The 57671-nt window shown below is 65.4% G+C and carries 53 protein-coding genes (2 of these 53 only partly in view); 21 read left to right on the plus strand and 32 right to left on the minus strand.

The features are described 5' to 3' along the window. The 11 genes from OIK40_RS06210 to OIK40_RS06260 form a co-directional block, all read right to left on the minus strand. Positions 1-1156, minus strand: partial view of a Ppx/GppA family phosphatase gene (locus OIK40_RS06210; protein WP_273677082.1) — the 5' portion only. It extends 389 nt beyond the left edge of the window; the window shows 1156 of its 1545 coding nt (coding positions 1-1156); its start codon is at positions 1154-1156; its stop codon lies off the left edge, out of view. After that, positions 1153-3360 carry an RNA degradosome polyphosphate kinase gene (locus OIK40_RS06215; protein WP_273677083.1) on the minus strand — a complete coding sequence of 736 codons (2208 nt, stop codon included), beginning with the start codon at positions 3358-3360 and terminating at the stop codon, positions 1153-1155. Before OIK40_RS06215 ends, OIK40_RS06210 begins: the two co-directional genes overlap by 4 nt. A 158-nt stretch (positions 3361-3518) precedes the next feature. Beyond that, the gene (gene virB11, locus OIK40_RS06220; protein WP_273677084.1) at positions 3519-4547 is read right to left on the minus strand and encodes a P-type DNA transfer ATPase VirB11; all 1029 of its coding nucleotides are present in this window, start codon (positions 4545-4547) and stop codon (positions 3519-3521) included. Between the two features lie 10 nt (positions 4548-4557). Further along, on the minus strand, positions 4558-5688 hold the full coding sequence (locus tag OIK40_RS06225; protein ID WP_273677086.1) for a TrbI/VirB10 family protein: 1131 nt from the start codon (positions 5686-5688) through the stop codon (positions 4558-4560). Beyond that, on the minus strand, positions 5688-6509 hold the full coding sequence (locus OIK40_RS06230; RefSeq protein ID WP_273677088.1) for a TrbG/VirB9 family P-type conjugative transfer protein: 822 nt from the start codon (positions 6507-6509) through the stop codon (positions 5688-5690). Before OIK40_RS06230 ends, OIK40_RS06225 begins: the two co-directional genes overlap by 1 nt. After that, positions 6506-7696: a TrbL/VirB6 family protein gene (locus OIK40_RS06235; protein WP_273677090.1), complete on the minus strand. Its 1191-nt coding sequence runs from the start codon at positions 7694-7696 to the stop codon at positions 6506-6508. Before OIK40_RS06235 ends, OIK40_RS06230 begins: the two co-directional genes overlap by 4 nt. Further along, entirely contained in the window at positions 7693-10125 is a 2433-nt protein-coding gene (locus tag OIK40_RS06240; protein ID WP_273677091.1) for a VirB4 family type IV secretion/conjugal transfer ATPase, read from the minus strand. The genes OIK40_RS06235 and OIK40_RS06240 overlap by 4 nt, the downstream gene beginning before the upstream one ends. A gap of 12 nt (positions 10126-10137) precedes the next feature. Beyond that, positions 10138-10422, minus strand: a complete 285-nt coding sequence (locus OIK40_RS06245) for a VirB3 family type IV secretion system protein (RefSeq protein WP_273677093.1) — start codon at positions 10420-10422, stop codon at positions 10138-10140. An 11-nt stretch (positions 10423-10433) separates the two neighbouring features. Then, a complete protein-coding gene (locus OIK40_RS06250) occupies positions 10434-10745 on the minus strand; it encodes a TrbC/VirB2 family type IV secretion system protein (protein WP_273677095.1) in 312 nt (103 codons plus the stop codon). A gap of 36 nt (positions 10746-10781) precedes the next feature. Beyond that, positions 10782-11420 carry a lytic transglycosylase domain-containing protein gene (locus tag OIK40_RS06255; RefSeq protein ID WP_273677096.1) on the minus strand — a complete coding sequence of 213 codons (639 nt, stop codon included), beginning with the start codon at positions 11418-11420 and terminating at the stop codon, positions 10782-10784. A 169-nt stretch (positions 11421-11589) separates the two neighbouring features. Next, complete coding sequence (locus OIK40_RS06260) at positions 11590-12000, minus strand: tetratricopeptide repeat protein (protein WP_273677097.1); 411 nt, start codon at positions 11998-12000, stop codon at positions 11590-11592. A gap of 320 nt (positions 12001-12320) precedes the next feature. On the opposite strand from OIK40_RS06260, the gene OIK40_RS06265 reads away from it, so the two are divergent. Next, positions 12321-13907: a beta-helix domain-containing protein gene (locus tag OIK40_RS06265; protein WP_273677099.1), complete on the plus strand. Its 1587-nt coding sequence runs from the start codon at positions 12321-12323 to the stop codon at positions 13905-13907. A gap of 118 nt (positions 13908-14025) precedes the next feature. Continuing rightward, positions 14026-16740: a TonB-dependent receptor domain-containing protein gene (locus OIK40_RS06270; protein ID WP_273677101.1), complete on the plus strand. Its 2715-nt coding sequence runs from the start codon at positions 14026-14028 to the stop codon at positions 16738-16740. Positions 16741-16819: 79 nt separating this feature from the next. Here OIK40_RS06270 and OIK40_RS06275 read toward each other — a convergent pair whose 3' ends face one another. The 9 genes from OIK40_RS06275 to OIK40_RS06315 all read right to left on the minus strand — a co-directional run bounded on the left by OIK40_RS06275 (position 16820) and on the right by OIK40_RS06315 (position 24677). Next, positions 16820-17143 (minus strand): hypothetical protein, encoded by a 324-nt coding sequence (locus OIK40_RS06275; protein ID WP_273677102.1) that lies wholly within the window; start codon positions 17141-17143, stop codon positions 16820-16822. A gap of 139 nt (positions 17144-17282) precedes the next feature. Beyond that, positions 17283-17957 (minus strand): response regulator transcription factor, encoded by a 675-nt coding sequence (locus OIK40_RS06280; protein ID WP_273677104.1) that lies wholly within the window; start codon positions 17955-17957, stop codon positions 17283-17285. 128 nt (positions 17958-18085) lie between these two features. Beyond that, entirely contained in the window at positions 18086-19105 is a 1020-nt protein-coding gene (locus tag OIK40_RS06285) for an aldo/keto reductase (protein WP_273677105.1), read from the minus strand. 10 nt (positions 19106-19115) lie between these two features. Then, the gene (locus OIK40_RS06290) at positions 19116-19856 is read right to left on the minus strand and encodes an SDR family NAD(P)-dependent oxidoreductase (RefSeq protein WP_273677106.1); all 741 of its coding nucleotides are present in this window, start codon (positions 19854-19856) and stop codon (positions 19116-19118) included. A 14-nt stretch (positions 19857-19870) separates the two neighbouring features. After that, positions 19871-21013, minus strand: coding sequence for an acyl-CoA dehydrogenase family protein (locus OIK40_RS06295; RefSeq protein ID WP_273677108.1), 1143 nt, complete (start codon positions 21011-21013; stop codon positions 19871-19873). A 110-nt stretch (positions 21014-21123) separates the two neighbouring features. Continuing rightward, the gene (locus tag OIK40_RS06300) at positions 21124-21492 is read right to left on the minus strand and encodes a hypothetical protein (protein WP_273677110.1); all 369 of its coding nucleotides are present in this window, start codon (positions 21490-21492) and stop codon (positions 21124-21126) included. Positions 21493-21568: 76 nt separating this feature from the next. Next, positions 21569-22384, minus strand: coding sequence for a ferredoxin--NADP reductase (locus OIK40_RS06305; RefSeq protein WP_273677112.1), 816 nt, complete (start codon positions 22382-22384; stop codon positions 21569-21571). 160 nt (positions 22385-22544) lie between these two features. After that, a complete protein-coding gene (locus OIK40_RS06310; protein WP_273677114.1) occupies positions 22545-23594 on the minus strand; it encodes a Fe(3+) ABC transporter substrate-binding protein in 1050 nt (349 codons plus the stop codon). A gap of 63 nt (positions 23595-23657) precedes the next feature. Then, positions 23658-24677 (minus strand): ABC transporter ATP-binding protein, encoded by a 1020-nt coding sequence (locus OIK40_RS06315; protein ID WP_273677115.1) that lies wholly within the window; start codon positions 24675-24677, stop codon positions 23658-23660. Positions 24678-24712: 35 nt separating this feature from the next. Here OIK40_RS06315 and OIK40_RS06320 point away from each other — a divergent pair, with 35 nt between their 5' ends. The 5 genes from OIK40_RS06320 to OIK40_RS06340 all read left to right on the plus strand — a co-directional run bounded on the left by OIK40_RS06320 (position 24713) and on the right by OIK40_RS06340 (position 30215). Beyond that, on the plus strand, positions 24713-26389 hold the full coding sequence (locus OIK40_RS06320) for an ABC transporter permease (RefSeq protein ID WP_273677116.1): 1677 nt from the start codon (positions 24713-24715) through the stop codon (positions 26387-26389). 84 nt (positions 26390-26473) lie between these two features. Then, positions 26474-27475, plus strand: coding sequence for a magnesium chelatase ATPase subunit I (gene bchI / locus OIK40_RS06325; RefSeq protein ID WP_273677117.1), 1002 nt, complete (start codon positions 26474-26476; stop codon positions 27473-27475). Continuing rightward, positions 27472-29169, plus strand: a complete 1698-nt coding sequence (locus tag OIK40_RS06330) for a magnesium chelatase subunit D (protein ID WP_273677119.1) — start codon at positions 27472-27474, stop codon at positions 29167-29169. Before bchI ends, OIK40_RS06330 begins: the two co-directional genes overlap by 4 nt. Further along, positions 29166-30038: an alpha/beta fold hydrolase BchO gene (gene bchO, locus OIK40_RS06335; RefSeq protein WP_273677120.1), complete on the plus strand. Its 873-nt coding sequence runs from the start codon at positions 29166-29168 to the stop codon at positions 30036-30038. Before OIK40_RS06330 ends, bchO begins: the two co-directional genes overlap by 4 nt. 9 nt (positions 30039-30047) lie before the next feature. Then, the gene (locus OIK40_RS06340) at positions 30048-30215 is read left to right on the plus strand and encodes a hypothetical protein (protein ID WP_273677121.1); all 168 of its coding nucleotides are present in this window, start codon (positions 30048-30050) and stop codon (positions 30213-30215) included. A 2-nt stretch (positions 30216-30217) separates the two neighbouring features. On the opposite strand, the gene OIK40_RS06345 is transcribed toward OIK40_RS06340, so the two are convergent. Genes OIK40_RS06345 through OIK40_RS06355 form a run of 3 tightly spaced genes read right to left on the minus strand, consistent with a single transcriptional unit; the run spans position 30218 to position 33308 of the window. Continuing rightward, on the minus strand, positions 30218-30598 hold the full coding sequence (locus OIK40_RS06345; RefSeq protein WP_273677123.1) for a copper resistance protein CopC: 381 nt from the start codon (positions 30596-30598) through the stop codon (positions 30218-30220). A gap of 20 nt (positions 30599-30618) precedes the next feature. Then, positions 30619-31557: a copper resistance protein B gene (locus OIK40_RS06350; protein WP_273677419.1), complete on the minus strand. Its 939-nt coding sequence runs from the start codon at positions 31555-31557 to the stop codon at positions 30619-30621. Between the two features lie 2 nt (positions 31558-31559). Next, positions 31560-33308 carry a copper resistance system multicopper oxidase gene (locus OIK40_RS06355; protein WP_273677125.1) on the minus strand — a complete coding sequence of 583 codons (1749 nt, stop codon included), beginning with the start codon at positions 33306-33308 and terminating at the stop codon, positions 31560-31562. 122 nt (positions 33309-33430) lie between these two features. Between OIK40_RS06355 and OIK40_RS06360 the strand changes: the two genes are divergently transcribed. Beyond that, on the plus strand, positions 33431-33703 hold the full coding sequence (locus OIK40_RS06360; RefSeq protein WP_273677127.1) for a metal-sensitive transcriptional regulator: 273 nt from the start codon (positions 33431-33433) through the stop codon (positions 33701-33703). 29 nt (positions 33704-33732) lie between these two features. Here OIK40_RS06360 and OIK40_RS06365 read toward each other — a convergent pair whose 3' ends face one another. Together OIK40_RS06365 and crtD are read right to left on the minus strand one after the other, a co-directional pair. Next, positions 33733-34638 (minus strand): carotenoid 1,2-hydratase family protein, encoded by a 906-nt coding sequence (locus tag OIK40_RS06365; protein WP_510167388.1) that lies wholly within the window; start codon positions 34636-34638, stop codon positions 33733-33735. After that, positions 34572-36134: a 1-hydroxycarotenoid 3,4-desaturase CrtD gene (gene crtD, locus OIK40_RS06370; RefSeq protein ID WP_273677129.1), complete on the minus strand. Its 1563-nt coding sequence runs from the start codon at positions 36132-36134 to the stop codon at positions 34572-34574. Before crtD ends, OIK40_RS06365 begins: the two co-directional genes overlap by 67 nt. A 94-nt stretch (positions 36135-36228) precedes the next feature. Between crtD and OIK40_RS06375 the strand changes: the two genes are divergently transcribed. From OIK40_RS06375 to pufM, 9 genes are all read left to right on the plus strand, one after another. Continuing rightward, positions 36229-37353: a methyltransferase gene (locus OIK40_RS06375; protein WP_273677131.1), complete on the plus strand. Its 1125-nt coding sequence runs from the start codon at positions 36229-36231 to the stop codon at positions 37351-37353. A gap of 127 nt (positions 37354-37480) precedes the next feature. Beyond that, positions 37481-38428, plus strand: a complete 948-nt coding sequence (bchC, locus tag OIK40_RS06380) for a chlorophyll synthesis pathway protein BchC (RefSeq protein ID WP_273677132.1) — start codon at positions 37481-37483, stop codon at positions 38426-38428. After that, complete coding sequence (locus OIK40_RS06385; protein ID WP_273677134.1) at positions 38429-39433, plus strand: chlorophyllide a reductase iron protein subunit X; 1005 nt, start codon at positions 38429-38431, stop codon at positions 39431-39433. Positions 39434-39438: 5 nt separating this feature from the next. Beyond that, a complete protein-coding gene (gene bchY, locus OIK40_RS06390) occupies positions 39439-40995 on the plus strand; it encodes a chlorophyllide a reductase subunit Y (RefSeq protein WP_273677136.1) in 1557 nt (518 codons plus the stop codon). After that, the gene (gene bchZ / locus OIK40_RS06395; RefSeq protein WP_273677138.1) at positions 40992-42437 is read left to right on the plus strand and encodes a chlorophyllide a reductase subunit Z; all 1446 of its coding nucleotides are present in this window, start codon (positions 40992-40994) and stop codon (positions 42435-42437) included. Before bchY ends, bchZ begins: the two co-directional genes overlap by 4 nt. Before the next feature lie 168 nt (positions 42438-42605). Continuing rightward, on the plus strand, positions 42606-42746 hold the full coding sequence (gene pufB / locus OIK40_RS06400; protein ID WP_086616665.1) for a light-harvesting antenna LH1, beta subunit: 141 nt from the start codon (positions 42606-42608) through the stop codon (positions 42744-42746). 76 nt (positions 42747-42822) lie between these two features. Beyond that, entirely contained in the window at positions 42823-43017 is a 195-nt protein-coding gene (gene pufA, locus OIK40_RS06405) for a light-harvesting antenna LH1, alpha subunit (RefSeq protein WP_273677142.1), read from the plus strand. A 98-nt stretch (positions 43018-43115) separates the two neighbouring features. Continuing rightward, positions 43116-43940 (plus strand): photosynthetic reaction center subunit L, encoded by an 825-nt coding sequence (pufL, locus tag OIK40_RS06410; RefSeq protein WP_273677144.1) that lies wholly within the window; start codon positions 43116-43118, stop codon positions 43938-43940. A gap of 14 nt (positions 43941-43954) precedes the next feature. Beyond that, a complete protein-coding gene (pufM, locus tag OIK40_RS06415; RefSeq protein WP_273677146.1) occupies positions 43955-44926 on the plus strand; it encodes a photosynthetic reaction center subunit M in 972 nt (323 codons plus the stop codon). A gap of 131 nt (positions 44927-45057) precedes the next feature. Here pufM and OIK40_RS06420 read toward each other — a convergent pair whose 3' ends face one another. From OIK40_RS06420 to OIK40_RS06450, 7 genes are all read right to left on the minus strand, one after another. Next, positions 45058-45324, minus strand: a complete 267-nt coding sequence (locus OIK40_RS06420; protein ID WP_273677148.1) for a hypothetical protein — start codon at positions 45322-45324, stop codon at positions 45058-45060. A gap of 36 nt (positions 45325-45360) precedes the next feature. Further along, positions 45361-45843: a TspO/MBR family protein gene (locus OIK40_RS06425; RefSeq protein WP_273677149.1), complete on the minus strand. Its 483-nt coding sequence runs from the start codon at positions 45841-45843 to the stop codon at positions 45361-45363. Between the two features lie 11 nt (positions 45844-45854). Next, entirely contained in the window at positions 45855-47051 is a 1197-nt protein-coding gene (locus OIK40_RS06430; RefSeq protein WP_273677151.1) for a geranylgeranyl diphosphate reductase, read from the minus strand. Continuing rightward, positions 47048-48415, minus strand: coding sequence for a BCD family MFS transporter (locus OIK40_RS06435; RefSeq protein WP_273677152.1), 1368 nt, complete (start codon positions 48413-48415; stop codon positions 47048-47050). Before OIK40_RS06435 ends, OIK40_RS06430 begins: the two co-directional genes overlap by 4 nt. A gap of 11 nt (positions 48416-48426) precedes the next feature. Further along, positions 48427-49353 (minus strand): chlorophyll synthase ChlG, encoded by a 927-nt coding sequence (gene chlG / locus OIK40_RS06440; protein WP_273677153.1) that lies wholly within the window; start codon positions 49351-49353, stop codon positions 48427-48429. Between the two features lie 324 nt (positions 49354-49677). Then, positions 49678-51012 carry a transcriptional regulator PpsR gene (gene ppsR, locus OIK40_RS06445; RefSeq protein ID WP_273677154.1) on the minus strand — a complete coding sequence of 445 codons (1335 nt, stop codon included), beginning with the start codon at positions 51010-51012 and terminating at the stop codon, positions 49678-49680. 99 nt (positions 51013-51111) lie between these two features. Then, the gene (locus tag OIK40_RS06450) at positions 51112-52008 is read right to left on the minus strand and encodes a cobalamin B12-binding domain-containing protein (RefSeq protein WP_273677155.1); all 897 of its coding nucleotides are present in this window, start codon (positions 52006-52008) and stop codon (positions 51112-51114) included. A gap of 246 nt (positions 52009-52254) precedes the next feature. On the opposite strand from OIK40_RS06450, the gene bchF reads away from it, so the two are divergent. The 4 genes in view from bchF to OIK40_RS06470 are tightly spaced (at most 5 nt apart) and all read left to right on the plus strand, a layout consistent with a single transcriptional unit that may run on beyond the window. Then, complete coding sequence (gene bchF, locus OIK40_RS06455; RefSeq protein WP_273677157.1) at positions 52255-52812, plus strand: 2-vinyl bacteriochlorophyllide hydratase; 558 nt, start codon at positions 52255-52257, stop codon at positions 52810-52812. Then, positions 52809-54125, plus strand: coding sequence for a ferredoxin:protochlorophyllide reductase (ATP-dependent) subunit N (locus OIK40_RS06460; protein ID WP_273677159.1), 1317 nt, complete (start codon positions 52809-52811; stop codon positions 54123-54125). Before bchF ends, OIK40_RS06460 begins: the two co-directional genes overlap by 4 nt. A 5-nt stretch (positions 54126-54130) precedes the next feature. Then, positions 54131-55735, plus strand: coding sequence for a ferredoxin:protochlorophyllide reductase (ATP-dependent) subunit B (bchB, locus tag OIK40_RS06465; protein ID WP_273677160.1), 1605 nt, complete (start codon positions 54131-54133; stop codon positions 55733-55735). After that, on the plus strand, positions 55725-57671 hold the 5' portion of the coding sequence (locus OIK40_RS06470; RefSeq protein WP_273677161.1) for a magnesium chelatase subunit H. 1698 nt of this gene lie beyond the right edge of the window; only the first 1947 of its 3645 coding nucleotides appear in the window; its start codon is at positions 55725-55727; the stop codon falls past the right edge of the window. Before bchB ends, OIK40_RS06470 begins: the two co-directional genes overlap by 11 nt.

Raw genomic sequence — 57671 nt, forward strand, 5'->3', positions numbered from 1 at the left:
CTTGCGGCAGGCGCAGGTTGGGCTCGATCTGCATCGATGCGAGCGCCAGCATGGTCGCTGCCAGCCGCAGCCTTTCGCTGCCGTGATCGCGCGCGGGAGCCGCATCAAGCGTCCATGCCGCCATCCGCGTCGCCAGCGTCACCGGCGTGCCGCGCTGGTTGGCGAACACCCCGACGCCGGCCAGCAGCGGGTCCTGCGCCCGGCTGTGATCGGGCAGGCGGTCGTAAAGCAGCCCTTCGCGCAGGCCCCATGACGAGAACACCACCTTGTCCGGATTGAGCCGCGTCAGCAGCGCCGACAGCAGCACTGCGGCATCGGGCAGCTTTTCGGCGCGCATCGTGGAAATCCTCTCGCGCCCTTTAAGCGCCTCGCTCTCGCTTCCCGCCAGCGCGGCGGCAAGTTCCTGCGCGCTGGCGGGATCGAGTTCGAAGCCGTGCGGATCGCTTAGCGGATGATTGCGCAGCGCCATGGCGTAAACCGCCATCGCCCGCCACGTGCCGCCGACGAGATAAAGCGCGCCATTGTCTTGCGGCGGCGTGGCGGACAAATCCCACCCGGCCTTGCGGATCGCCTTGTCGAGGCTCTTGCGCATCTCACCCCGCCCGCGCCCGCGATAATCGGGCAGGCGCAACGTGCCCAATGGCAGCGTGCTCGCCCCATCGGCCATGCCGCGCGCGACCCGCACCAGTTCAAGGCTGCCGCCGCCCAGATCCGCCACGATCCCGCGCGCATCGGGGAAAGCGCCGATGACGCCAAGCGCGCTCAGCAGCGCCTCTTCCTCGCCCGAGATGACGCGCGGCTCCAGACCGATCGCGCGCAGCTGTGCGACGAATTCCGGCCCGTTCGCCGCATCGCGCACCGCTGCGGTAGCGACGGTCTCGACATCGTCGATGCCCAGATCATCGAGCAGCAGCGCAAAGCGTTTGAGGCCGCGCAGCGCCAGCGCCACCGCCTCGTCCGCCAGCCTCCCCGTCGCGGCGATCTCGCGCCCCAGCTTGGCGGTCACTTTCTCGTTCAGCAGCACCATCGGCGCGCGCATCGCTCCGCCGTAGACGACCAGACGCACCGTGTTCGATCCGATGTCGATGATCGCGCTTTCGGGCGTGCTGCCGCCAAAAGCCCCGTCGCGATCGTCGCGCCGCTTGCGATAGCTCATGCGGCGGCACCCCGGCGCAGGCTCAGCTTGGGCACCGCCCCTGCCTCCAGCGCCCCGCCGCGACCCGAAAGCGAAGGGTTGGTCATGAAATAGCGGTGACAGTTGAACGGCTTGCCGTCGGTGGTGACGCGTGAATAAGAGCCGTCGGGATTGCACCACCAGCTCTGTTCGGTGTCCAGCATGTTAGCCAGCAGCACCTGTTGCAGCACCTGATCATGCACCGTGCGGTTGAGTATGGGGATTAGCGCCTCGACCCGGCGATCGAGATTGCGGCTCATCAGGTCAGCCGAAGAGATATAAACCGCAGCCTGGGCGCTAGGCATCGCCGCACCATTGGCGAAGGCGTAAATGCGGCTGTGTTCGAGGAAGCGGCCGATGATCGACTTGACCCGGATGTTCTCGGAAAGACCGGCGATGCCCGGACGCAGGCAGCAGATGCCGCGCACCACCAGTTCGATCTGCACGCCCGCGTTGCTGGCGGCGTAAAGCCGGTCGATGATGCCGTCATCGGTGATCTGGTTGCATTTCATCCAGATGGCGGCCGGCTTGCCCGCCCGGGCATTGGCGATCTCGGCATCGATCCGGCGATAGATCTCCCCGCGCAGGTCGATCGGGGCGATGTGGATGCGTTCAAGCGCGTGCGGCTCGACATAGCCGGTGACGAAATTGAACATCTTGGCCGCATCACGCCCGAGCTTTGGATCGGCGGTGAAGAAGCTGAGGTCGGTGTAAATCTTGGCGGTGACGGGGTGATAATTGCCCGTGCCGAAATGGCAGTAGGTGCGGAACGAGGCTCCCTCGCGCCGCACCACCATCGCGACCTTGGCGTGGGTCTTCCAGTCGGTGAAGCCGTAGATCACCTGGACGCCCGCGCGTTCCAGCTTGCTCGCCCATTTGAGGTTCTGTTCCTCGTCGAAGCGGGCCTTAAGCTCGACCACGGCGGTGACCGACTTGCCCGCCTCTGCCGCCTCGATCAGCGCGTTGATCACCGCGCTTTGCGAGCCCGCGCGGTAGAGCGTCTGCTTGATCGCCACCACGTCCGCGTCGGCCGCAGCCTGACGCAGGAAATCGACCACCACCTCGAAGCTTTCATAGGGGTGATGGATGATGATGTCCTTTTCGCGGATCGCGGAAAAGGCATCGCCGTCATGTTCGCGGATGCGTTCGGGAAAGCGCGGGGAATAGGCATCGAACTTGAGGTCGGGCCGGTCTTCTCCGACAATTTCGGCAAGCCCGTCGATCCCGATCATCCCGTCGGTCTTGATCACCGCCGCTTCATGGACGCCGAGCTGTTCGAGCAGGACCTCCTCTGCGGCGGGATCGAAATCCTCTTCCAGTTCCAACTGGATCACCTGGCCGCGCCGGCGCCGTTGAATCGCGCTGCGGAAGGTGCGCACCAGATCCTCGGCCTCTTCCTCGATCTCGATATCGCTATCGCGCAGCACCCGGAACAACCCGTCGCCCTGGATGGTGAAGCCGGGAAACAGCGCAGCGGCGTAGCGCTGGATCAGGCTGGCGATCGAGATGTACAGCGCACCGCCACCGCCCGCCGCGGCACCCGTCACCTCGTCCGGCACCCGCACGAAGCGCGGCAGCGCGCTGGGGATCAGCACCATTTCGATCAGCTGTTCCTTGTCCGCATCGCGGGTAAGCGTGAACAGCAGGCCCAGTCCGCCGTTCTGGACGAAGGGGAACGGGTGCGCCGGATCGATCGCCTGCGGGGTGATGATCGGCAGAATTTCCTCGAGGAAGAAGCTCTTGAGCCACTTGTGCGCGGCAGGCTTCAGCCGTTCCTCGTCGGCGACGTGGATATCGGCCCCGGCCAGACTATCGCGCAAGGTGCGCCAGATCGCCTGCTGGCGGGCGGAAAGCACCGCCAGCGTCTCGCGGATGGCGGTCAACTGCTGGGTGGGGGACAGCCCGTCAATCGAAGGACGCCCGATGCCGCGCTGCGCCTGCCCCACCAGCCCGGCGACGCGGATCATCATGAATTCATCGAGATTGCTGCCCGAAATCGACAGGAAGCGCAGGCGTTCAAGCAGCGGGTATTGCTCGTTACAGGCCTCGGCCAGGACGCGCTGGTTGAACTGGAGCCACGAAAGCTCGCGGTTGAAATAGGGCGATTCGTCGGGGCCGAGTTCGGCAAACGCAGGTGCGCCCTGGGCGTCGGGCAAATCGTCGGACTGGATCGGTGACGTGCTCATCGCTTCCCTGCTCGCTTGGCCCGCGTTGTTGTCGCGGCGCATCGCACGCGCATCTGTTCGCTGGCGCACGCGGTGTAAATCACCTTGGGCCGCCTGTCACATGGAAGTCAATTTGTGCAGTGGGACGCAAGTATCGCGCTGCAACGCGAGCCGAAAAGCTAGATCAGCGATTTGCTGTCCGCGATTGCCGTGATGCCGCGCTTGCCATTGGCGTCGCGGCCAAGCTGCACGATCACGTCGATCACGCTGGCGGCATAGGCGATGGTGTCCGACCGGGTGAGGCCGATGCCGGTCTGCATCACCATCAGCGAAAGCTGCTCCAGCGCGCCGCGCAGGGAGTTCGCGTGGATGGTGGAAAAGCTGCCCGGATGACCGGTGTTGATCGCGCGCAGGAAGCTGACGCTCTCCGCGCCGCGCAATTCGCCCAGCACGATGCGATCGGGGCGCAGGCGCAGCGCGGCTTGCAGCAATTCGTTGGCCGTCACCTTGGCCTCACCCAGCTCGCCCTTCACCGCAACCAGACCCACCGCATTGTCGCCCGGGAATTTTAGTTCGGGCGTATCTTCCACCAGCACCACGCGTTCGGCACGGGGAATCTCGCCCAGCATGGCGTTGAGGAACGTCGTCTTGCCGGTGCTGGTCCCGCCCGAGATCAGGATCGTGCGGCGGTTGCGGATCGCCTCGCGCAGATAGGAAATCGGCTGGCCTTGCGGATCGGGCATGGCAACTTGCCCCTCCCCCGCCAGCGGGCCGGTGTCATAGGCATCAAGCGGCAGGTCCAGCCGGCGGTGGCGGCGGATCGCCATGACCCAATGCTTGCGCGCGGCGGGCGGTCCGCAGAACTGCACGCGCGCACCGTCGGGCAGGGTCGCACCGAGCAGCGGGTGTTCGCGGTTGATGCCCTGATGGGAAACGCGGGCGACCTGTTCGGCCAGGCGCTGCACCAGACGGTCGTCGATCTCGGGCGTTTCGATCCGCTGCATCCCCGGATTGGCGGCATCCTCGATCCACACCTCGCCCGGCCGGTTGACCATGATCTCGGTCACGGTGTCACGGTCGAGCCAGCGGCGGAAAGGCGCGAGATAGGCTTCGAGATAGACGCTGCGTTCGGCGGCCAGCGGGGCCGCATTGGCCTCGCCCGCTTCCTCGCCCGCATTGGCGCCCAGCCGGTGAATATCCGCGCTCATCGCAATGGCCTTACTTGACCGTGCTGAAGTCGAGATCGCGCGCGGTGAACACGCGGATCGGTTCACCCATGCGCACGCGGATGGTGGGGCTGATATTGCCGGTCTGCTGCACCGCCGAATTGGCCGCACCCTGCGCGCCGCCCGCGACGATCACGCCGCCCACGCCGCCGGTCGCGATCGCGCCGAGGCCGCCAACGACCGACAGCAGCAGGCCCGATCCGAAGCGCTTCAGGAAGTGGCTGTTGACGTCGCCCTCAAGCCCCGTCGTCCCGTCAAATCCGATAGCGGGCGAGCCGATGTTGACCGACACGCCATCGGGCCGGATCAGCCGGGTCCAGATCACATAGGCGCGCTTCTGCCCCTGCTGCACGCCTGCCTGATACTGTCCGATCAGGCGCGATGAACGCGGGATCAGCACGCGCTTGCCGTCGAAGCTGCGCACGTCCTGGCTCACCACCGCGCGGACATAGCCCGGCACGTCGGTGTTGATCGCGGTTTCAAGGATCGCGGGGATCAGCGTGCCTTCAGTGACGGTGGTCGACGGGTTGACCATCGGTCGCGCCTGCGCTGGTGCGCCGCCCACGCCGCCGACGCGGCTGGCAAAGGCCGCCGCGCTGGAATTGCCCAGATCCGCCCCCGTGGCACCGGCAGGTGCAGAGGCTCCGGCGGGCGCGTCTGCCGCCTGCACGTTGTTCGCGGCGCGGCTGGCATCGAACACCATGGTCGGGCTGGCATAGGGATTGGCGACGGGCATCACCGCCTGCACGGGCTGGTTGGCCAAAACCGGTGCGGGCGCGGGATCGGGTTGCGGGGTCACGGTGGCGGGCACGGCAACGGGCACTTCAGGCGCGGGCACGGCAGCGGCCTGCGGCGGGGCGACCTGCGGATTGCCTACGCCTTGCGGTTCGGGCAGGCGGGCGGATTCCATCGCCCAGAACGTCACCGCGCCGATCGCACCGATCAGCAGGACGCCCGCAGCAAGCCCCAGCCCGTCACCCTTGGCCTTGCGGTCGGTGACGGCAGGAAAGGCCGCGCGGCTGGCGAGATCGATGATCTCGGCCGATTCCTGTTCGCGCGGGTCGGTGGTCTCCCCGGCGCTGTTCCCGCCCTTCTTCGGCGGCAGTCGCATGGCAAGGCGCATTACTTGGCTCCCTTCTTGCGCGGAGCGCTGAGCCCGGCGCTGCGGGCGGAAACGGGCGACGGCCCGGTATTGGTCAGCGTCGCGGTATCGCGTCCGGATCGCAGGATGATCTGCGGCGGCACGCCGTCCACCACCACGGTATCCCCGCGTACGGTGAAGTTGACCGGGCCTTCGTCGCCGGCCTCGTTGGTGACGAGGATCGCCGGGATCGCGGTGCCTGCGGGCCAGGTCAGGAACACGGCGGAACCATCGTCATAGGCGCGTTCGGGCAGCAATTCGCGCGTTCCCGCGCTCGCCCATTCGAAGTTGAGGTTGGCCGGATCGGCGACCGCATAGGGATCGTTCGCCGCGTCGCGTTCAAGCGGACTGGCGGCCAGCCGCGCGGCTTCGACCTCGGCTGCGGCTTCGGCTGCAAGGCGCGCTTCCTCCGCCGCCCGCTCCAGATCGGGATAGCGGAATTTCAGCACATAGAGCGGCGCATTCTTCGGGCTGGCGACCAGATCGAACAGATAGGTGCGCTTGTCGGTCACCACCGTCATGTTGGTGCGTGCCGAGGGTTCGAGCGGCTTCACGAACAGAATGTCCTGCGCCTTGTTGGGCTGCACCTGCCAGGCCGTGCTGTCACCGATCGCCACGTTCTCGATCACCTCATCCGGACCGAACTTGATGGTGGTCTGCACCAGCACCTTACCGTCGATCCGCACGACGGCAGCTTCGTCGAACACGAGGGTTTTCAGACGCGGATCGTCAGCCAGCGCGGGGAAAGCGCAAGCCAGCACGAGCGGGGCAAGGGTCAGCCGAAAAATACCGGCGCGGGTCATTGAAAGGTCTCCGGTGATGTCTTTTTCGCCGCGCCCCCATGGGCGGTCTGGCGGAAGCGGTTGCCGATGCCGCGTGTGCGCGACGTGGCAGGCCCTTGCTGCGACGCCTGCCCGCCCGCGCCGCCGGTGGCATAGACGCGTGTTTCACGTGAAACAGGGGCAACTCCGCCGTCATTGGCGGCAAGGCCAGCCAAAATCGGGGCAACTTCGGTCCTGCGCGCGCCAATTGCGCTGTTGGCGGGTGCGACGGCGGCGGTGCGCGGCATGGTCGGCGCCAATGGTGCGGGCCCGGTAACGACGCGCGTAGCCTCGCCCGCGCGCTCACGCTCCCTGCCCGGTACCAGACCGAACACCTGCCAGCCCGCAACCATCGTTGCCGCCACTTTCAGCGCAAGGAACATCAGCGCCATGTGGACCGCGCCGACGAGGAAGAATGCCATCGCTGCCTGCTGGTCGATTGTGCCCGGCACAGCCACCAGCGCGGCGAGGATCGGGACTGCCAGTTCGAGCATGATCGTGCCCCCCAGCACCGCGAACAGCGGCGCGAGCGCCATCATCGTCAGCCCCTTGAGCCAGCCGGTGAACAGGCCGCGCGTGCCTTCGAACAGCGCCAGCACCACGAAGATCGGCCCCACCGCCAGCAGCAGAGCCAGCGCGATCCGCGCCGTCACCAGCAGGCCGACCGTGCCGAGCAAGAGCAGCATCGCCCCGAACCACATCATGCCGGGCGGGGAAAAGGCGTTGATATCCTTGGTATCCCCGCTCGCCTGCTGGATCGCAAGGAACACCACGTCGAGTTTCTGGGCGAACACAATGGTCGCCGATTCACCCTGCGTGCCGGTGAGTATCCCGGCGATCTGGTCCGGCCCGCCGATGAAGATGTTGTAGAACACGGTCGAAAAGGCGACGAAACTGGTCGCAAAACCCATCACCAGGCCTAGCGTGATAACCTTGGGCAACAGCGCCCTCACGCCGAGGTTCGACCGACCCAGCATCAGGGAGATCGCGAAGAACCCGACATAGAGCACCAGCATCAGCGTCAGCGCGGTGGTCAGCTGCCCGTCGGTGCCGAACAGACGGTTGAAGGCCTGTTCCGACACGCTGCTGGCGATGCAGTCGACCGCCGACAGCGCGGCGGCGACGCCGGTGCCCATCGACTGGGCGGCAAGATCGCAGGCCGTCGTCATTCCGCCGCCTGCCAGACGGGCTGGCCGTCATCGTCAATGGTCGAACCATCCGGCCACGGCTTTCCGGTGAGCACAGGATACCACGCCGCCGGTTCGTCACCCACCGCCTCGCGCAGCAGATCAAGCCGCCGCACCGCGCTTTCGCGGCCGGAAAGGACCGTCAGCACCTCGGGCGCGCCCGACAGGTCTAACCGGACGACCACGCTGGCATCGGGCTGTCGCACAAGGAAACAGCGGCTATGCGCGGGCAAGCTCCGGATCAGCGCGAATTCGTGTTCGGTCAGGCCGAAACCGTCGCAGTAATCCTCGGGCCGCGCGCGGCTGTTGGGCATGAACACCATCGTCGCGGTCTGTTCGACCAGCGCGGTGGAAATCCGGCTGTCGAGCGCATCACGCGCCGACTGGGTGGCGAAACCGACCAGCGCATTGCGCTTTCTCAACGTCTTGAGCCAGTCGCGGATGCGCGCGGCGAACACCTCGTCATCCAGCGCCTTCCAGCCTTCGTCGATCAGGATCATGGTCGGCTGCCCGTCCAGCCGCTCGTCGATGCGGTGGAACAGATACATCATGGTCGGCGTGCGCAGGCGCGGGTTTTCGAGCAGCGCAGTCATGTCGAAGCCGAGCACGCGCGTCGTCAGGTCAAGCCGGTCCTGCGCGTTGTCGAACAGCCAGCTATGCTCGCCCTCCCCGATCCACGCAGCCAGACGATCGGCCAGATCGCCCGGTTCGGGGCGGCGGGTGCCCGCCAGCAATTCCTTGAAATGCCTGAGGCGGCGCAGGCTCGCGGCGTTGGCATAGGTCGCATCGACCGCGGCGCTGATGGTTGCGAATTCCTCCGGCCCGTCGGCCTTCAGCAGCACCGCCAGCCAGTCGCGCAGGAAGGCGCGGTTGGCGGGGCTGTCGGGCAGCGAGAGCGGGTTGAAGCCGGTGGGCGCACCCGGCGCGATCCGGTCATACCGGCCGCCGATGCCGCGAATGAACAGCTCTGCCCCGCGATCCTTGTCGAACAGGATGGTGCGCGGTTTGAACTTCTGCGCCTGCGCAGCGAGGAAGTTCATCACCACCGTCTTGCCCGAACCCGACGGCCCAATGACGCTGAAATTGCCCAGATCGCCGTGGTGGAAATTGAAGAAGAACGGGGTCGCGCTGGTGGTTTCCAGCAGGGTCACCGCGTCGCCCCAGTGATTGCCGCTCGCCTGACCCAGCGCAAAGCCGTGGAAAGACCCGAAGCCCGCCATATTGGCCGAAGAAATCAGCGCGCGGCGCACGATATATTCCTCGTTGCCGGGGAACTGTGCCCAGAAGGCGGGTTCGAGATTGGTATCCTCGCGCACCGCGATTGCGCCGGTATCGGCCAGCGCGGCAGCGCAAGCGGCCATCGCATCGTCGAGGCGCGGGAGCGTGGCCTCGCGCACCAGCACAGTGAGGTGATGATCGCCAAAGCCCACCGCCCCGTTGCCCAGCGCATCGCGGGCCGACAGCATCTCGGCCCGTTCGGCGGCAGCCTCTTCATCGACCGAGCGCGACCGGCGCAGGGCGAGGTCGATCCGTTCCTTGGCAGTGGTGCGCTCGTTCGGGGCGTAGCTTTCAGTGACGACCATTTCGAAGGGCAGGCGCAACAGGTTGTCGAGCAGCCCGGGCGAGGTCGCTTCCGGGTAATCCTTCAGCCCGAGGATCGCGGCGAAATCGGGCGCGGCCGACCCGCGCAGTTCCATCGCGTCGAGCCCGAAGGAGGCGCGGCGATAGGGCAGCATGTGGCCGATATCGGTCTCCGGCGACGGACGGCGCACGGGGCGCATTTCGCCGTTATAGAGCGCCGAAAGCAGCTCCAGCATTTCCGAATTGGTGCCGCCATTGGCAGAGCCCGGGGCCTGATAATCCCCCAGCACCGCCGCGCCGTAATTCTGGAGCGAGGCGACGAGACCGGTGATCGCGGCCTTCAGCGAGCGGATGTCCTTAGGATCGGCCTCCAGCTCTTCCTGCCGGCTGCGCGAGAACATCTTCGACAGGCGCTCGGGCAGGCCGGTCTTTCCGCGTGCGGGGCGACGGATCAGGGTTACGAACTGGTCGTTGATGAACAGCGATCCGCCTGCCAGCCGCTGTTTCCAGCGCGCGTCGATATGGCGCGACAGGGCATCGGGGAATTCCGCGTCCAGTTCCACCTCCACCCGGCGGCGGATGACGTGGTGATACATCACGAAACGCGCATCAAGCGTGCTGCGCAGCATCACCTCGCGGGTGGCGGCGTGGGCGTTCAGCGCGTCGCTGTCCTCCGTTTCAAACAGCAGCCCCGGCACCTGAATCGCGCTCATGACCGAACCATCGCGCAGCAGCAAGGTGTTCTCGTCGATCAGGCGCGCATAGGGCAGCCGGTCGCCGACCTTGGCTTCCTTCGCGCTCCAGGCGGCGGCTCCAAGCCATTTCACCATGACGGCACATCCTCAGGGCGCATAGGAGTTGCACCCCCAACGTTTGAAATTGGGCACGCGCGGGCATTTGCTGACCTTGGTGATCCACAGGTCGAAAATGCGCGGTTCACGCAGCGAAGCGAAATAGCCGATCACATGCATCACGATCGGCACGGGAATGATCCAGAAGCTCTTGAGCATCAGGAAGGCGATGGTCGTCACCATCAGATTGATGATGAAGAAGTTCATCGTCACGCCCGCGAACATCTGCGGGCGGGTGAGCGCGCGGTGCACCGGGTGACGGACAAGCTCGCTCATCGCTCTTCCCCTTACCCGGCGGCCGACTGGATGCCGGCGACGATGGTGGTCGCGCCGAACAGGATGAAGACGCCGATGATAACCGTCGCGCCGAAGCGCCAGTTCATCCGGCCGGTCAGCATCATGAAGCCGATCGCAGCCACCGCCATCACCGCGACGGTGGTCGCCACGGTGCCGAGCAGCGTGCCCTGAAGCCACAGCAGCGCATTATTGATCGGCCCGGAACCGGCCGGATCGGCGCTTTGCGCGAAAGCCGCGGCAGGCGTCAAGGCCATCACCAGCAGCGCGGCAAGGCGGGCGGGAATACGAAGAAGCGAAGTCATCAAGTGTCTCATCGTCCTGAAGATAGCGCCGCCGGTCTACTGTCCTTGCGGGCGCGCATGGTTGGCAAGGCGGCCCATGATGGCCGCGACATATTGCTGGGTTTCGCGGATGTTCGGAATGCCGCCCGCACGCTCGACCCGGCCCGGGCCGGCATTATAGGCGGCGAGCGCTTTTTCGAGGTCACCGTCGAAACGGTCGAGCTGTTCGCGCAGGTAACGCGCCCCGCCCTCGAGATTCTGGAACGGGTCTGACGCATCCACCCCGAGATAGCGCGCCGTGCCCGGCATCAGCTGTGCAAGCCCGCGCGCGCCGACGGGCGAGACGGCGTTCTCGCGCCAGCGGCTCTCCTGCCACACCACCGCCTCGAGCAGCGACGGCGACAGGTCGAACCGCGCTGCAAGTTCGTGGATCTTGGCGGCATAACGCGCCGGAACGCCTGCGGCATGGCGGGCGGGATCGGCGATTGCGGATTCGGGAAGCGACAGGCCTTCGACCAGCAACGGCGTGGCGGCGGCTTCGGCCGCCAGCGCACCGTCAGCCGGAATGCCGGCAAGCGGCCCTGCAACCCAGCGCGCCCCGTCCGCGCCGAGTTCGAGCACGTCGGCACGCGCCGTGGAGGCGGCGGTCAGCAAGGTGGCAGCAATGGTGACGCGGCATGCCGCGGCGAGAATCATTCCAAGGTCCTCCGGAATGTCTCCCTATTGTCTACTCTAAATGACAGGCAGGTGACAGCCTCGGAACCGGGCCTGTCCCGGACGGGGCTGGCGCACGGCAAAACGGGCGGCCCGCCCCCGGCAGACCGCCCGTGCGTATCCCCGATGCGACCCGCGGGCCGCCATGTCATCAGTCGCGATAGGTCAGCTGTTCGCCGCGCATGTCGGCGGGTCGGAATTCGCCGCGCGCCAGCATCCTGAGCGCCTTGCGTGCCAGACGACGCGAATCGGTGGCAGAGCCGTCAGCCGTATCAAGCTCAACCACCTCGTGGCAGTTCAGCGCCGCCTCGAAAGCAGCCTGCGCCTTGGCCTCGTCGCCCTTGTGGGCATAGGCAATGCCAAGGTTGATCAACACCGCCGGATCATGCGGATCGGCGGCGGCGGCGCGCTGAAGCACGGCCAGCGCCTCGTCCTCGCGTCCGGCGGCGAGCGTCTGTGCAGCAAGATCGCCGCCCGGCGCAGTCTGCAACTGGGCCGCAGGTGCGGCGGCAGGCGAAGCGGTGGCGGCAGCGACTGCCAGTGCGAAAGCGGTAAGGGACATAGCGCAAGGCTCCTCTTCCAATGCGAGGAGCATAGTGACTCAGGTTTCGCCTCGATGCAACAAAACCGTAACACTGTAATTTTTCTGCAATTTTACAGACCAAACATCTGATTTTCCGTTATTTCATACTGTAATATTTCCGGTCCGAACCAACTGGTTTTTTGTCATAAAGGTCTTTCTTCGGTCATAATCACGCAAATGCCACGCAGCTGTCATGCTGCAAGAATTCTGTCACGCAGCCCGCCTAGCGAGACCCGGCGCAATCGAATCCATGACCCGCGCTATTCAACGATTCTCGGCTTTTCAGGGGACCGCTCGCTGTGAAAAACATTCAACGCACTCTCGTTCTGGGTTGCAGCCTCGTGGCGCTGGCCGGCTGCGGCGCGGACGAAATCGTCTCGCCCGGCACCAGCGGCGACATCATCATCAACAACCCGCCGCCGGTCCCCGCGCCGACCCCCACGCCGACCCCGACCCAGTCGGCGGTCACTCCGGCAGCCGGCTGCCCGACCATCAATTCGACAGGCGGCCTGACCGATGCCGGCACCATTTCCGGCCCGACCGGCGAATGGCGCGTCTGCACCCTGCCCGCCACCGTCAATGCCAGCGACACGCTGCCCTATATTCCGGGCCTGCTCTACCAGCTCGGCGGTCAGGTTTTCGTCGGCTCCGATCAGGGCTTCTCCAGCACCAACACCGCCGTCACGCTGACGGTGGAGCCGGGTGTGATCGTCTTCGCGCAAGGTTCGGCGGCGCTGATCGTCAACCGCGGCAACCGCCTCAACGCCAACGGCACCGCCGATCGCCCGATCGTCTGGACCAGCCGCGACAACATCATCGGCGTTGCCAATGACAACAGCCAGCAGCAGTGGGGCGGCGTTGTGCTTCTCGGCCGTGCCCGCGTGTCCGACTGCGCCACCGGCGGGGTGAACCTCGACGCGACCTTCTCGCAGAACCCGACCTGCCAGCAGAACCTCGAAGGTGCGGCGACCACCATTCCCTATGGCGGCGCGAATGATGCCGATAACTCGGGTTCGTTCACCTTCAACCAGATCCGCTTCTCGGGCTTCGAACTGGCACCGGGCAACGAACTCCAGTCGCTGACCACCGGCGGCACCGGCTCGGGCACCACCATCGCCAACCTCCAGTCGTTCAACAGCTCGGACGACGGGATGGAGTTCTTCGGCGGCGTGGTGCAGATGCGCAATGTCGCGGTCATCGGCGCCTCGGACGACTCGCTCGACGTCGATACCGGTGCGCGTGCCGATCTGGACACCGTGCTGGTGGTGCAGCGCACGACCACGGGCGATTCGATCATCGAACTCGACTCGCCCAACTCGGTCGGCAACCCGATCGCGGCCTTCCCGAAGACCCGTTTCCAGGTGAACAACTTCACCTTCGTGGAGCGTTCCTCGGTTTCGGCCCAGATGGTCCGCGCTCGTGGCGGCGCCGGCCTGAGCCTCACCAATGGCGTGATGGACAAGATCGACGGGACGGCGACCTTCTGCTTCCGTATCGACGAGCAGGAAACGCTCGACGCGCTGATCGGGATCAACTCGGTGGTATGCGACGGCGGCACCGACCGTCAGGCGCGCGGCGATCGCAGCTCGGGCACCAATGCAACCACCGATGCCGAAGTGCTGGCGGCGGTGACGGCTGGCACCAACGTGAACCTTGCCTTCACCATCACGCTGACCGGCGCGGTGATCAACGGCACCGGCGAAAACGGCGTGCCGGCATTCGCTGCCTCGGGCCGTTCGAGCTTCTTCCAGGACCGTACTTTCATCGGTGCGGTGCAGAACCAGGCGGGTCTGGAATCGACCTTCCGCAACTGGACCTGCAACTCCTCGATCCTCGACTTCGGCAGCGCCACCGGCGCCTGCACCTCGCTGCCGGTCTATAGCTGATCGCGTCTTTCGTACCCGTGGGAGGCGCCGCATTTTGCGCGCGCCTCCCGCTTTCGTTCTGACCGGGCGTCACGGCCCGCATTTCTCCCAAGGCCTATTCATGAAGGGGTCTCACATTATGTCGACCGGCAAGCGCCTGGCAGGGCTGCTGCTTCTCACCACGTCGCTTTCCTTCCCCGCGCTCGCACAGGCCCAGTCGGCCGATCCGCAGAGCGAGGACGAACTGACGGCACAGGTCGAGGAGACCCAGCCCGAAGAGCAGATCGAGGAAACCGATATCTCGATCCCCGGCGGCGGCATCATCGTCACCGGACGGCGCAACCGCAATCCCGAACGCGCATCGACCCAGGTGCTGAGCGTGCTGTCCGAAGCCGACATTGCCCGCACCGGCGAAGGCGATATCGCCGGCGCGCTGGGCCGGGTCAGCGGCCTTTCGCTGGTGGGCGACGGACGCGTGTTCGTGCGCGGTCTGGGCGACCGCTACTCGCTCGCGCTGCTCAACGGCCTGCCGCTTCCCAGCCCCGAACCGCTCAGCCGCGTGGTGCCGCTCGACATCTTCCCGACCAGCGTGATTTCCTCCTCGCTGGTGCAGAAGACCTATTCGGCCAACTTCCCCGGCGAATTCGGCGGCGGGGTGATCAACCTCACCACCAAGGCCGTGCCGACGGAGAACTTCCTCACCGTCAGCATCAGCGGCGGCGGCGATACCGAAACCACGTTTGAAAACGGCCTGACCTATTTCGGCAGCCGCTGGGACACCTTCGGCTTCGACAACGGCAACCGCGATATCCCGTCGAACCTGCAAGCCTTCTTCGACAGCGGCGAGCGCGCCGACGCGCTTACGCCCGAAGTCAGCGGCGCGATTGCGGGACAGCTGTTCCCGACCAATCTTGTCACCCTGCAGAAGAACGACCAGCTGCCGATCAACTTCAGCGCCAACATCACCGGCGGCCTGTCGTTCGAACTGGGCGACGACACCTATCTGGGCATCGTCGCGACCGCAGGGATCAGCAATTCGTGGCGCAATCGCTCGGTGCTCAACCAGGTCGGCAACGCGGACCTGAGCCAGGTGTTCGAAACCACCAACACCTTCATCACCGACAATAACGTGCTGGTGAACGGGATGCTGGGCGTGGGCCTCGACATCGGCGAACACACCATCCGCTGGACCAACCTCTACATCCGCGACACGCTCAAGACCGCGCGTCTGGGCGAGCGGACCGATATCCAGCTGGGCGACAGCGGGTTCGACTTCCTGCAGCAGCAGACCGCATGGTTCGAACGCCAGCTGATCGACAGCCAGCTGGTGACCGAGCTCGATTTCGGCGCGCTCGATGTCGATCTGCGCGGCGGCTATGCCCGCACCGACCGCGAGGCACCGTTCAACTCGACCTTCGAATATGTCCGCACCAACAACCCGGGCGACCCGTTCGGCAACCAGTTCCTCGTCAATATCGGCGGCTTCGTGGGTCAGGCCTCGCGCCCGATCGTCGAGTTCGACGATCTGAAGGAAGAACAATACTTCGCCGGGATCGACCTGTCCTACGAACTGCTGGACAATCTCGATGTCACGGTCGGCTATGCCTATCACGACACCGATCGCCGTTCGTCCAGCCGCGCCTTCCTGCCGCTGGTGAGCTGCGGACCGATCTGCGAATTCCTTTCGCCCGAAGGTGCCAACTCGCTGATCCAGGCAATCGGCCTGCGTCGCCCCGGCGACATCATCAACGGCGCGACCGTGGCGGGTTTCAACGTCTCGATCTTCGAACGTTCGCCCTTCCCGGTGTTCGACGCCGCGCTGACGGTGCATGCGGGCTACGGCCAGCTGCGCTGGGCGCCGCTCGATACGCTCACAGTCGAAGCCGGCGTGCGTTACGAGGACGGCAACCAGACAGTCGCGCTTGACCAGACGGTTTTCAGCACGCCGATCGCGGGCGCGACCCCGACCGATATCGCCAATGACTACTTCCTGCCCGGCGGCACGATCACGTGGGAAGCGATGGACGACCTGCAGCTGCGTCTGTCGGCTTCCAAGACCATCGCCCGCCCGCAGTTCCGCGAGCTGGTGGAACAGCTCTATTTCGATCCGGAATCGAACCGCCGCTACATCGGTAACCCGTTCCTGCAGGACAGCACGCTGTTCAACCTCGAAGGGCGCGCCGAATATTACCTTGGCGGCAAGAACAAGGTCAGCCTTGCCGGCTTCTACAAGAAGATCGACAACCCGATCGAAAACTTCCTGATCTTCGTTCCGGGCGAGTTCCGCACCAGCTTCGCCAACGCACCCGCGGCGGAGCTTTACGGGGCCGAGCTCGACGCGGCTTATGCCTTCGACCTGTATAACTGGGGCGGTTTCTTCGAGACGAAGGAACTGCTGGTGATGGCCAACTACACCTATGCCCAGTCGAGCATTTCGGTGACGGCGGGCGATATCGCCCCGGTGCCGGGCAGCCCCGAACAGGATGCCAGCCTGCTGTTCGACAACGGCGCGCCGCTGGTGGGCCAGTCGGACCACGTGGCGAACTTCTCGATCGGTCTGGAAGATACCGACAAGGTGCAGCAGTTCACCTTCCTGTTCAACTATGCGAGCGAGCGCGTGACCCTGCGCGGCGGGCCGCTGCCCGACGTGGTCGAGGATCCGGGCCTGACGGTCGATTTCGTCGCCCGTTCGGAAGTGAAGCTGGGCGGCACCCCGCTGGAGCTGAGCTTCGAGGTGCGCAATATCTTCGGCCGCGACAATTTCGAATTCCAGGAATTCAACGGCAACCGGATCGAAATCAACACCTTCCAGGTCGGCACCGCGTTCAATTTCGGAGTAAAGGCGAGCTTCTGACCGCCCGCGACCTTGCGCTGAAAATAGGAAAAGGCCGCTCCTTTCGGAGCGGCCTTTTCTTTTGCGGCTCGCGCCGTGCCTAGTTCTGGTTGACGGTGGCGGTGTTGCCGTTGCCGCTCTGCTCGATGGTCGAGACGTGGCCGGACTGTGTCTCGCCGTCGTCGGTCTGCGTCACGATGGCCGTGTTCGAGGACCCGGTCTGATCGATCTCCGAGTTCTCGCCGGTGCCGGTGCCCCCGGTCCCGTTCTGGGTGACGGTGGCGGTGTTGCCGCTTTCGAGCTGCGTCGTGGTCGCGGTCGCATTCGAGCCGTTCTGCGTGATGGTGCTCTGGTTCTGCGCAAAGGCAGGCGTGGCGACGGCCAGCGCAAGTGCGCTCGCACCCAGCGGCGTTAGTTTCTTCATGCTATTCCCCCCAATGCCGTCGACTCCAGCGCCGACCTGCCGAGGTTAGTTAACATAATACTGACGATTGGCAAACTGTCGTTGCCGTGCCGCAAGCCTCCTTGTGGCGCGGTTGCGGCGCGGGCCCGGCCTAGCCCCCTCAATTCAGGTCGAACACATAGCCCATCGAACGCACGGTGCGCAGCGGGTTGCCGCCGCCGGCTGATTTGATCGCGCGGCGCAAGCGGCCGATCCACACGTCGACGGTGCGTTCGTCAATCGGGGGTTCGCGCTTGCCCAGGCCGCTGATCAGATCCTCGCGGGTCAACACGCGGTTGGGGTTTTCGGCGAAGAAGCGCAGCAGGCGGAATTCGTTGGGACGCAGCGGGATCGGCTCGCCGTTCCAGCGCGCCTGAAGCGCGGCCATGTCGATGCTCAGCGCGCCTGCGTCGAAACGCTGCGTGGCGTGGCGTTCAACGCCGCGGGCCTGCAACGCCAGCACCCGGTCGAGCACCGCGGTGCGGGTCAGCGGGCCGACCACGTAATCATCCGCTCCGGCGCGCAATGCGCGGCGGCGATCCTCGGCATCGTCCTCTTCCAGCACCATCGTGACATGGGCATCGGCGGTGCGCGCGTCGGCGCGCAACCGGCGGCACATCTCCAGCCCGGCCAGATCGTCCATCACCCAGTCGACAAACGCCCACATCGGCCCTTCGACCAGCCGTCTCGGCCCGTCGGGGCCCAGCCGGTCAAACGTGAAACGACGCTGGTCGTGGACGAAATCATCGAGGCTTTCGCCCAATTCGCCGGTAAGGAAGATATTGATAACGTCCATGTGTGCCCCGCATGGTTGCAGGGCCGGATTGGCCGCGCTGTGTGACGCGCTTATGACTGAATTTCAATTGTATGTAACAAAGTCACGTATTTGTTTGAGACAGACCTCCCGCCCCACCAGCGCGACCCCTACAACAGGCTCACCTGATCCATCGCGGGCATGGGCATCCCCATCCCGGTCGGCCATTTGGGGCGATAGGGCGCTTCGAGCGCGGCCACTTCATCCGCCGACAACACGATGTCGAGCGCCGCCACAGCCGCCTCGATATGCTGCACCTTGGTCGCGCCGATGATCGGCGCGGCGACCTGCGGCTTGGTGAAGTGCCAGGCCAGTGCGAGGCTCGCCATCGCCACCCCGCGCGCCTTGGCCAGCTGTTCGAGCGTCGCGATAGTGGCGCGGTCGGCCTCGTCCTCGGCCTTATACAGCGCCTTGCCGACCACGTCGGTCTCGCTGCGGATCGTGCTTTCCCCCCACGGCCGCGTCAGCCGCCCGCGGGCAAGCGGGCTCCACGGGATCACGCCCACGCCCTGATCGGCGCACAGGGGCAGCATTTCGCGCTCCTCCTCGCGGTAAAGCAGGTTGAGCTGGTTCTGCATGGAAATGAACTGCGTCCAGCCGTTTGCGCGCGCGGCCTCCTGCGCCTTGGCGAATTGCCATGCATACATTGAGGACGCACCGATATGCCGTGCCTTGCCTGCCTTCACGATGTCGTGCAGCGCCTCCATCGTTTCCTCTATGGGCGTGTGATCGTCCCAGCGGTGGATCTGGAACAGGTCGACATGATCCATGCCGAGCCGCGTCAGGCTGTCGTCGATCGCCTGCATCAGCGCCTTGCGCGACAATCCGCCGCAATTGGGGGCATTGCGCCACACGCCGAAAGCCTTGGTGGCCACTACGATTTCATCACGCCGGGCCATTTCGCGCAACAGCTTGCCGGTGATCTCCTCCGACGTGCCGCCCGAATAGATATTGGCGGTGTCGAAGAAATTGATCCCCGCCTCCAGAGCCTGCCGGAAAAACGGGCGCGCGGCGTCCTCGTCCAGCAGCCAGTCGCCGTGCCAGCCTTTGGAGGTGTCGCCATAGGACATGCAGCCGAGGCACAGGCGCGAGATGGTGAGGCCCGAGCGACCAAGGCGGGTGAATTGCATCATGTGTTCCTCAGGACAGAGTAAGACCGCCGTCGACCACCAACGTCTGTCCGGTGATGTAGGCTGACAGCGGCGAAGCAAGGAACAGCGCCGCGCCCGCCATGTCCTCCGGCGTGCCCATGCGGCGCAGCGGAATCTTGCGCAAGGATGCCTCCAGCCGTTCGGGGTGTTCGGTGGTTACGCTGGTCAGCTTGGTCGGCACCAGTCCGGGCGCGATGCCGTTGACGCGGATGCCGTCGCGCGCCCAGGCCTCGCCCAGCGTCTTGGTCAGGCTCGCTGCGCCCGCCTTTGATGCGGCGTAGGCGGGCGTGCCGATGGTCGATTTGAACGCGGCGACGCTGGATACGATGATGATCGCACCCTTGGCTTGGGCAAGCGCGGGATGGAAGGCACGGGCGGCATCCATTACCGAATTGAGATTGATATCGACGACCTGATCCCACCCTTCACGGGTGAATTCCTGCCGGCCGTATCGCACCGTGCCCTGACACAGAACCAGCACATCGACCGCGCCCAGATCGCCCGCCAGCCGGTCAGCCGCCGAGCGATCGGTGAGATCAAGCTGGCGGTAATCGAGGCCGGTGAAGTCGCTGTCCTCGGCCTCGAGATAGTCCCCGGCATCAGGCCGGGTGCCGGTGACGGTCACCTGCGCTCCGCGTTGGCGGAAGCCGTGAGCGATGCCATTGCCGATCCCGCTCGACCCGCCGATGACGAGCACGCGTTTGCCGGTGAAGTCGAGCGGTTCGGTCATGTCCGGATACTCCCTCAGATCGAGCGGCTGATTACTTCCTTCATGATCTCGTTGGTGCCGCCGAAAATGCGGGTGACGCGCGCGTCGCGCCAAAGCCGCGCGATGGCATATTCGTTCATGTAGCCCGCCCCGCCGTGGAGTTGCAGCGCGACGTCGCAGCATTCCCATTGCAGATCGGTGTGCCACAGCTTGGCCGCGCTCGCCTCGTCGGTGGTGAGCTCGCCCGCGAGGTGCTTCTTGATCGCCCAGTCGAGATGCGCCCAGCCGACCTGGATCTTCGCCTTGAGGTCCGCGAGCGTGAACTTGGTGTTCTGGAATTCGAACACGCTCTTGCCGAAAGCCTTACGCTCCTTGGTGAACTTCACCGCTTCATCGAACGCGCGCTGCGCCGCCGCCTGCGCGCCGACCGCGATGCTGAGGCGTTCCTGCGGCAGTTCCTCCATCAGGTGCACAAAGCCCATGCCTTCCGCGCCGAGGATATTGGTCATCGGCACGCGGCAGTCGTTGAAGAACAGTTCCGACGTGTCGGCCGAATGCTGGCCGATCTTGTCGAGATTGCGCCCGCGCTCGAAACCGGGGGTGTCGGCATCGACCAGCACGAGGCTGATGCCCTTCGCGCCCTTGTCCGGATCGGTTTTGGCCACCACGATCACGCAATCGGCGTTCTGGCCGTTGGTGATATAGGTTTTCGAGCCATTGATGACGAGATGGTTGCCGTCCTTCTTGGCGGTGGTGCGGATGCCCTGAAGATCCGAACCCGCGCCCGGTTCGGTCATGGCGATGGCGGTGATGATGTCGCCGCTGACCATGCCGGGCAGATATTTCTCGCGCTGTTCGGGGGTGCCGAGCCGTTCGAAATAGCTGGCGGTGATATCATTCTGGAGCGTGAAGCCCGCCGAGGAGCCGAGGTAGGAGATTTCCTCTGTCAGCACGCAGTTGAAGCCGAAATCGAGGCCGAGGCCACCATTCTCCTCCTTCACCGTCATACACAGCATGCCCGCTTCGCCCACGGCCTTCCACACATCGCGCGGGACGATGCCGTTGGCTTCGTGTTCGTCCATGTGCGGGGCGAGGTGTTCGGCAAACACCTTGCGGACGGTGTCGCGGAAGGCCTCGTGGTCTTCGTTATAGGCGGTGCGATAGGCTGTTGCGAGCATGGGGGTGTCTCTCCGGCAAAAAGGTTTCTCTTTGCCACGATACAAACCGCGCCCGGACGGCTTTGTAAAGCGCGAAGGTGACAGTGGGCAGGCGCCCTTGCCGGAGCCGGTCAGCTACGGTTGCAGAGCACCAGCACGCGCAGCACTTCGCCGCCATTGGTGAAGACCGGCGTCGCCTGGCCGGTCGGCAGATCCTTTAGGATCGCATTCAGCTCTGTCGGCATCTGGTCGGCCCGGACATAGGCGTTGCGCGTGACCTGCGCATCAAGCTCCGCGGCAAGCTTCACCGCTTGATCGCAAGACCGGATCGCTTCGGTGCGGGTCTTGAATTCCTCGGGCGCGACCTCGGCCGATTTCACCGACAGCTGCACGAGATTGTAATTGGGACGCGGCGACATCCGCTCCTGCTGGGCGGATGCACCGGTGGCAGCGATCGCAGCGGTGGTGACGGCAAGAGCGCCAAAGACGTGTTTCTGCATGGCCTTCCCCTTCACCGTCAAAGGTGAAGCGGCCAAGCTGAACCTGCGGTGAAGTCGGGCCGAAGCGCCGCCGGGGTTACCCCACGAAGGCGCGTTCGATCACGAACTGCCCAGGCTTGTTGTTCGCGCCTTCCTCGAAGCCGCGCTTTTCCAAGTCAGCCGCATGGTCCTTGATCATCGCCATGCTCCCGCACAGCATCACACGGTCTTCTTCGGGCACGAAGCGCTGCGGGCCCTTGGACTGTTCGAACAGCCGGCCATCATCGATCAGCGCCTGAATGCGGCCCTGCGTGCGGAAGGGTTCGCGCGTCACGGTGGGGACGTAGATCATCCGTGCACGGTCTTCATCCTCAAGCAGCGGATCGCCCTCAAGCTTGCTCTCGAGCAGCTCGCGATAGGCCAGTTCGGCGACGTTGCGCACCGAATGTACGACGATCACTTCCTCGAACATCTGGTAGACTTCGGGATCGCGCACCAGAGACATGAAGGGGGCAAGGCCGGTGCCGGTCGAAAGCATGAACAGCCGCTTGCCTGGCAGCAGCGCATCGGTGACGAGCGTGCCGGTCGGCTTCTTGCCGAGATAGATCGGATCGCCCGGCTGGATATATTGCAGGCGCGATGTCAGCGGGCCGTCCTGCACCTTGATCGAAAGGAACTCCAGTTCCTCGGCATAGCTGGGCGAGGCGACCGAATAGGCGCGCAACAGCGGCTTGCCGTTGTCGCCCGGCAGGCCGATCATCACGAATTCGCCCGAACGGAAGCGGAAGGACGCAGGGCGCGTCATCTTAAGGCTGAACAGCCCTTCGCACCAGTGGTGGACTTCGGTGATGGTCTCGATCGAAAGCGCCGCGCTTTCGGTGAACTGGTCGCGGTCGATGATGGGCTGGTTCAAAACGGGCCTCGAAACTGGGATCTGCGCCGCCCCACGGGCAGCAGGATACGGGGGCGCAAATGGACGACAAGCGCGCCCCCTTCAAGACAGTTTAGTGATAAGGGGTGAAAGCGGGCCTTGATGTGGCGCAAATCGCGCACCCGCTTTCACATCCGAAGTGTCAGTTCCAGCCGGCCCGGTCGAAGATCCTCACCGCTTCGGCCTGGCCCTTGCCGATCTCGGCAGCGTTGAGCGTATCGGCCTTGAACGTGCCGAGCTGTTCCACCGCCGAATTGGCCGTCAGCCCCACGGCCGCCGGATATTCGTTGTTGCCATCGGCGAAGTAGCGCTGGGCGCTGGTCGAGGTGAGATATTCGAGGAACTTCACCGCATTCTCGCGGTTGGGCGAGGTCTTCACCACCCCCGCGCCAGAGATATTGACGTGGGTGCCTGCGGCGTCTTGATCGGGGAAGATCACGCCCACCGCGTCGAAGATCTTGCGCTCGCTCGCCCCGCCCGCCGCGTAGCGCGCAAGGTAATAGGTGTTGACCAGCGAGATGCGGCACTGGCCCGCAGCCACCGCCTCGATCATCGAGGTGTCGTTGCCTTGCGGTGCCTGCTTGAAATTGGCGACCACGCCCTTGGCCCACTTTTCCGCCTCGCCTGCGCCCTTATGGGCGATGATGCTGGAAAGCAGCGAGATGTTGTAGATGTTCGAGGAGGAGCGCATGCAGATCTGCCCCTTGAACTTCGGGTCGGCCAGATCGGCATAGTGGCTGAGGCCTTCGGGCTTTCCGGCGGCCTTGTTGTAGATAATGATTCGCGCCCGGGTGGACAGGCCGAACCACAGCCCGTCGGGATGGCGCAGGTGCGCGGGGATACGTTCGTTCAGCACCGGCGAATCGACCGGAGCAAAGACGCCCGCTTCCTCGGCCCGCCACAGCCGCCCGGCATCGACCGTCACGAGAATGTCGGCGGGGCTGAATTCGCCTTCGGACTGGATCCGCTCGATCAGCGCGTCGGCATCGGCCTCGATCCGGTTCACCTTGATCCCCGTCTGGCGCGTAAAGTCTTCATAAAGCGCCAGATCGGTGTCGTAATGGCGCGAGGAATAAAGGTTGACCTCACCGGTGATTTCCGGCGCGGCGGCATCATCCGCCGGGTTTTCCGAACAGGCCGACAGCCCGCCAAGAGCGGCACAGGCGACAAGGCCGAGGATCAGTTTCTTCATGAGAGAGGGCTTTCCGTTACAAGTTGCGAATGACTTGCAATATTATTTTACCCGACGCAACCCCTAACGCCGCGCAAACACCCTTACACTTCCGGCCTGCGGCATGGCCCGGTAACGTTGGCCTGCATTGACCGGTTTTTCGGTTTCGGCGGTGATTTCGGTGCCGTCGGGCGCCACCAGCACAACCCGCACGCCTTTGCCCTGCGCATGGCAATCGCGCACCCGCAGGCCTTGCGGATCGGGCGCAAGGTCGAGCGCGTCGGCATGCACCAGCAAATCCAGATCTGTCGCATCGGGCAACGGCCCCAATGCGCAATCGACCGGCCACAGCCCGAAAGCCGTGACGAAGCCGCCTTCGCCGCGCCGCGCCGCAACCACCTGCGCACCGCCGAACATCGCCCCCACGGCTGCGCTGGCAGGGGCATCGTGCAATTCCTGCGGGCTGGCGAACTGGACGATCCTTCCGGCCTCCATCACCGCGATCCGGTCGGCAATGTCGAGCGCCTCGGCAGGATCGTGGGTCACCAGCACCGTGGTCGCCCCGCGTTCGCGCAGGATGATGCGGCAATCGCGCCGCAGCTTGCGCCGCAGCACGATGTCGACGCTGGCGAAGGGTTCGTCCATCAACAGCACCCGCGGCCCCGGCGCCATCGCCCGCGCGAGCGCCGCGCGCTGTTGCTGCCCGCCCGACAATTCATGCGGATAGCGGGTGCCCAGCCCCGCCAGCCCGACCTGCGCCAGCCAGCTTTCAACCTCGCCGTGGCGCGCCTTCGGCAGGCCGAAGGCGATATTGGCGGCGATCGTCATATGCGGGAACAGCGCGCCGTCCTGGAATACAAGGCCCACGGGCCGCGCCTCGGGCGGCGGGCTGCTGCCCGCATCGGCCAGCACGTCCCCGCCCAGCAGGATGCTGCCCTGTTGCAGCCGCAGCATCCCTGCGGCAAGGGCAAGCAGAGTTGACTTCCCGCAACCCGACGCGCCAAGCAGGCACGTGATCTCTCCCGCGGGCGCGGTGAAGCTGACATCCTCCAGCGCCCGGACCTGGCCGTAAACATGGGCAATATGACGAAATTCGAGGCTCAAATCCTGATCCTGCCCGTGGCTGTGGGGGTTTGCCGGTGAGCCGCATTAGGCAATTTGCCAGCCGGGAAGCAAGCGCGCCCGCAGCCGCGCGGACAAGCGGGGGCGCGCCGTGGAGCTTTGCCGCGCTCGCCATCGCCGCGCTGGCGGGCTTGCCAATCGCCGCGATCCTGGTGGAAAGCGCCAGCGGCGGGATCGCGGCGCTGGTTCACCTCGCACGCACGGTGCTGGGGGAATATGTCCTCAATACCGGCCTGTTGATGCTGCTGGCGGGCGGTTTTGCCGCTGTGGTGGGCACCGGCTGCGCATGGCTGATCGCCGCCACCGACGTTCCCGGTCGCCGGGTGCTGGGCTGGGCGCTGGTGCTGCCGCTGGCGGTGCCGGCCTATATCGCGGCCTATATCTATGCTGACATGCTCGACTTTGCCGGGCCGGTGCAGAACGCGTTGCGCAGCCTCACCGGCTGGGGCCCGGATGATTATGCCTTCCCCGAAATCCGTTCGCTGGGCGGGGGCGCCCTGGTGCTGGGGCTGGTGCTGTTTCCCTACGTCTATCTGCTCGCGCGCACGGCCTTCGCCACGCAGAGCCTGACCCAGTTCCGCGCCGCGCGCAGCCTTGGCGCCGCACCGTCGCGCGCGTTCTGGCAGGTTGCCCTGCCCGCTGCGCGTCCGGCCATCGCAGGCGGGCTTGCGCTGGTGCTGATGGAGGTACTCGCGGATTTTGGCGTCGCCGAGTATTTCGCGATTCCCACCTTTTCGACCGGTATCTTCCGCAGCTGGCTGGCAATGGGCGACAAGGCATCCGCGCTCAAGCTCGCGGCGGTGATGCTGGTCTTCGTGGTCGCGCTGGTCGCGTGGGAGGCCGCCACACGGCAAGGCCGCAGCGACAGCCGCGACGGGCTGGCCCTGCGCGCATCGGAGCCAATGGTGGCACTGTCTCCCATGGGCAAGGCGCTGGCCTTCCTCGCGTGCCTGGCCCCGGTGCTGTTCGGCTTCCTTATCCCGGCGGGCTATCTCGGCACAATGGCGCTGAGCGACGCCGCGCAGGCCGCGGCGGGCGATCTTGCCACCTATGCCGCCGACAGCCTGTGGCTCGGCCTTGCCGCCAGCAGCCTGTGCCTTGTCGCAGCCTTGCTACTTGCCTTTGCCCGCGCACGATCGGCCTCGCGGCTGACGGCGGGCGCGATCCGGCTCGGCACGCTCGGCTATGCCCTGCCCGGTGCGCTGCTGGCGGTCGGCCTGCTGGCCCCGCTCGGCAGCCTCGACCAGAGCCTGACGCGGTTTGCCCGCGATTCGCTGGGATGGAGCGGCGGGCTGCTGCTGACGGGCACCTCCGCGATCCTTGTCTATGCGCTGTCGGTGCGGTTCCTGACGGTTGCCTACAACAGCGTCGGCGGGGGCCTGTCGCGCATTCCGCCCGCGCTCGATTCGGCAGCGCGATCGCTGGGCGCGGGGCCGGCGCGGGTGCTGGCGCGGATCTATGCGCCGCTGCTCGCCCCCAGCCTTGCAGGTGCGGCGGCGCTGGTGTTCATCGACACCCTGCGCGAACTGCCCGCAACGCTGATCCTGCGGCCCTTCAACCTCGAAACCCTCGCCACCCGCACCTATCGCCTCGCCAGCGACGAACGGCTCGTGGAAGCATCGATCCCCGCGCTGATCCTGCTCGCCGCGGGACTGCTGCCGGTGCTGCTGCTCAACCGGCTCGGCAAGCGTTAGCGCGAGTGTAAAGCGCTCTGGACGGCGCATCTGTCCAACTTGCCGCTTGTCCCGCCGCGCAGGCGCGTTACAACGTCAGGGAATATGGCACGCTTCCCATTTTCCGCGATCGTCGGTCAGGACGAAATGAAACAGGCGCTGCTGATCGCGGCGGTAGATCCTTCGGTTGGCGGGGTGATGGTGTTCGGCGATCGCGGCACGGGCAAGAGCACCGCTGCACGCGCGCTCGCCGGGCTGCTGCCGCCGATCATGGCGGCGCAAGGCTGCCCCTATGGCGCCTCGAAAGAGGATCAGGCGCGCTATCCCGATATTTGCGGCAGCGGCAAGATGGTGAAGCGCCCCGTGCCCTTCGTCGACATGCCGCTGGGCGCGACCGAGGACCGGGTGATCGGCAGCCTCGACCTCGAACGCGCGCTGCGATCGGGCGAAAAGGCGTTCGAGCCGGGCCTGCTGGCCAAGGCGCACCGCGGGTTCCTCTATATCGACGAGATCAACCTGCTGGAGGATCATCTGGTCGATCTGCTGCTCGATGTCGCCGCATCGGGCGAGAACGTGGTCGAGCGCGAGGGGCTTTCGGTCCGCCATCCGGCAAAATTCGTGCTGATCGGCAGCGGCAACCCCGAAGAAGGCGAATTGCGCCCGCAGCTGCTCGACCGCTTCGGCCTGTCGGTGGAAGTGCGCACGCCCAAGGATATCGAGGTGCGGATAGAGATCATGCGCCTCGTCGCCGCGAACGAGGCCGACCCGCAAGCTTTTGCCGAGCGCTGGGCGGGCGAGGACGAAAAGACCCTGAAGAAGATCGCCCGTGGCAAGGCGCGCCTGCCCAAACTGGAACCGGGCGAGGATGTGCTGCGCGATGCTGCCAACCTGTGCCTTGCCGTGGGCGCGGACGGGCTGCGCGGCGAGCTCACCCTGATGCGCGCAGCGCGTGCGCTGGCGGCGCTGGAGGGCGCAAAGACTGTCACCCGCAAGCATCTGATCGTGATCGCGCCTTCCGCGCTGCGCCATCGCCTGCGCCGCGACGTGCTCGACGAAACCGGCTCGACCGCGCGCATCACCCGCGCGATCGACGAATTGTTCGGATGACCGAGGCACCAGCCGCCGACCCGCTGGATGATGCGGTGCGCGCGGCCCGCCTGTTAATTCTTGCACCGAAGCTGTTCGGCGGGCTGGTGCTGCGCGGCAGCAGCCCCGCGCGCGAAGCGCTGGTGGCCGCACTGGGGCAGGCCATCGCGCTGCGCCGGATGCCCGGCCATGTCGATGACGAACGCCTGCTGGGCGGCATCGATCTTGCCGGCAGCCTCGCCGCCGGAAAGCCGGTGCGCCAGAGCGGGTTGATCGAGGAAGCGCAGGGCGGCGCGCTGATCGCAGGGATGGCCGAACGGATGGACAGCGGCATCGCCGGACGGCTGGCACAGGCCCTCGACGATGGTGCGGCGGCGTTGGTGCTGCTCGACGATGCGGTGGAGCCCGACGAAGCCCCGCCCGCCAGCCTGATGGAGCGCCTTGCCTTCGCCTGCGACCTGTCGGCCTCGCGCCGCTGGCAGGGGGTGGAACTCGCGCCCGCCGCCGGAAGCCTTGGCCGTGTCGCGCCGCTTGGCGACGATGCCCTGAAAGCTCTCGCCGCGACTGCCGCGATGCTGGGGGTGGAAAGCCTGCGCGCGCTGATCTTTGCCGGAGAGGCCGCGCGCGGTCTGGCGGCGCTGGAAGGGCGCGATCACGTGATCGAGGCCGATCTTTCGGGCGCGGTGCGGCTGGTGCTCGCCCCGCGCGCCACCCGCCTGCCGCCGCAGGAAGCGGAGGAACCGGCCCCGGAAGATCAGGAAGAGCCGCCCCCGCCCCCCGATAGCGAACAGGACAAGAGCGAGGATAGCGAGCAGCAGCAGCCCGAACCCGACCTCTCCGAAATCCTTGTCGAGGCGGCCAAGGCGGCGATCCCCGCCGATCTTCTGGCGCAGCTCGCACAGGGCAAGGCGCCGCGCCGGTCGTCGAGCAGCGGCACAGGCCAGAAGCGCAAAGCCGCGACCCGCGGCAAGCCCCTGGGTGCACGCCCGGGCATGCCGCGCGGCGGGGCGAAGCTGGCACTGATCGATAGCTTGCGCGCCGCCGTGCCGTGGCAACAGGTGCGCCGCCGCGAAGCAAACGCTGACGCCGACGCGCCGATCCTGATGCGCAAGGAAGACCTGCGCATCCGCCGGTTCGAGGAACGCGCGGCGCGGGTGACGATCTTCGCGGTCGATGCCAGCGGATCAGCCGCGGCGGCGCGACTGGCCGAGGCCAAGGGCGCTGTCGAGCTGATGCTGGCGCAGGCCTATGTCACCCGCAGCGAAGTCGCGCTGGTGGCATTCCGGGGCGAGACCGCCGAACTGCTGCTGCCGCCGACCCGCTCGCTCACCCGCGCGCGCCGCAGCCTTGCCGAACTTCCCGGCGGCGGTGGCACGCCGCTGGCCATGGGCCTCAACACCGCGCGCGAAGTGGCCGAAGCCGTGATCGCGCGCGGGCGCAGTGCGGCGCTGGTGATCCTCACCGACGGGCGCGCCAATATCGCCGCCGATGGCTCTCCCGGCCGCGCGCAGGCGAAAGAGGATGCCGAAGCCGCTGCCAAAGCGATTTACGCGCGCGGGATCGATTCGCTGGTGGTCGATATCTCGGCACGCCCCGGCCCGGAAGGCGCGGCGCTCGCCAATGCGATGGGCGGGCGCTTCCTCGCCCTGCCCCGCGCCGATGCACGGATGTTGCAGGCCGCGATCAACGCCGCGCAACCTGCCATCGCCGCATGAGCGCGCTCGACTGGAACCGCGAGGGGCTGATCTGGCCTCACCGCGAGGCGAGCGATTTCGTGCAGGTCGGCAAGGCGCGCTGGCATGTGCAGCGCATGGGTTCCGGCCCGCCCTTGCTGCTGCTCCACGGCACAGGCGCATCGGTCCATTCATGGCGCGGGCTGATGCCGCTGCTGGCGCAGACCCACACCGTGATCGCCCCCGATCTGCCGCGCCATGCCTTCACCCGCGGGCATGATGCCTATGCCATGAGCCTGCCCGCAATGGCCAGCGAGGTCGCCGCGCTGATGAAGGCGCTGGACGTCGAACCCGCCGCGATCATCGGGCATTCGGCAGGCGCGGCGGTGGCGCTGCAACTGGCGCTCGATCACGGTTACGCGGGGCCGATCGTGGGGCTGAACGCGGCGCTGCGCCCCTTCCCCGGCGCGATGGCGCAAATCTTTCCCGCGGTCGCCAAGACGCTGTTCGCCAACCCGCTGGTGCCGCGCATCTTCACCGGCAGCATCGACCTTGTCGGGGGCGCGGGGCGGTTCCTGTGGCGTTCGACCCATTCGCGGATCGATGCCGAAGGGCTTGCCTGTTACCGCACGCTGCTGAAACATCCCGGCCATGCGGGCGGCGCGCTGGCGATGATGGCGAACTGGGATCTGCCCGCCCTGCGCACGCGAATGGGCAACGTAGCCAATCCGGTGCTGCTGGTGCACGGCGGCAATGATCCGGCGATCCCGCCCGACTGGGCGCGCGACGCCCACGGCTGGCTGCCCGATGCCCGACTTGAAGTGCTGCCCGGTCTCGGCCATCTTGCGCACGAGGAAGCGCCCGAACAGGCCGCCGCGCTGATCGCCGCCTTCCTCGCGCAGCAGCGATAGGAGCGCGCCATGGACAGCGAGAGTTTCGGCTGGATCGAGCTGGTGTTCTTCTACGGCCTCGCGATCGGTTTCGGCGTGTGGCAGTGGGTCTCGATGGACCGCAAGCTCAAGAAAACCCGCGCCGAACGCGAGGCGAAGGAAGCGGCCGAGCGGGACGGCGATCCGCCTGCCGTCTAGGCTTAGATAACCTCGAAACCGACCATGCCGCTCATCGCGTGGCCATCGCCCGCGGCGGCCTGCCAGCGCACTTCATAAGTGCCCTTGGGCAGGGGTTTGCGCAGCGCCAGCGTCAGCGTCTTGCCGTCGTCCGACCAGCTGGCGGTGAAATTGCGGATCACCATCTCGCCATGATCGGCCATGCCGGGCATCGCGGTCATCACGATGCTGACAGCGGCGGTCGCCGGATCGACCGGCTGGCTGAACGTCAGGGTGACGGCCTTGGGAGCCTTGGCCTCGCTGCCCGTTGCGGGGGTGGAGGCCGTCAGCGCGACATGGGCCGAAAGCGCCGCCGGGGCGAGCGCGGACAGGGCAAGCGCGGCGAAAAAGGCAGGGATTCGCATGGGAGGTGTCCTTCGTCTTGTCAGAACCAGAAACGGATGCCCGCCACAAAGCTGGTGACGGAAGGGTCTTCGCCGCGGGCGCGGGCAAAATCGGCGCTGCGGCCGGTGCGCCATGATTGTTCGATGCCGATATAGGGCGCAAATTCGCGGATGAATTCATACCGCAGCCGCGCGCCGACTTCGATGCTGTCGAGCCCCGCGCCGATGCCCAGCAGCGGAATGTCCTGCGCCGAAAGGTTGGCCTCGATGCGCGGCTGGAGGATCAGGCGCTGGGTGATCCGCTGGTCGATCTCGCCCTCGATCCGCGCGGTCACATCGCCGCGGGTGCTGAGGAACAGCGCAGCATCCACCTCGAACATGTAGGGCGCAAGCCCCTGCACGCCGATCACGGCATGGGTGGTGTCCGGCCCGCCGATGTCGTGGCGGATACCCGCCTGCACGTCCCAGAAGGGCATGATCGCTTTCGCATAGAGCGCCTGCACCTCGGCATCATCGGGGTTATCGCCGAACGCGCCCTCCCCCTCGCTCTTGAACCACAACCGTTTGGTGGGGCCGCCGTAATAGCCCTGGATGTCCCACAGATAGATGTCCGCGCCGTTGCGCAGCTGCGCTTCCATCCGGTCGCCCTGAAACCAGAACACGGGAAAATCGCCGTGGGTCTTGCGCAGCTCCTCGCGCGAGGCGGCCATTGCCTCGGCGCCCCAGATCGCATCGGCGGCACGCGGAGGCCCGCTGCCGGCGGCGGCAGGCGGCGGGGTTTCCATGGTCGGGCCGGGAGAGACGGGCTTTTCCATCGCGCCCATGTCATGGCCGGCGTGGGGATCGGGTTCCTGCGTGCCCATGTCATGGCCCGCATGCCGGTCTTGCTGCGGCTCGGGTTCCTGCGCAGGCATTGCATGGTGCTGGTGCTGCGCGAGCGCAGGGGTCGCCAGCGTTGCGGCCAGTGCGGCGATCAGCATCCTCACTGCCCGCTCTCCGGCCCCATCACCGTCACGGTCTGCATCATCCCGCCGTGCATGTGGTAAAGCAGGTGGCAGTGAAACGCCCAGTCGCCCGGCTCGTTCGCGGTGAGATCGAACTGCGCGCTCGCCCCCGGCTGCACGATCACCACGTTCTTGCGCGGCTGGTGAGCGGCGCCCTCGCCATTGACCAGTTCGAAGAACATGCCGTGCAGGTGGATCGGGTGCGCCATCATGGTGTTGTTGACGAGCTTCACCCGCACCCGTTCGTTCCAGGCGAAACGGATCGGCACGTCGCTGACGGCGGAATACATCTGCCCGTCGAACGACCACATGTAGCGTTCCATATTGCCCGTCAGATGCAGCTCCAGCAGGCGCGAAGGCACGCGGGTGTCACGGTTCTGCTCCAGCGCGGACAGCATGCGGTAATTGAGCACGCGGTGATCGACATCGCGCAGCCCGAGCCCGGGATCGCCCATCTTGTCGACCGGAGCCATGGAGACCATGTCGATCCCCGGTCCAACCTTCACATCGGGCGGAAGCAGCAGCGTGTCGCGCATGCTCATCCCGTCCATCGAATGGCCGCCGCCCATGTCGCCGCCCATGTCTCCATGGTTCATCCCCATGTCGCCCATGTCGAGCAGCGGGGGCTTTCGCGGCGGCGGGATCGCGGCGCGCGCGCCGGGGCGGCTCGCCAGCGTGGCCAGCGCCATGCCGGAACGGTCCATGCTTTCCGCGACAATGGTATAGGCATCTGCGGTAGGCGCGATGATCACATCGTAGATTTCCGCCGTGCCGATCTGGAATTCATCCACCTCGACCGGTTTCACGTTCTGGCCGTCGGCTGCGATTACCGTCATCGGCAGGCCGGGGATGCGCAGGTTGAAGAAGGTCATCGCCGAACCGTTGATGACCCGCAGGCGCACCCGTTCGCCGGGGGTGAAGAGGTATTCCAGCCCCTCCTTCGGCCCGCGTCCGTTCGCGAGATAGGTATAAGTAGACCCCGTCACATCGGCGATGTCTGTCGCCGGCATGCGCATTTCGGCCCACATCCGGCGGTCCTCGGCAGACAGCGGGTATTCGTCGGTCCAGCTGGTCCGCTGGTAGTTGAAATAGCCTTCGCCCTTGCGCAGCCGGTCCATGATGAAATGGGGATGGTGCGGTGTGAACTCGCTCAACAGCAGGATATAGTCGCGATCATATTCCGCCGGCTCGTCCCCCGCCGGATCGATGATCAGCGGGCCGTAATGCCCCTGCTGTTCCTGAAGGCCCGAATGGGAATGATACCAATAGGTGCCCGCCTGACGGATCGGGAATTCGTAGCTGAAGGTCTGCCCCGGCTTGATCCCCGGAAAGCTGATGCCCGGCACCCCGTCCATGTGGAACGGCAGCAGCAGCCCGTGCCAGTGGATCGAGGTATCCTCGTCCAGATGGTTGGTGACGTTGAGGCGGACATTCTGGCCTTCCTTCAGGCGGATCAGCGGCCCCGGCACCGATCCGTTGACGGCAATGCCGTGGCCCTTGCGCCCCTGCACCATGCGCGGGCCGGCGCCGACCGACAGATCGATCACCTCGCCCGAAACCTCGTCGAAGCCGACACGGATCGGCGCTCCGCCGCGGGTGCGGTGGAGGCTGTGCCCCTGCGCCCACAAAGGCGTCGCCGTGCCCGCAGCCAACGCGGCAGCCCCCGTCAACAGGCTGCGACGCGACAGGTTCTGGATCAGCGGTCGGGAGAAATCGGGATCGGTCACGGCCTCTCAATAGATACCCCCCTGATGTATTGCAACGGCGCAGCCGCACGGGCCCGGCGGAGGCTTGCGATTCGCATAATGCCCGCTAGACACGGGTCGGACCGATGACAGGAGGCGGAGGCATGAACGAGCGGACCAAAGCCAAGGTGCAGCGCCTCAACCGCATTGCGGGGCAGGTGCGCGGGGTCGCGCAGATGATCGAGGATGATCGCTACTGCATCGATATCCTGCACCAGATCTCCGCGATCCGCGCGGCGCTTGCCAAGGTGGAAAGCCAGGTGCTCAAGGATCATGCCGCTTGCTGCGTGGCCGAAGCGATCGCCAGCGGCGACGAGAGCGAGCAGCGCACCAAGTTCGAGGAACTGGTCGATCTGCTGGAGCGCAACCGCAAATAGGGTGAAACCGGGGCCTCACCCGTCGCCGGCTATCGCTTTCGCCGCGGCATCCGGTAGGGCAGCATGAACTGCACGATCGGCGACGAGAACCGGCGCATGTCGAGGCTTTCCTGCACCGCCACCACCTCTTCCCCCGCAAAGCGCGAGGCGAGTTCGCTGCGGGCATAGAACGGGGTGTCCTCCCACGTCCGGCGCACCTCGGCCACGCCGATGTCGGAACGGGTGCGCCGCGCGATGCGCCATTTGCTCGGTTCCAGATGCGCAATGGGCGGCAGGTCGACCGGCTCGGGCACGCCGTGGCGATCAAACCGCAGCGCGCTGGCGAACAGCGATCCGTCGCCGCGCTCGCCCTCGTAACACACCAGCGCGCCCTCCTTCAGATGCGCGCGCGACCAGTGCCACACGTCGAAGCCGGTCTCCAGCGGCTCGGCTCCGCGATTGTGATCGAGATAGCCCTTGCCGCTCCACCTGAGGCCGGGCGAGGTCATCTCCACCTCGATCCGCGCGCGCGGGGCAAGGCAGTGCCAGATGTGGTTTTCTTGCGCGTCGAGCGCGAAGGCGGCACGGTTGAGCACCTCGGGCAGCACCCGCACCTTGCCGATCACCGGTCGCTGCCACGGCACGAACAGGCGGGTGTCGCCTTCGTGGATATCGATGGTGAGCGCCCCGTCTTCCCAACGCACGGAGCTGGGCCCGATCACGAGGTTCGACGCATCGCGCTCCAGAGCGCCGCTCCCGCGCTCGGTCATCGCCCAACGTGCCTGCGGGCCGTAAAGCGCGACGTTGAGCGCCACGTGGTTCAGCGGATCACCGCGCCCGCTTTTCTTGTAATAGGGCGAGAATACGCTGCCCAGAAAGGCGATGATCGTCAGCCCGTGCTGCCCGTCGTCGCTGATCGCGTCGACATACCACCAGGAATAGCCGCCGGGCGGGATGTCTTCATCGAAGCAAGGTCCTTCGCGATCACCCGCGCGGCCAGCTGCCCGGACAAGGCTGCCATGGGGACCCCAGCCGCGGGATGGGTCGCCCCGCCCGTGCAGTACAGACCGGGTAGCCGCGTCTTCGGGCCCTGCCGCTGGAAGGAGGCCGCCCAGCCGTGCGACGCTCGCCCATAAAGGGCGCCGCCCGTGGCCGGGAACAGACCCTCCCAGTCCTGCGGGGTCATGAGCCGATGCGGCAAGGGGTCTTCCAGCACGAGGCCGCAGCGCCTCAGCGTGGCCATCATGGCGCGGGTGCATTGCTCTCTCTCCTCAGGGGTATAGGCGTGAACGTCTCCGTTTGCGGGAGCGTTGACGATGATCTGGAGGCGCTCGCGGCCGCTTGGCGGCGGCGCATCGGCAGCCGCACCGCGATCGATGGCGCAGACATAGACGGTGGGTTCGGCCGGGGTCGCACCGGCGGCAATCTCGCGGAACTCGCGCGGGTAATCGGGCGAGAAGAACACGTTGTGATGGGTGAGATCGAAGCCCGACGTTGCGGTGTGCGCGTACCACACCAGCGCCGAAAGCGATCGCTTGGCAGGCGGGATAGCAGGCACTGCTCGCGCCGCATCTCCACCGAAACGCCCGGTGGCGAGCGCCGCCGGATCGCCGTTACAAATCACGATGTCGGCGGCGATCACATCGCCGCTTGCCAGCCGCACGCCGCTTGTCCGGCCATTGGCGGTCAGCACCTCGGCAACGGCCGCGCCGGTGCGTATCCGCGCGCCCTGCCGTTCGGCCAGACCCGCGATCGCCTTTGCCAGCGCATGGATGCCGCCATCGATCAGCCACACGCCCCGCGCCTCCAGATGGGCGATCAGCATCAGCGTGGCGGGCGCGGCGAAGGGTGAGGACCCGCAATAGGTGGCGTAGCGCCCGAATAATTGCCGCAGACGCGGGTCGGTGAAATGCTCGCCCAGCGCGTTCCACATCCCGTCGAACGGGCGCATGGCGAGCATGTCGCCCATCTTCCACAGCCCCATCCGCCACATCATCGGCAGCGGAGTGGAGGCCTTGTCGCCATGCAGGAACGGGTCTTCGAGCACCTCGAAAATGCGCTGCGCCTCTGCTGCAAAGGCACGGTAGCCGCGCGCCGCTTCGGCCCCTGCGAAGGCACCGACGGCATCGGCGCTGGCTTCGGGATCGGCAAACAGATCGAGCGTGCCGCTATCGTCCCACGCATGACGGGCGATGATGTCGGCGCGGCGGGCGGTGATATGATCGTCAAGCCGGGCGTTGCAGGCTGCGAACAGCTCTTCGAACACGCGGCGATAGGTGAAGACGGTCGGCCCGCCGTCGATCTCGGCTCCGTCGACGCTGACGCGCCGCGCCTTGCCGCCGACCCAGGCCTCTTTTTCGAGCACTGTGACGTCGCAGCCGCGCGCCGCCAGCAGCGCCGCGCTGGTCAGCCCGCCGATTCCGGCTCCGATCACGGCGACTCGTGCGCTCACCCGTTCTCCCCGTCGATCCCAGTGACAATATCATTGACCTTGTCACTCCATCTGTCCAATCATTTAGACATATGGACCGTAAAGCATCCCGATTGTGAGCCGTTGGACCGCCCTGCGGACCGCCTGGATCGCCCGCCGCAACCGGGTGTTCGCCAATCCCCGATTCCAGTACTGGGCCGCGCGCCTGCCGCTGATCCGGCTGATTGCACGCAGTCGCGCCGATGCCGCCTTCGATCTGCTGGCAGGCTTCGCCTATTCGCAGGTGCTGCGCGCCTATGTCGAAGGCGGGCTGTTCGAAATCCTAAAAGACGGACCCCTGGATGCCGCCACCATCGCATCGCGTATGGACCTGAGCGAGGATGCGGCGCTGACCCTGCTGCGCGCCGGGCGGGCGCTGATGCTGTCGGAGGAAGCCGGCCCGGACCGCTGGATGCTGGGTGAACAGGGCGCGGTGTTCGCCGCCAATGCGGGGGTGCAGGCGATGATTCGCCACCACCGGCTGCTTTACGCCGATCTCGCCGATCCGATCGCCTTGCTGCGCCGCGACCGCAAGGAGCCGACGGGGCTTTCGCGCTTCTGGACCTATGCCGGCGCGCTCCATGGCGCGACCGAGCGCGGGGCGCAAACGACTGAATATTCGGAATTGATGGCCACATCGCAGCATTTCGTCGCGGACGAAGTGCTGGCATCGGTGGGCTTCCGCGACGTGCGGCGCCTGCTCGATGTGGGCGGCGGGCACGGGGCGTTCCTGACAGCGATCGGCAGCGCTTGGCCGCATCTCCAGCTCGGGTTGTTCGATCTGCCGGAAGTGGTGGAAACGGGCGGCGCAGTGCTGGGCGAGGCGGTCGGCGCCAACCGGATCAGCGTGCATCCGGGCAATTTCTTCAAGGATTCCATACCCGAAGGCTATGACATGGTCTCGCTGATCCGGATCCTGCACGATCATGACGACGAACCCGCGCAAGCGCTGCTGGCCAATATCCGCGCCAGCCTTGCCCCCGGCGCGCGGCTGCTGATTGCCGAACCAATGGCCCGCATCCCCGGCGCCGAGCCCATGGGGGAGGCGTTTTTCGGGCTTTATCTGTGGGCGATGGGTTCGGGCCGCCCGCGCAGCCCGGAAGACATCATCGCAATGCTGGCAAAGGCCGGTTTTGCCAGCGCTCGGCCCGTCGCAACTGCGCAACCGGTCAACGCAAGCGTGATCATTGCACGGGCCTGAGGGAAACTTGTCCAAAAAGTTTGACAGTGTTTGGCGTAAAGCGTAGCAAACAGTCGGGAGAACGTATCAGCGGACTTTTCGAGTCGACGTTTTCGGCCTCGAAAATCCGGGCGGAGAGCGAAAAACGATGAACACCTTGGCTGTCATACTCGAAGCTCCGGAGCGCCTGGCGCTGCGGTCGCTTGAGATGAAGCCGGTCGAACCATCGGATGTGATCGTCGATATCGCCTGGAGCGGAATCAGCACCGGCACCGAGAAACTGCTTTGGACCGGCAAGATGCCGCCCTTCCCCGGCCTCGGTTATCCCCTTGTTCCCGGATATGAATCGGTCGGCCGGATCGTCGATGCGGGCAACGAGGCGCGCGGACGGATCGGCGACTGGGTGTTTGTGCCCGGTGCCAATTGCTACACCGACGCACGCGGCTTGTTCGGCGGCACTGCCCGCCGCGTGATCGTGCCTTCGGCCCGCGCCCTGCCTATCCCTGAACATCTTGGCGATGCGGGCGTGCTCTGCGCGCTGGCAGCCACCGCGCTGCACGCGATCAAGGGTGGTTTCCATCACCGCGACGCGCTGCCCGATCTTATAATCGGCCACGGCGTTCTGGGCCGCCTGCTGGCGCGGCTGACGATTGCGCTGGGTGGCAAGCCGCCGGTGGTGTGGGAAACGAACCCCGCCCGCCGTGCCGGTGCCGAGGGCTACGTCGCAATCGACCCGTCCGAAGACGAGCGCCGCGATTATCACGCGATCTACGATGCCAGCGGCGATGCAAATCTGATCGATACGCTGGTGATGCGGCTGGCAAAGGGCGGAGAGATCGTGCTTGCCGGCTTCTATTCCGAACGGGTCAGCTTCGCTTTCCCGGCGGCCTTCATGAAGGAGGCCCATTTCCGGGTCGCGGCCGAATGGCAGCCCGGCGATATTTCCGAAACCCGTGCGCTGATCGAATGCGGACGGCTTGATCTGAAAGGCCTCGTCACGAACCGCCGTCCGGCGGGTGAAGCGACAGAAGCCTACCCGCAGGCATTCACCGATCCCGATTGTCTCAAGATGGTTCTCGATTGGAGCGATTGCTAAATGTCGATACTCGAAACCCGTACTCTGGAAGACCAGGCCGCCGCGCTGCGCGACGAAGCTTCGCATGAGCCGGATCCGGTTCACACCGGCGAGGTGACCAAGGAAACGCAGATCATCGCCATTTATGGCAAGGGCGGTTCGGGCAAGAGCTTCGCGCTCGCCAACCTTTCCTACATGATGGCCCAGCAGGGCAAGCGCGTGCTGCTGATCGGCTGCGATCCCAAGAGCGACACCACCAGCCTGCTGTTCGGCGGCAAGGCGACCCCTTCGATCATCGAAACGTCGTCCAAGAAGAAACTGGCGGGCGAGGAAGTGCGGATCGAGGACGTGTGCTTCCAGCGCGACGGCGTGTTCGCGATGGAACTGGGCGGCCCCGAAGTCGGCCGCGGCTGTGGCGGACGCGGCATCATCCACGGGTTTGAAACGCTCGAAAAGCTCGGCTTCCACGACTGGGGCTTTGATTACGTCCTGCTCGATTTCCTCGGCGACGTGGTGTGCGGCGGCTTCGGCCTGCCGATTGCGCGCGACATGTGCCAGAAGGTGATCGTGGTCGGATCGAACGACCTGCAATCGCTCTACGTCGCCAATAATGTGTGCCAGGCGGTCGAATATTTCCGCAAGATGGGCGGGAACGTCGGCGTCGCCGGCATGATCGTCAACAAGGACGACGGCACGGGCGAGGCGCATGCCTTCGCCGAAGCGGTCGGCATCCCGGTGCTCACTGCAATTCCCGCGAACGAGGACATCCGTCGCAAGAGCGCGAATTACCAGATCATCGGCATCCCCGGCGGCGAATGGGGCAGCCTGTTCGAAGAGCTGGCAGAAAATGTCGCCACCGCTCCGCCGCTGCGGCCCACGCCGCTCGATCAGGACGGGCTGCTTGGCCTGTTCAGTTCCGATGTGACCGGCGGCAATGTCCAGCTGGTGCCCGCGACGCAGGCCGATATGCGCGGCGGCGTGTTCGAAACGCGCGAAAGCCTCGAAGTGATCTACGACGAGGCATGAGCGCGATGGACGATCTCACCCCCAACGGCGATACGCGCGCCCCGGACCGGATCGATCTTTCCGCTGCTTCCGAAGCCGTGCCTGTCGAAGGCGGCTGCGCCAGCAAGGACACCATGCGCGAGGCTGCGCGCGCGGCCGGCAAGAGCGACATTCTCGATCGCTATGCCGCCGATTATCCGGTCGATCCGCAGGCTGGGCCCCACGATCAACCCCAATCCATGTGCCCCGCGTTCGGGTCACTCCGGGTGGGCCTGAGAATGCGGCGCACCGCGACCGTGCTCTCAGGCTCGGCCTGCTGTGTCTATGGCCTCACCTTCACCTCGCACTTCTACGGCGCGCGGCGGACGGTGGGCTATGTGCCCTTCTCCTCGGAAACGCTCGTCACCGGCAAGCTGTTCGAGGATATCAAGGAAGCCGTCGAAGGCCTCGCCGATCCCGAACTGTATGACGCGATCGTGGTCACCAACCTGTGCGTTCCCACGGCCAGCGGCGTGCCGCTGCGGCTGCTGAAAAAGCAGATCAACGGGGTGCGCATCATCGGCATCGACGTGCCCGGCTTTGGCGTGCCGACCCATGCCGAAGCGAAGGACGTGCTGGCCGGCGCGATGCTCAATTACGCCCGCGAGGAAGTGAAGGCCGGCCCGGTCGCCGCACCGCGCGAACGTTCGGACAAGCCGACCGTGACGTTGCTGGGCGAGATGTTCCCGGCCGATCCAGTGGTGATCGGGCAGATGCTCGCTCCCCTCGGCCTTGCTGCCGGACCGGTGGTGCCGACCCGCGAATGGCGCGAGCTCTACGCCGCGCTCGATTGCGCCGTCGTCGCCGCAATCCATCCCTTCTACACCGCCAGCATCCGCGAATTCGAAGCTGCCGGACGCCCGATTATCGGTTCGGCTCCGGTCGGCGCGGACGGCACGGCGGCCTGGCTGCAATCGCTGGGCGACACGATGGGCCTGCCGCAAGCGCAGGTCGACGGCGTGAAAAATGCCATGATCGGCGCCTGCAAGGGCGCGCTAGAAAAGATGCCGATCAAGGGGCGGATCACCGTCTCGGGCTATGAAGGCTCCGAATTGCTGGTCGCGCGACTGCTGGTCGAAAGCGGAGCGGAAGTGGCTTACGTCGGCACCGCCTGCCCGCGCACCAAGTGGTCCGATGCCGACCGTGAATGGCTCGAAGCGCGCGGCGTGCACGTGCAGTTCCGCGCCAGTCTGGAACAGGATATCGCCGCGGTCGAGGAATACCGCCCCGACCTCGCGATCGGCACCACCCCGGTGGTGCAGCACGCCAAGTCCAGGGCGATCCCGTCGCTCTACTTCACCAACCTCATCTCGGCGCGTCCGCTGATGGGTCCGGCGGGCGCAGGCAGCCTCGCCACGGTGATCAACGCGGCGATGGCGAACAAGACCCGCTTCGATGCGATGCGCGACTTCTTCGAAGGCGTCGGCACCGAACACGCGGCGGGCGTGTGGGAAGACATGCCGGTCGACCGGCCCAAGTTCCGCAAGAAATACGCCGCCCTCAACGAGGCCGCGCGCAAGGCATCGGAGGCGATCGGCACATGACGCTCGTCCTCGATCACGATCGCGCCGGCGGCTACTGGGGCGCCACTTACGTCTTCACCGCGGTGAAGGGCCTGCAGGTTATCATCGACGGTCCCGTCGGCTGCGAGAATCTGCCCGTCACCTCGGTGCTGCATTACACCGATGCCCTGCCCCCGCACGAACTGCCGATCGTCGTGACCGGCCTTGCGGAAGAAGAGCTTGGCAAGACCGGCACCGAAGGCGCGATGAAGCGCGCTTGGCAGACGCTGGATGCGGAACTGCCCTGCGTCGTCGTCACCGGATCGATCGCCGAGATGATCGGCGGCGGGGTGACGCCCGAAGGCACCAATATCAAGCGCTTCCTGCCGCGCACCATCGACGAGGATCAGTGGCAAAGCGCCGACCGCGCGCTGACCTGGCTGTGGACCGAATTCGGCCCCAAGAAGATGCCCGCCAAGCGCGAGCGTAAGGAAGGCGAAAAGCCGGTCGTCAACATCATTGGCCCGGCTTACGGCATGTTCAACATGCCATCCGACCTCGCCGAGATACGGCGGCTGGTCGAAGGCATCGGCGCTGAAGTGGGGATGGTGTTCCCGCTCGGTAGCCATCTGGCCGACATCCGCGACCTCGCCACCAGCGACGCCAATGTCTGCATGTACCGCGAATATGGCCGCAACCTGTGCGAAACGCTCGAACGGCCCTATTTCCAGGCCCCGGTAGGTCTGTCGCAGACCACCAAGTTCCTGCGCGCTCTCGGGGCCGAGCTCGGTCTCGACCCCGAGCCTTTCATCGAGCGCGAGAAGCACACCACGATCAAGCCGCTATGGGACCTGTGGCGTTCGGTCACACAGGACTTCTTCGGCACGGCCAGCTTCGGCATCGTCGCCAACGAAACCTATGCGCGCGGCATCCGTCACTTCCTTGAAGACGACATGGGCCTGCCCTGCGCCTTCGCGTTCTCGCGCTGTGCGGGCGTGAAACCCAAGAACGACGAGGTGCGCGCGGCAATCCACGCCAACCCGCCGCTGGTGATGTTCGGCAGCTATAACGAACGCATGTACATGGCCGAATGCGGCGCGCGCGGCATGTATATCCCGGCGAGCTTCCCCGGCGCGGCGATCCGCCGCCACACGGGCACGCCCTTCATGGGCTATTCGGGTGCGACCTATCTGGTTCAGGAAGTGTGCAATGCGCTGTTCGATGCGCTGTTCCACATCCTTCCGCTCAGCACCGAGATGGACAAGGTCGACAAGACCCCGGCCCGCAATCTGACCGAATTGACCTGGGACAACGACGCCAAGGCGCGGCTGGATAGCATGGTCGAAGCCCAGCCGGTGCTGATCCGCATTTCCGCTGCCAAGCGGCTGCGCGATGCGGCGGAACGGACCGCGCGCCAGCGCGGCGAAGCGATCGTCACGGCAGACTGCCTCGAAGAGGCGCTGCTGGAAGGGGCGGGAGCATGATGACGATGCGCCGCCATAACCCTTTGTCGCCTGTGCGGTTCATCACCGCTCAGGCGCAAGCCCATGCCCCCTTCCGGGGGGCTCTCCAATCCACGTGGGGGATCACGCGGGGATGCCGACGGGGGCCTTCGGGCTCTCATTCTCACCCAACTGAACGGAGACAACCCGATGAACGAACGTATCGGAACTCACCTGACGCCTGAAGAGGCCCAGGAAATCCACAAGGGCTTCATGGGGACCTTTGTCCTTTATGTTGCGATCGCTCTGGTCGCTCATGCCCTGATGTGGGCCTACAAGCCCTGGCTCTAATTCCGTGATGAAAACGCGCATCCTGCACGGTGCAGGCGGCGCCAATCTCTGAACGGTTCAAGGAAGGAATTTTCCCATGTGGAGAATCTGGTTCTATTTTGACATTCGCCGCGCTCTTGTGGCCCTGCATGTGGGTCTCGCTGTGCTGGCTTTCACCATCCACTTCATCCTGCTCAGCACGGATCGTTACAACTGGCTCGAGCGCGCTCCTGGCGCACCCGCGCCGGCGCAGGCTGCTATCGAATCGTCGGAAGCTCCGGCGGCGGGATAGTCCTGCTCGAAATGTGAGGGGGCAGGTTCGCCTGCCTGCCTCCTAACACTTGTCGAAAAACCACTAGCACCCGCCCTTGTGGCGGGGAGGATGGACCTATGGCGCTCCTTAGTTTCGAGCGGAAGTACCGCGTACGCGGTGGCACATTAATCGGCGGCGACCTTTTCGACTTCTGGGTCGGGCCGTTTTATGTCGGATTCTTCGGGGTGACGACGGCAATCAGTGCGCTGCTTGGCACCGCGCTGATTTTCGCTGCAGCGACCCAGGGTCCGACCCTCAACCCCTGGCTTATCTCGATCAATCCACCGCCGATCGAGTACGGCCTTGCCTTTGCTCCCCTGCAAGAGGGGGGATACTGGCAGATCATTACCGCCTGTGCGGTCGTGGCCTTCTCGTCGTGGGTACTCCGCCAGGCGGAAATCTCGCGCAAGCTGGGCATGAGCTATCACGTCCCGATCGCTTTCAGCGTCGCCGTGTTCGCCTATGTCACGCTCAACGTCATCCGGCCGTTCTGGATGGGCGCCTGGGGCAACGGTTTCCCATACGGGATCTGGACCCACCTCGAATGGGTTTCCAACGTCGGCTACGCCTTCGGCAACTTCCACTACAACCCCGTGCACATGCTCGCGATCACGTTCTTCTTCACGAACTGTCTCGCGCTCGCGCTGCATGGCGGCTTGGTGCTGTCGGCGGTCAACCCGACCGGCGGAACCGACGTGAAGACGCCGGAATATGAAGACACCTATTTCCGTGACTTCATCGGCTATTCGGTCGGCACGCTCGGCATCCACCGGGTGGGGCTCTTCCTTGCGCTCAACGCAGGGTTCTGGAGCGCCATCTGCATCGTCATTTCCGGCACTCTGTATGTCGGCAGCTGGATCGAATTCTGGGATTTCTGGAAGAAGATCCCGATCTGGTCGTAAGGAGCACCTGAACCATGGCGACATATCAAAACATCTTCACGCAGGTGCAAGTCCAGGGGCCACCCGAAATGGGAGTCCCGCACCTTGACGGAAGCGAGGGCCGGCTCAACCTTACCGGGCACAACTACTGGCTCGGCAAGATTGGGCAGGCGCAGATCGGGCCGATCTATCTCGGCTTGCTCGGAACGATCTCGCTGACCTTCGGGGCGGCGGCGATCATGATCATCGGCCTCAACTTCTGGGCGCAAGCCGGCTGGAGCCCGCAGACTTTCATGCGCGAGTTCTTCTGGCTTTCGCTCAACCCTCCGGGCCCGGAATACGGGTTCAGCCCGTTCGTACCGCTGGACAAGGGCGGCTGGTTCATCATGGCCGGCGCGTTCCTGACCATCGCGGTGCTGACCTGGTGGGCCCGCACCTATTACCGGGCAAAGGCGCTGGGCATGGGGATGCATATTCCCTGGGCCTTCGCTTCAGCCATCTGGCTGTTCCTGGTGCTGGGCTTCATCCGTCCGATGCTGCTGGGCGACTGGTCGCAGGCGGTGCCTTACGGTATCTTCAGCCACCTCGACTGGACGAACAATTTCTCGCTGCTTTACGGGAACCTGTTCTACAACCCGTTCCACGCGCTCTCGATCGTCTTCCTTTACGGGTCGGCGCTGCTGTTCGCGATGCACGGGGCGACCATCCTTGCGCTCGGCCGCTATGGCGGTGAACGCGAGATCGAGCAGATCACCGATCGCGGGACGGCAGCCGAACGCGGCGCGCTGTTCTGGCGCTGGGTGATGGGCTTCAACGCCAGCTTCGAATCGATCCACCGCTGGGCCTGGTGGTTTGCAGTGCTGACCACGCTGACCGGCGGGATCGGCATCCTGCTGACGGGCACCGTGGTAGATAACTGGTATCTGTGGGCGCAGGAACATCACTACGCTCCGGAAACGATCAACTACGATCCGAGCGGCGCGGCAGGAGCTGCTGCCGGCCAGTAATCACGGGGGTGCCGGGCCGACAAAGCCCGGCAGTTCCGAACGAAAAAGAGAAAACCCGGTCTGGCCCATGGCCCGGCCGGGTTTTCATTTGTCAGGTTGCCGGCTAACCGGCAGCGCGCGGCGTTCAGGGATCAGTCCTGCGACGGGGCTTTCATCCGGCCCGCCAGATCGAGCAGGTGCAAGGGCAGCGACAGGGCGAGCGGCAGTGCGATCCACCACCACTCCGCCCCGGTCAGGGCGGCGCGCAGACCCAGCACGATCAGCGCCGCCGGGCCGAGCAGCCCCGCCACCGCGCTGAAGCGCCAGCCGCGGCCGAACCGCAGCCACAGCGCCTCGATGGACAGCACACCCAGGATGATGTCGGCAGCATGACCGGAAGCGAAGAGCGATTCCATCATCGGTACGCCCTCCTCTCCTCGCCCGCCGCTGCGGCCTCAGCCGAACGGGGCGTTGAGATCGACCACCGCCCAGTTGAGCGCGCCGGCAAAGCTTACCCACGCAAGGTAAGGCACCAGCAGCGCGGCGGCGGTGCGCGAAAAGCGCCCGCAAAAGATGATCAACGCGATGATCGAAAGCCACAGCAACGTCAGTTCGATGAAGGCCCAGTCAGGCCGCTGCATGCGGAAGAAGATCAGGCTCCAGGTGATGTTGAGAAATCCGTTCAAGGCGAACAGCCCGATCACCCATTCCGCCGCCACCGATGTCGGGGCGGCGCGCCATGCGGTGATCGCCGAAATGGTGATCAGAGCATAGATCAGCGTCCAGCCCATCGGGAACATCACGTCGGGCGGGTTCCAGCCAGGCTTGGCCAAGGCCTGATACCACGGGCCGAGGTCGGTAATCGTCGCCCCCAGCGCCGCCACACACAGCGCCGCCACCGTGGCGACCGTCACCGGCAAGATCATGATCCGCTTCATACGCGAACCGTTTAGCGCGTTGCGGGCCTCAAGCCTAGCAGGTGCGCGGTATCCTTGAGGAAGATCTTCACGTGGGCCATCGGTTTGGCCCGCACCAGCTTCTTGTGCATGTAGGCCTGCCAAGTCAGTTCCTGCACGTCCTTGTCGTCACACATGGTGACGAAGCGTTCGCGGCGCTTGTCGGACGAATACCAGAAATACTGCATCATCCCGAGGATCCAGAACACCTTGCCGTGTTCGCGCATGAACTTCTTGCGCGCGGTCTGGAGCTGCTTTGCCTCGCCGGTCTTGAGGAAGGCAGCGGCGGCCTCGCCCACCAGCCGCCCGCCAACCATGGCGTAATAGATGCCCTCGCCCGATGCCGGGGCGACGATGCCCGCAGCATCGCCCGCCACGATCACATCGGCGCCGTTGTCCCAGCGCTTCAGCGGCTTGAGCGGGATCGGCGCGCCTTCGCGGCGCACGGTCTCGCAGCGTTCCAGACCGAGATCGTCGCGCATCGTGGCGATCGCGCCCCGCAGCGAAAAGCCCTTGTTCGCGCTGCCCACGCCGATGCTTGCGGTCTCGCCATGCGGGAACACCCAGGCATAGAAATCGGGCGACAAGCGGCCCTGATAGAACACATCGCAGCGCGAGGCGTCGAAGGCCTCGGTATTCTGTTCGGGCGATTTGATGATCTCATGATAGGCGAAAACGCAAGGCACCCGCTCGGCGCCGGGCAGGCATTGCTTTGCCACGGCCGAACGTGCGCCGTCGGCACCGATCACCACGCGCGCGCGCACGCTTTCGATCGGGCCTCCGCGGGAACGGCGGAAGGTGACGATCGGGTGCGCTTCGCCATCGCGCTCGATCTTCTCGAAGGTGGCGGTCAGCCGTTCGGCACCGGACATGCGGGCCCGTTCGCGCAGCCATTCGTCGAATTCGTCACGATCGACCATGCCGACATAGCCGATCTCGCCCACCGGCATATCGACCGCACGGCCCGAAGGCGCGATCATGCGGGCCGAACGCGCCTTGGCGACCAGCAGGCTTTGCGGAATGTCGAAATCGGCCAGCAGGCGCGGCGGCACGGCCCCGCCGCAGGGCTTGATCCGCCCGCCGCGCTCTATCAGCAGCACCGAATGGCCTGCCAGCGCAAGATCATTGGCTGCGGTGGAGCCGGAAGGACCGCCGCCGATCACGACCGCGTCATAAATAGTCTGGTTCATGCGTAGACCTCCCTCTCACCTTGTGTAGCGCCTGCGCGCATTGCTGCCGCGCCGGTCGCCTTGACCGCCAGCAGCGCCGCCAGCACGAAGGCCGCGGCCTCCAGTCCGAACACGAGCTGGAACGCCGCACCGTCATTGCCCAGCGCATGGCGCGCCAGATCGACCCCGACCGCGCCGGTCAGCCCGCCGAGCCCGAAGGCAATCGCCTGCGAGGCACCCCACACGCCCATGCGCACGCCTTCGCGCGTGGTTTCCCCCGCGCCGGCCAGCCCCATCATCGCCCCGATCGCGGCGACCGCGAAGACGCCGTTGCCGAAGCCGAGCACGAAAACATTGATCCCCAGCGGCCAAGGCGGACCATTGACCGCCGCCAGCCCCAGCGCGCCGAGGCCGACCGCCGAGAGCAGGCACCCGCAAATCACCCAGATCCGCAGCCCGTCGGGCCGCTTGCCGGAAAAGGCGCTGCCGCCGATGCCTGTCACGATCATGCCGAGCAGGATGCCGCCCTGATGCTGCCCGCCCATCTGCGTCGATTCCCCCGGCGAAAGGCCGAAGATCAACCCGGCAAAAGGTTCGAGGATCAGATCCTGCATCGAAAAGGCGATCATCGATACGAAAATGAAAATGGTGAAGCGCCGCGCTGCCGTCTCGCTCATGATCTCGCGGATAGCCGCGCGGAAATCGGGGGCCTCGCCCTCGTCGCTGGCGGCATGGCCGAAGCGGCCGGCCTGCCGTTCCAGCCGGAAGGTCGCCAGCACTGTCAGCGTCACCATCACCAGCGCCAGCCCGCCCGCCACCGTCAGCAGCCGTTCGGGCGAAAAGGGCTTGAGCAATTGGCCCACTGTAATCGCGGAAACCACGATCCCGGCGACCATCATGATCCATGTCACCGCCGCAGCCGCCGCGCGCCGCTGCGGCGCGACACCCGATGCCAGCAGCGCCAGGGCCGAGGTGCCGCCTGCCCCCACGCCCACGCCGATCAGGGTATAGGCCACCACCGCCAGCGTGAAACCGAGTGCGGGCGAGGTGCCGAGCATCAGTGTCGCCTGTGTCGCCAGCAATGACGCGCAGGCCAGCACCGCCACGCCGCCGATAATCCATACCGTCCGGCTGTTGCCCCCCTTGGCCGCCGACTTGTCCGATCCGTGCCCCCACAAGGGCCGACCAAGCTGCACCGCGTAATGCCACGCCACAAGCCCGGCGGGGATCGCCGCCGCCAGCGCGAATTCGACCACCATCAGCCGGTTGAGCACCGTCGTCGCCAGCATCACCAGCGCGCCGATAGCCGCCTGCACCAGCCCGATCCGGACAATTGCCAGCCAACCGAACCCGGCCTCAACCTTGGTTGTTTCGGGTGAGGCCATCGGGGCGTGCATCAGATATAGCCCCCGAGCCCGAGCGCTGCTGCCAGCATCCCCAGCACATAAAGCGTAACGCCCACGCCATTATACCACGGCGCATATTTGGCCGGATCGCGGATCAGCCGGGGCATCGCGGCAATCTGTGCCACCAGCACAGCGGTGACGATCAATGCCGAAAGCCCGTAGCCCCAGATCGCCAGCAGGCCGATCACCACAATCTGCAAGGATGCCATGGTGGTGCAGGCAAACCGCGCCGCATGCTCCACACCCATCGTGACGGGAAGCGAGGTGAGGCCGGACTGGCGGTCCCCTTCGACCGCCTTGAAATCATTGAGCACCATGATGCCGTGCGCGCCCAGCGAATACATGAACAGGATGATGACGACCTCGACCGAGGGCATCGCGCCCAGCATCACTGCCGCGCCGGTGAACCAGCTCAGCCCTTCATAGGTCAGGCCGCAGACCAGCGGGCCGACCATGCCGTTGGCCTTGAAACGGAAGGGCGGCGCCGAATAGGCCCAGGCAAAGGCGAGGCCCACCAGCGCGGCGGCGAACACGATCGGGCCGAGCAGCCAGCCCACGCCTGCCGAAATGAGGCTGGCGATAATCGCGATATACAGCCCCCAGCGCCCCGGAATGCGGCCTGAAGGGATCGGGCGATCGGGTTCGTTGATGGCATCGACGTGGCGATCGAACCAGTCGTTCACCGCCTGACTGGTGCCGCATACCAGCGGCCCGGCCAGCAGCACGCCGCCGGCGACGAACCACCAGCGCCCCTCCAGCCCCGCGCCGGACGATACCGCGCCGCACATAAAGGCCCACATCGGCGGGAACCATGTGATCGGTTTGAGGAGCTGAAGGATGTCACGCGGCCTCGGCCGCAGGATCGGGCGCGCCTCCGGAACGGGCGCGGAGCGAGTCGTAGGCACCGAATGTTCCATGGCGCAAGGCTATGCCTGACAAATCAAAGCGTCAATTTATTTTGACACTAATGATTCGGACAACCCCGATTTGAGGGCGATTTTAGCTGCCCGGTCCTACTGCCGTGTCAAATCCGGGGGTGTCCAAAGCGTCCAATGAAGGAAATTATCCTGCGTCCGGCCTGCCCCTGCAAGACCCGTTCGACGAGGCATTTACGCCGCTTTTGCCCCTGCTGAGGCCCGTTTTCGGCCGGTTTTCGGCGGTTTTCGCCCCGATTTCGGGCGCCGGAGCAATGGTGCGGAAAATTGGCTAATTTGCCTACATTCGCAGGCAAGCTATTGAAATCAGTCGTTGTCGCCGGCCAGATTGCCAAGCCCATAGCGATGCAGCTTGGAATAAAGGCTCTGGCGCGACAGGCCGAGGATTTCCGCCGCCGATGCGCGATTGTCCGAGGTGTAGGACAGCGCCGCCTCGATGCACAGCCGCTCGATCAGATCGGTGCTTTCGCGCACGATATCCTTGAGGCTCATCCGGCCGACCAGTTCGGTAAGCTGTTCGACCGACCGCGGCAGTTCCTGCGAACCGGGCGGCAGATCGCGCAACCTTCGGCCGATGGGGCGGATCACAAAGGCGTAATAGGGATCATCGCCCCCCGTCCTTACTGCCGATAATTCAATCGGTTCGCCTTCGATATCATGGCCCACGCGCAGCACCGTGCTGACATTGCGCGCCGCGCCATGCTGATCAATCTGACCTTCGATGAGATCGAGATCGATCCCCGGCCGACCGATCGATTCCGACAGGTGGCGCCCGCGCAGCTGATCAATGCTGGCCGCCTGCAGCAGCTCGACAAAAGCCGCGTTGGCGGTGACGATTTCAAGGTTGGCGTCGGCCACGACGAAGGCGTCGGGCATCTGGTCCACCAGTTCGAGCACCGGCAACGGCAAGGCCAGCGGGCGGTCGCTGGCGGCCACCAGCCGCACCAGCAGGAACTGCCCGCGATCCTGCGTGAATCCGGTTACCGAAGCCATCACGTCGCGCGCGCCGCGGGCCAGCTGGATCCGCGTCGGGCTGACCGTGTCCGACACCAGCGCCGCGCCGACCAGTCCTTGCAGTGCATCATGCGAGCTTTTGTCGAGCACACTCGGCAGCTTCTTGCCCGCAAGACTGCCCGCCCGCGCGCCGACCAGCGTGTGCGCGGCAGGATTGGCCTCGCGGATACGCAAGGTTGCCGCCTCGATGATCATGACAGCCTCGGTCGAACGTTCGAACAGCATGCGGTAGCGCGCTTCGAGCTGGCGCATCCTGAGATAGTCGCGTTCGAGCGATTGCTGCACCTGCAACAGGCGCTGCTGGAGCTTGCCCGCCTCGCGCAGGTCGCGCCCGAAAGCAATGCGGTGCGCCCCGCCATTGATGCTCAGCACGGCATAACGGATCGGCACCTCGCCATCGCGTGACGGGTGGTTGACCTGGCGCCAATGCTGCACTTCGCCACGCCGGGCGGCGGCCAGCATCTCCATGATTTTCGGGCGACTTTCGTCGGTCACCGTCTCGATCCAGTTGCTCCCGATCCAGCCTGCGAAGGCAGGAAATTCTTTGGGATCGAAAGCCGCGTCGAGGATGGTGCCGGTGTCGTCGAGCACAAGCGTGACATCGCCTGCCACCATCGCCAGTTTCATTGCCGCATCCGCATCCAGCGACTGGAAAAGCTCAGCCGCCCTTTCAAAGGGATGCTTGCCTTCTATGCTATGTTTGCGGGTGAGCATGCCGGGCCGAACCTATCGCAGGTTCTGGTTGCTGAGGGCTGACACGCTCATCAGATTTTCGGCCATTTCAAGAGCGGAGAGCGCATCGGCACCTGTGCCGTCAGCCCCGACTTCTTCGACCATGCCCGGGTTTTCGTTGATCATTCTTCCGCCAACAAGCACGGCAATTCGGGGGTTGGCCGATGCATTTCGCATCGCCTTGACGAGGTTTGCGAGGGCGGCGCTAGGACAATCGCGGGCGAGCGTCAATCCTACCACATCGAAGGGTCTGTGCGACAGGCGATCAAGCAAATCGCGCCGTTCCGGCTTGACCAGCGCCTCGCTCTGCCAGCCGGCGCGCGAGAAGACTTCCTCGATCATCAAGGTCCCGAAATTGTGATGATCGCCCGGCATCGGGGAGAACAGCGCGCTGCGCGGAACCTTCAGCGACGGCAGATCGGCAGGCGAACGGGCGGCAATCTCGCGCATCACTTCCTGAAGGCGCCACAGGCCCATCGTCACGTCGATGAAATCGCATTCGTCGCGGTCCCACATCTCCCCCAGCATCCGTGCGGCGGGCGCCAGCAGATCGAGGCAAATCGTCTCGACCGTGGTGCCTTCGGCGATAAAGGTGTCGACCTCTTCGATCAGGCTGGCCGCCTCAAGCCGCAGGGGCAGCATCGCAAATCGCGAGGCATCTTCGGGCGCGATCGGCCGGCTGCGCCGTGATCTGGCCTGCTCCTTGCCGGTGTCGTGCGCCATCAGCAGGCGCGGGATGATCTCGCCTTCGATTATGGCATTGACCTGATTCTCGGACTCCTCGCGGCCGATCGAAGCTTTCCGGCGGACCCGTTCGAGCGGCGCGGTAATTACCCCCCTCAAGACCGCCGATCCGGCGCCAAACATGCTCGAAGCCTTCGAATCTGCCATTCGCCGGACCCTCCCCAGGTCGTGCGGAACCCCTTCCGCAGGAGGTAGTGGGCACACTCTTGCAGCGTACCTTTGGCCCTGATCCCGAAAGCCAGCAAATCCTCTCTACGCCTTTTTCCGAAAGGGCGCAAACGCGCTGATCTCTCCGATTAAAAATCGTCAACAAAACTAAACGTCCAATCTAGTTGACACTTCTGTTGGAACAGGCGTAATCTCCGAGTCCAAGAGAGAAGGCTAACGCGACAGATGACTCGGAAGGATCAGGCATCCCCGGTCGACCCTGGAACCTCGGTGACAGGTGCGAGCCATAAGAGAGGGAAGAGCCGGGCGCTCTACACCGCTGAAGAGCGGGTGCGGCGTGACGAATCGATCTGGACCATCGTTCAGGGCGTGCTTGCCCCGCTGCAATTTCTCGTATTTCTTGTCAGCCTAACGCTGGTGCTGCGCACGCTGCTGACCGGCGAAGGTGCGTTTGCCGCCGATGTCTCGATCGTGATCAAGACGCTGGTTCTCTACACCATCATGATCACCGGCTCGATCTGGGAGAAGGTGGTGTTCGGCAAGTGGCTGTTCGCCGAGTCCTTCTTCTGGGAGGACGTCTTCTCGATGCTCGTTCTGGCCCTGCACACGCTTTATCTGGTGATGCTGTTCGGCGAGATCGGGACGCTTGAACAGCGTATGCTGGTCGCACTGGCGGGCTATGGCGCCTATGTCATCAACGCCGGGCAGTTCCTGTGGAAGCTGCGGATGGCCCGCCTGGAAGGCGCGGCCAATGATGCGCCGGGCAAGGCGGTGGCGGCATGAGCGCGCTCGACGTTCTTGACGGCTGCGCCAGCGAGCTTGCCGGCACAACCGCCCCCGCTGCACGCGACGGCGGCCGTCCGGTTCTGCGCGAACGCGGCCAACGCGAGGTGTTCTGCGGGCTTACCGGCATTATCTGGCTGCACCGCAAGATGCAGGACGCTTTCTTCCTCGTGGTCGGCTCGCGCACCTGCGCTCACCTGCTGCAGAGCGCCGCCGGCGTGATGATCTTCGCCGAACCACGCTTTGCCACCGCGATCATGGAAGAGCGCGATCTGGCCGGCATGGTCGATGCACAGGACGAGCTTGACCGTGTGGTGAACCGCCTGCTCGAACGCCGCCCCGACATCCGCACACTGTTTCTCGTCGGCTCCTGCCCTTCCGAAGTGATCAAGCTCGATCTGGCCAAGGCAGCCCAGCGGCTTGGCGCGGTGCACATGCCGCGCGTGCGGATCCTCAACTATTCGGGCAGCGGGATCGAGACGACCTTTACCCAGGGCGAGGATGCCTGCCTCGCTGCGCTGGTGCCGGTGATGCCGGCCCTTCCCGCCGATGCTGCGAAGGAACTGCTGATCGTCGGCAGCCTGCCCGATATCGTCGAGGACCAGTTGCTGCGCCTGCTTGCGCAGATGGGCATCGACAAGGTCGGCGTGCTGCCCGCGCGCAATGCCCGCGATCTGCCGAGCGTCGGGCCCAATACCCGTTACCTGCTGGCCCAGCCCTTCCTTGGCGAAACGGCGATGGCGCTGGAAGGGCGCGGGGCACAGCGGCTCGACGCGCTGTTCCCGTTCGGCGCGGAAGGCACCACCAGCTGGCTGCGCGCTGCGGCGACCGAATTCGGAGTGGACGAAGCCCTGTTCGAACAGGTCGTCGGCCCGGGCCGCGAGCGCGCCCGCCTCGCCCTGTCGAAACTTCGCACCCAGCTTGAAGGCAAGCGCATCAGCTTCCTGCCGGACTCGCAACTTGAAGTCCCCCTCGCCCGCTTCCTGCAGGACGAATTGGGAATGGAGCTGGTGGAAGTCGGCACGCCCTATCTCCACCGCTCGCATCTCGCCCGCGAGCTGGAGCGCTTCGGCCCCGAAGTGCGCCTCAGCGAAGGCCAACATGTCGAACGCCAGCTTGATCGCGTGCGCGCAGACCGGCCCGACATCACGGTCTGCGGTCTCGGCCTTGCCAACCCGCTCGAGGCCGAAGGCTTCACCACCAAGTGGGCGATCGAACTCGTCTTCTCGCCGATCCACGGTTTCGAACAAGCCGCGGATCTCGCCGAACTCTTTGCCCGGCCGCTACGGCGCCGGGACATGCTGGAGGTGTAGGAGCCATGCAGCTAGCCGTCTGGACCTATGAAGGGCCTCCCCATGTGGGAGCTATGCGGGTCGCGACGGCGATGGAGAAGCTGCACTACGTGCTGCACGCTCCGCAGGGCGACACCTACGCCGATCTGCTGTTCACCATGATCGAGCGTCGCAACAAGCGCCCGCCCGTCACATATACCACCTTCGAAGCACGCGATCTGGGCAAGGATACCGCGCAGATTTTTCAGGATGCCGCGCGCGAGGCGGTGTCCCGCTTCAATCCGCAGGCGATCATTGTCGGCGCATCCTGCACGGCGGAACTGATCCAGGACGATCCGGCGGGTCTGGCCGAAGCAATGGGGCTGCCCGTCCCCGCGATCCCGCTCGAACTGCCGAGCTACCAGCGCAAGGAAAACTGGGGCGCGGCGGAAACCTTCTACCAGATCGTCCGCAATCTGGCAGACAAATCGCTGGTGCGTGAACCGCGTGAAGGCCGCGCCGCGCGCGCCAACATCCTCGGCCCGACCGCATTGGGCTTCCGCCACCGCGACGATCTGGTCGAAATCCGCAAGATCCTCGACCAGCTTGGTGTCGAGGTAAATCTCGTCGCCCCGCTGGGCGCAACACCGCAGGACATCGCGAAGATCGGTGCCGCCGACTTCAACATCGTCCTCTATCCCGAAATCGCAGATGAGGCCGCCCGCTGGCTTGAGCGCACTTTCGCTCAACCGGCTGTGCGGACCGTCCCTATCGGCGTGGGAGCAACACGCTCCTTCATTGCCGACGTCGCCGAGTTGGCAGGTGCAGATCCCACGCCTGCCCTCGGCGACACCTCTTCCCGGATGCCCTGGTGGTCACGTTCGGTCGATTCTACCTACCTGACCGGCAAGCGCGTCTTCATCTTCGGCGACGCCACCCACGCCGCCGCCGCCGCCCGCATCGCCCGCGAGGAACTCGGCTTCGAGGTCTGCGGTCTGGGCTGCTACAACCGCGAATTCGCCCGCGAAATCCGCGCCGCAGCCAAGGAATGCGGAGTCGAACCGCTGATCACCGACGATCATCTCGCAGTCGAGGATGCCATCGCCGCCGCCTGCCCCGAACTGGTGCTGGGCACGCAGATGGAACGGCATATTGCCAAGCGCCTCGGTCTGCCCTGCGCGGTGATTTCCGCGCCGGTGCATGTGCAGGATTTTCCCGCGCGCCACAGCCCGCAGATGGGCTTCGAAGGCGCCAACGTGATCTTCGACACCTGGGTCCACCCGCTGGTGATGGGTCTGGAAGAGCACCTGCTCACCATGTTCCGCGAGGATTTCGAATTCGCCGACGAACACGGGCCGAGCCATCTTGCCGCCCATTCGCCGCGCAAGTCGGCACCCGAACCCGTGCCGTTCGTGTCGAGCGAAGTCGAGACACCCATGCCGCCGCCAACCGCTCTCTCGACTTCGTTCGAGACGAACAGAGGGGTCGAATCGCTCGTCTGGACCGCCGAGGCAGAGCGCGAGCTGAAAAAGATCCCCTTCTTCGTGCGCGGCAAGGCGCGCCGCAACACCGAGAATTTCGCTGCTCTGGAGGGACGCAGCGCGATCGATCTCGAAACCCTTTATGATGCGAAGGCGCATTATGCACGGTAGCATTCCCTCGGCCTCCTCGCTTGATCCGCATGCGCCCGTCCGGGTGGCGATCGTCACGCTCGACAATCATCTCAAGGGCGCGGTTGACAGGGCGGAAGCGGTGCTGGGGCCGGAGGGGATCGAACTCAGCCTGCACGCGGCGGCGGAATGGGGCAGCGACCCGGTAGAGCTGGAAAAGGTCAAGGCGGCGATTGCCGGGGCCGACATCGTCATCGCCACGATGCTGTTCCTGGACGATCACATCCGCATGATCCTGCCTGCGCTCGAGGCGCGGCGCGAGGAGTGCGACGCGATGGTCTGCCTGATGAGCGCGGGCGAGGTAGTGCGGCTTACCAAGATGGGCGGCTACCGCATGGATGCGCCGGCCACGGGCCCGCTCGCACTGCTCAAGAAACTGCGCGGATCGGCCAAGCCAGGCGGCAATTCGGGCGCGGGGCAGATGAAGATGCTGCGCCGCCTGCCCAAACTGCTCAAATTCATTCCCGGCACCGCGCAGGACGTGCGCGCCTATTTCCTCACGCTGCAATACTGGCTTGCCGGTTCGGACGAGAACGTGGTGGCGATGGTGCGTGCGCTGATCGACCGTTATGCGGCGGGCGAGCGGATGTATCGCCGCGGGATCACCAAGGCCGAGGCGCCGATCGAATATCCCGAAACCGGGGTCTATCATCCGCGCACGCAACAACGCATTTCCGAAAGCCTGCGCCTGCTGCCGCCCGCGAAGGGCGATGAGGCACGCGAAGGCACGGTCGGGCTGGTCTTGCTGCGTTCCTATCTCTTGGGCCGCGACAGCGATCATTACGACGGGGCCATCGCCGCGTTCGAGGCTGCCGGATTGAAGGTTGTTCCGGTGTTCGCCAGCGGGCTCGATGCGCGCCCGGCGATCGAGCAGTTCTTCATCGGCCCCGACGGCAGGCCCACCGTGGACGCGGTGGTGAACCTTACCGGCTTCTCGCTTGTCGGCGGCCCGGCCTATTCCGATGCGCAGGCCGCGCGCGAGGTTCTGGGCAAGCTCGATCTGCCCTATCTTGCCGCCCACGCGATCGAATTCCAGACGATCGAGGACTGGGCGCACCGCCCGCAAGGCCTGCTGCCGCTGGAAGCGACGATGATGGTCGCCCTGCCCGAGCTTGACGGTTCGACCGTGCCGCACGTGTTCGGCGGACGCGCGGGCAATTCCGGCCCGTGCTGCACCGGGTGCGACCGCCATTGCCCGCGGCCGGCCTCGGAAAAGGCCAGACCGATGCAGGCCTGCCCCGAACGTGCCGAGGCGCTGGCGGCCAAGACGGTGCAACTGATCCGCCTGCGCAAGGCCGAACGCAGCGCACGCAAGCTTGCCATCGTGGTGTTCAACTTCCCGCCCAATTCCGGCGCGACAGCCACCGCTGCTTTCATGGCGGTGCACGAATCGCTCTATGCCACGCTCCAGCGGCTCGCTGCGGAAGGCTATGATGTCGAGGTTCCCGAAAGCCTCGATGCGATGCGGGACATCCTGCTCAAGGGCAATGCCGAGCGCTACGGCACCGACGCCAATGTCGCGCACCGCATCCCCGCCGACGAGCATGTGCGGCGCGAGAAATACCTCGCCGAAATCGAAGCCGCATGGGGCCCCGCCCCGGGCAAGCAACTGGCCGATGGCGGGCATATCCTGATACAGGGCGCTCATTTCGGAAATGTCTTCGTCGGCGTGCAGCCCGGCTTCGGCTATGAAGGCGATCCGATGCGGCTGCTGTTCGAGGGCGGCTTTGCCCCGACCCATGCCTTCAGCGCCTTCTACCGCTGGCTGCGCGAGGATTACGGCGCGCACGCGATTCTGCATTTCGGCACCCACGGCGCGCTTGAATTCATGCCGGGCAAGCAGGCCGGCATGTCGGGCAAGTGCTGGCCCGACCGGCTGATCGGGGACACCCCCAATTTCTATCTCTATGCCGCCAAC

This window comes from Erythrobacter fulvus, from assembly GCF_028595285.1.
Classification (GTDB): domain Bacteria; phylum Pseudomonadota; class Alphaproteobacteria; order Sphingomonadales; family Sphingomonadaceae; genus Erythrobacter; species Erythrobacter fulvus.

Coding starts and splice junctions, on each gene's coding strand:
- OIK40_RS06250 (WP_273677095.1), bottom strand. CDS start 10,745: ATGACTTCGCTTCTTCGTATTCCCGCCCGCCTTGCCGCGCTGCTGGTG.
- virB11 (WP_273677084.1), bottom strand. CDS start 4,547: ATGAGCGCGGATATTCACCGGCTGGGCGCCAATGCGGGCGAGGAAGCG.
- OIK40_RS06255 (WP_273677096.1), bottom strand. CDS start 11,420: ATGATTCTCGCCGCGGCATGCCGCGTCACCATTGCTGCCACCTTGCTG.
- OIK40_RS06450 (WP_273677155.1), bottom strand. CDS start 52,008: ATGGCAGATTCGAAGGCTTCGAGCATGTTTGGCGCCGGATCGGCGGTC.
- OIK40_RS06235 (WP_273677090.1), bottom strand. CDS start 7,696: ATGACGACGGCCTGCGATCTTGCCGCCCAGTCGATGGGCACCGGCGTC.
- OIK40_RS06245 (WP_273677093.1), bottom strand. CDS start 10,422: ATGAGCGAGCTTGTCCGTCACCCGGTGCACCGCGCGCTCACCCGCCCG.
- OIK40_RS06280 (WP_273677104.1), bottom strand. CDS start 17,957: ATGGACGTTATCAATATCTTCCTTACCGGCGAATTGGGCGAAAGCCTC.
- ppsR (WP_273677154.1), bottom strand. CDS start 51,012: ATGAAACTGGCGATGGTGGCAGGCGATGTCACGCTTGTGCTCGACGAC.
- OIK40_RS06340 (WP_273677121.1), top strand. CDS start 30,048: ATGGACAGCGAGAGTTTCGGCTGGATCGAGCTGGTGTTCTTCTACGGC.
- OIK40_RS06310 (WP_273677114.1), bottom strand. CDS start 23,594: ATGAAGAAACTGATCCTCGGCCTTGTCGCCTGTGCCGCTCTTGGCGGG.
- OIK40_RS06425 (WP_273677149.1), bottom strand. CDS start 45,843: ATGAAGCGGATCATGATCTTGCCGGTGACGGTCGCCACGGTGGCGGCG.
- bchZ (WP_273677138.1), top strand. CDS start 40,992: ATGACGCTCGTCCTCGATCACGATCGCGCCGGCGGCTACTGGGGCGCC.
- bchY (WP_273677136.1), top strand. CDS start 39,439: ATGGACGATCTCACCCCCAACGGCGATACGCGCGCCCCGGACCGGATC.
- OIK40_RS06275 (WP_273677102.1), bottom strand. CDS start 17,143: ATGAAGAAACTAACGCCGCTGGGTGCGAGCGCACTTGCGCTGGCCGTC.
- OIK40_RS06260 (WP_273677097.1), bottom strand. CDS start 12,000: ATGTCCCTTACCGCTTTCGCACTGGCAGTCGCTGCCGCCACCGCTTCG.
- OIK40_RS06230 (WP_273677088.1), bottom strand. CDS start 6,509: ATGACCCGCGCCGGTATTTTTCGGCTGACCCTTGCCCCGCTCGTGCTG.
- pufB (WP_086616665.1), top strand. CDS start 42,606: ATGAACGAACGTATCGGAACTCACCTGACGCCTGAAGAGGCCCAGGAA.
- OIK40_RS06350 (WP_273677419.1), bottom strand. CDS start 31,557: ATGCTGATCGCCGCACTGGCCGCAACGCTGGCGACCCCTGCGCTCGCG.
- OIK40_RS06360 (WP_273677127.1), top strand. CDS start 33,431: ATGAACGAGCGGACCAAAGCCAAGGTGCAGCGCCTCAACCGCATTGCG.
- pufA (WP_273677142.1), top strand. CDS start 42,823: ATGTGGAGAATCTGGTTCTATTTTGACATTCGCCGCGCTCTTGTGGCC.
- OIK40_RS06300 (WP_273677110.1), bottom strand. CDS start 21,492: ATGCAGAAACACGTCTTTGGCGCTCTTGCCGTCACCACCGCTGCGATC.
- bchC (WP_273677132.1), top strand. CDS start 37,481: ATGAACACCTTGGCTGTCATACTCGAAGCTCCGGAGCGCCTGGCGCTG.
- bchF (WP_273677157.1), top strand. CDS start 52,255: ATGACTCGGAAGGATCAGGCATCCCCGGTCGACCCTGGAACCTCGGTG.
- OIK40_RS06225 (WP_273677086.1), bottom strand. CDS start 5,688: ATGCGCCTTGCCATGCGACTGCCGCCGAAGAAGGGCGGGAACAGCGCC.
- OIK40_RS06430 (WP_273677151.1), bottom strand. CDS start 47,051: ATGAACCAGACTATTTATGACGCGGTCGTGATCGGCGGCGGTCCTTCC.
- OIK40_RS06290 (WP_273677106.1), bottom strand. CDS start 19,856: ATGACCGAACCGCTCGACTTCACCGGCAAACGCGTGCTCGTCATCGGC.
- bchB (WP_273677160.1), top strand. CDS start 54,131: ATGCAGCTAGCCGTCTGGACCTATGAAGGGCCTCCCCATGTGGGAGCT.
- OIK40_RS06460 (WP_273677159.1), top strand. CDS start 52,809: ATGAGCGCGCTCGACGTTCTTGACGGCTGCGCCAGCGAGCTTGCCGGC.
- bchO (WP_273677120.1), top strand. CDS start 29,166: ATGAGCGCGCTCGACTGGAACCGCGAGGGGCTGATCTGGCCTCACCGC.
- bchI (WP_273677117.1), top strand. CDS start 26,474: ATGGCACGCTTCCCATTTTCCGCGATCGTCGGTCAGGACGAAATGAAA.
- OIK40_RS06270 (WP_273677101.1), top strand. CDS start 14,026: ATGTCGACCGGCAAGCGCCTGGCAGGGCTGCTGCTTCTCACCACGTCG.
- OIK40_RS06345 (WP_273677123.1), bottom strand. CDS start 30,598: ATGCGAATCCCTGCCTTTTTCGCCGCGCTTGCCCTGTCCGCGCTCGCC.
- pufL (WP_273677144.1), top strand. CDS start 43,116: ATGGCGCTCCTTAGTTTCGAGCGGAAGTACCGCGTACGCGGTGGCACA.
- OIK40_RS06295 (WP_273677108.1), bottom strand. CDS start 21,013: ATGCTCGCAACAGCCTATCGCACCGCCTATAACGAAGACCACGAGGCC.
- chlG (WP_273677153.1), bottom strand. CDS start 49,353: ATGGAACATTCGGTGCCTACGACTCGCTCCGCGCCCGTTCCGGAGGCG.
- OIK40_RS06420 (WP_273677148.1), bottom strand. CDS start 45,324: ATGATGGAATCGCTCTTCGCTTCCGGTCATGCTGCCGACATCATCCTG.
- OIK40_RS06285 (WP_273677105.1), bottom strand. CDS start 19,105: ATGCAATTCACCCGCCTTGGTCGCTCGGGCCTCACCATCTCGCGCCTG.
- pufM (WP_273677146.1), top strand. CDS start 43,955: ATGGCGACATATCAAAACATCTTCACGCAGGTGCAAGTCCAGGGGCCA.
- OIK40_RS06215 (WP_273677083.1), bottom strand. CDS start 3,360: ATGAGCACGTCACCGATCCAGTCCGACGATTTGCCCGACGCCCAGGGC.
- OIK40_RS06240 (WP_273677091.1), bottom strand. CDS start 10,125: ATGGTGAAATGGCTTGGAGCCGCCGCCTGGAGCGCGAAGGAAGCCAAG.
- OIK40_RS06330 (WP_273677119.1), top strand. CDS start 27,472: ATGACCGAGGCACCAGCCGCCGACCCGCTGGATGATGCGGTGCGCGCG.
- OIK40_RS06435 (WP_273677152.1), bottom strand. CDS start 48,415: ATGGCCTCACCCGAAACAACCAAGGTTGAGGCCGGGTTCGGTTGGCTG.
- OIK40_RS06385 (WP_273677134.1), top strand. CDS start 38,429: ATGTCGATACTCGAAACCCGTACTCTGGAAGACCAGGCCGCCGCGCTG.